The organism is Paracidovorax konjaci (assembly GCF_900112675.1).
Classification (GTDB): Bacteria; Pseudomonadota; Gammaproteobacteria; order Burkholderiales; family Burkholderiaceae_C; genus Paracidovorax; species Paracidovorax konjaci.
Genome location: NZ_FOMQ01000001.1, coordinates 170,909 through 227,867, shown reverse-complemented (window position 1 = coordinate 227,867; position 56,959 = coordinate 170,909). Strand labels below are relative to the sequence as shown.

The 56,959-nt window shown below is 70.2% G+C and carries 50 protein-coding genes (2 of these 50 cut by a window edge); 32 read left to right on the top strand and 18 right to left on the bottom strand.

What is annotated here, in order from left to right; genetic code table 11:
• From BM144_RS00950 to BM144_RS00940, 3 genes are all read left to right on the top strand, one after another.
• Positions 1-955 carry the 3' portion of a cache domain-containing protein gene (locus BM144_RS00950; RefSeq protein WP_092948906.1) on the top strand. Its footprint begins 452 nt before the window's first position, so the window shows 955 of its 1,407 coding nt (coding positions 453-1,407); the start codon falls outside the window, past its left edge; it ends in the stop codon at positions 953-955.
• Positions 952-1,623: a response regulator gene (locus BM144_RS00945; protein WP_092948904.1), complete on the top strand. Its 672-nt coding sequence runs from the start codon at positions 952-954 to the stop codon at positions 1,621-1,623. Before BM144_RS00950 ends, BM144_RS00945 begins: the two co-directional genes overlap by 4 nt.
• Positions 1,624-1,693: 70 nt before the next feature.
• Positions 1,694-3,631, top strand: a complete 1,938-nt coding sequence (locus BM144_RS00940; protein ID WP_092948902.1) for an EAL domain-containing protein — start codon at positions 1,694-1,696, stop codon at positions 3,629-3,631.
• Positions 3,632-3,690: 59 nt separating this feature from the next.
• On the opposite strand, the gene BM144_RS00935 is transcribed toward BM144_RS00940, so the two are convergent.
• Both BM144_RS00935 and xdhC read right to left on the bottom strand, forming a co-directional pair.
• Positions 3,691-4,905 carry a urate hydroxylase PuuD gene (locus tag BM144_RS00935; protein WP_092948900.1) on the bottom strand — a complete coding sequence of 405 codons (1,215 nt, stop codon included), beginning with the start codon at positions 4,903-4,905 and terminating at the stop codon, positions 3,691-3,693.
• Positions 4,906-5,117: 212 nt separating this feature from the next.
• The gene (xdhC, locus tag BM144_RS00930; protein ID WP_092948898.1) at positions 5,118-5,954 is read right to left on the bottom strand and encodes a xanthine dehydrogenase accessory protein XdhC; all 837 of its coding nucleotides are present in this window, start codon (positions 5,952-5,954) and stop codon (positions 5,118-5,120) included.
• 143 nt (positions 5,955-6,097) lie between these two features.
• On the opposite strand from xdhC, the gene BM144_RS00925 reads away from it, so the two are divergent.
• On the top strand, positions 6,098-6,577 hold the full coding sequence (locus BM144_RS00925) for a hypothetical protein (protein WP_175525921.1): 480 nt from the start codon (positions 6,098-6,100) through the stop codon (positions 6,575-6,577).
• A 1-nt stretch (position 6,578) separates the two neighbouring features.
• Here BM144_RS00925 and uraH read toward each other — a convergent pair whose 3' ends face one another.
• A complete protein-coding gene (gene uraH, locus BM144_RS00920; protein ID WP_092948894.1) occupies positions 6,579-6,929 on the bottom strand; it encodes a hydroxyisourate hydrolase in 351 nt (116 codons plus the stop codon).
• 246 nt (positions 6,930-7,175) lie between these two features.
• Between uraH and ggt the strand changes: the two genes are divergently transcribed.
• Positions 7,176-8,993: a gamma-glutamyltransferase gene (ggt, locus tag BM144_RS00915; protein WP_092948892.1), complete on the top strand. Its 1,818-nt coding sequence runs from the start codon at positions 7,176-7,178 to the stop codon at positions 8,991-8,993.
• Between the two features lie 86 nt (positions 8,994-9,079).
• Here ggt and BM144_RS00910 read toward each other — a convergent pair whose 3' ends face one another.
• Positions 9,080-10,414: a glycerate kinase type-2 family protein gene (locus BM144_RS00910; RefSeq protein WP_092948890.1), complete on the bottom strand. Its 1,335-nt coding sequence runs from the start codon at positions 10,412-10,414 to the stop codon at positions 9,080-9,082.
• A gap of 141 nt (positions 10,415-10,555) precedes the next feature.
• Between BM144_RS00910 and BM144_RS00905 the strand changes: the two genes are divergently transcribed.
• The 11 genes from BM144_RS00905 (at position 10,556) to BM144_RS00855 (ending at position 25,422) form a co-directional block, all read left to right on the top strand.
• A complete protein-coding gene (locus BM144_RS00905; RefSeq protein ID WP_092948888.1) occupies positions 10,556-11,221 on the top strand; it encodes a GntR family transcriptional regulator in 666 nt (221 codons plus the stop codon).
• Between the two features lie 34 nt (positions 11,222-11,255).
• Positions 11,256-12,215 carry an allantoinase PuuE gene (gene puuE / locus BM144_RS00900; RefSeq protein WP_175525905.1) on the top strand — a complete coding sequence of 320 codons (960 nt, stop codon included), beginning with the start codon at positions 11,256-11,258 and terminating at the stop codon, positions 12,213-12,215.
• Positions 12,216-12,219: 4 nt separating this feature from the next.
• Positions 12,220-13,998 carry a 2-oxo-4-hydroxy-4-carboxy-5-ureidoimidazoline decarboxylase gene (gene uraD / locus BM144_RS00895; RefSeq protein ID WP_092948886.1) on the top strand — a complete coding sequence of 593 codons (1,779 nt, stop codon included), beginning with the start codon at positions 12,220-12,222 and terminating at the stop codon, positions 13,996-13,998.
• Positions 13,995-15,224, top strand: coding sequence for a M20 family metallopeptidase (locus BM144_RS00890; RefSeq protein WP_092948884.1), 1,230 nt, complete (start codon positions 13,995-13,997; stop codon positions 15,222-15,224). The genes uraD and BM144_RS00890 overlap by 4 nt, the downstream gene beginning before the upstream one ends.
• A gap of 163 nt (positions 15,225-15,387) precedes the next feature.
• Complete coding sequence (locus BM144_RS00885) at positions 15,388-16,665, top strand: C4-dicarboxylate transporter DctA (protein WP_092949506.1); 1,278 nt, start codon at positions 15,388-15,390, stop codon at positions 16,663-16,665.
• A gap of 90 nt (positions 16,666-16,755) precedes the next feature.
• Complete coding sequence (locus BM144_RS00880; protein WP_092948882.1) at positions 16,756-18,591, top strand: methyl-accepting chemotaxis protein; 1,836 nt, start codon at positions 16,756-16,758, stop codon at positions 18,589-18,591.
• 22 nt (positions 18,592-18,613) lie between these two features.
• Entirely contained in the window at positions 18,614-19,309 is a 696-nt protein-coding gene (locus BM144_RS00875; protein WP_092948880.1) for a GntR family transcriptional regulator, read from the top strand.
• Positions 19,310-19,528: 219 nt separating this feature from the next.
• Entirely contained in the window at positions 19,529-21,037 is a 1,509-nt protein-coding gene (locus BM144_RS00870) for an NCS1 family nucleobase:cation symporter-1 (RefSeq protein WP_245783473.1), read from the top strand.
• A 6-nt stretch (positions 21,038-21,043) separates the two neighbouring features.
• Entirely contained in the window at positions 21,044-21,817 is a 774-nt protein-coding gene (locus tag BM144_RS00865; RefSeq protein WP_092948878.1) for an aspartate/glutamate racemase family protein, read from the top strand.
• 125 nt (positions 21,818-21,942) lie between these two features.
• Positions 21,943-22,749: a GntR family transcriptional regulator gene (locus BM144_RS00860; RefSeq protein ID WP_092948876.1), complete on the top strand. Its 807-nt coding sequence runs from the start codon at positions 21,943-21,945 to the stop codon at positions 22,747-22,749.
• A gap of 372 nt (positions 22,750-23,121) precedes the next feature.
• Complete coding sequence (locus BM144_RS00855; protein WP_092948874.1) at positions 23,122-25,422, top strand: NADP-dependent malic enzyme; 2,301 nt, start codon at positions 23,122-23,124, stop codon at positions 25,420-25,422.
• Between the two features lie 90 nt (positions 25,423-25,512).
• Here the strand turns inward: BM144_RS00855 and BM144_RS00850 are convergent, their stop codons facing one another.
• Positions 25,513-26,331, bottom strand: a complete 819-nt coding sequence (locus BM144_RS00850) for an HDOD domain-containing protein (protein ID WP_092948872.1) — start codon at positions 26,329-26,331, stop codon at positions 25,513-25,515.
• Positions 26,332-26,532: 201 nt separating this feature from the next.
• Positions 26,533-29,667 (bottom strand): hypothetical protein, encoded by a 3,135-nt coding sequence (locus BM144_RS00845; RefSeq protein WP_092948870.1) that lies wholly within the window; start codon positions 29,665-29,667, stop codon positions 26,533-26,535.
• Positions 29,668-29,882: 215 nt separating this feature from the next.
• On the opposite strand from BM144_RS00845, the gene BM144_RS00840 reads away from it, so the two are divergent.
• From BM144_RS00840 to BM144_RS00830, 3 genes are all read left to right on the top strand, one after another.
• Positions 29,883-30,914 carry an ABC transporter substrate-binding protein gene (locus BM144_RS00840; protein WP_092948868.1) on the top strand — a complete coding sequence of 344 codons (1,032 nt, stop codon included), beginning with the start codon at positions 29,883-29,885 and terminating at the stop codon, positions 30,912-30,914.
• A 163-nt stretch (positions 30,915-31,077) separates the two neighbouring features.
• Positions 31,078-31,905 (top strand): ABC transporter ATP-binding protein, encoded by an 828-nt coding sequence (locus BM144_RS00835; RefSeq protein WP_092948866.1) that lies wholly within the window; start codon positions 31,078-31,080, stop codon positions 31,903-31,905.
• On the top strand, positions 31,902-32,687 hold the full coding sequence (locus BM144_RS00830; RefSeq protein ID WP_092948864.1) for an ABC transporter permease: 786 nt from the start codon (positions 31,902-31,904) through the stop codon (positions 32,685-32,687). The genes BM144_RS00835 and BM144_RS00830 overlap by 4 nt, the downstream gene beginning before the upstream one ends.
• A 122-nt stretch (positions 32,688-32,809) precedes the next feature.
• On the opposite strand, the gene BM144_RS00825 is transcribed toward BM144_RS00830, so the two are convergent.
• A complete protein-coding gene (locus tag BM144_RS00825; protein ID WP_092948862.1) occupies positions 32,810-34,852 on the bottom strand; it encodes an IPTL-CTERM sorting domain-containing protein in 2,043 nt (680 codons plus the stop codon).
• A 271-nt stretch (positions 34,853-35,123) separates the two neighbouring features.
• Between BM144_RS00825 and BM144_RS00820 the strand changes: the two genes are divergently transcribed.
• On the top strand, positions 35,124-35,921 hold the full coding sequence (locus BM144_RS00820) for an SDR family NAD(P)-dependent oxidoreductase (RefSeq protein WP_092948860.1): 798 nt from the start codon (positions 35,124-35,126) through the stop codon (positions 35,919-35,921).
• A 65-nt stretch (positions 35,922-35,986) separates the two neighbouring features.
• Positions 35,987-36,799 carry a 2-oxo-tetronate isomerase gene (otnI, locus tag BM144_RS00815; RefSeq protein WP_092948858.1) on the top strand — a complete coding sequence of 271 codons (813 nt, stop codon included), beginning with the start codon at positions 35,987-35,989 and terminating at the stop codon, positions 36,797-36,799.
• A 21-nt stretch (positions 36,800-36,820) separates the two neighbouring features.
• Here otnI and BM144_RS00810 read toward each other — a convergent pair whose 3' ends face one another.
• Positions 36,821-37,033 (bottom strand): hypothetical protein, encoded by a 213-nt coding sequence (locus BM144_RS00810; protein WP_092948856.1) that lies wholly within the window; start codon positions 37,031-37,033, stop codon positions 36,821-36,823.
• A gap of 403 nt (positions 37,034-37,436) precedes the next feature.
• Here BM144_RS00810 and BM144_RS00805 point away from each other — a divergent pair, with 403 nt between their 5' ends.
• Together BM144_RS00805 and infA are read left to right on the top strand one after the other, a co-directional pair.
• On the top strand, positions 37,437-37,652 hold the full coding sequence (locus BM144_RS00805; RefSeq protein ID WP_092948854.1) for a hypothetical protein: 216 nt from the start codon (positions 37,437-37,439) through the stop codon (positions 37,650-37,652).
• Positions 37,653-37,705: 53 nt separating this feature from the next.
• A complete protein-coding gene (gene infA, locus BM144_RS00800; RefSeq protein WP_092948852.1) occupies positions 37,706-37,969 on the top strand; it encodes a translation initiation factor IF-1 in 264 nt (87 codons plus the stop codon).
• Between the two features lie 15 nt (positions 37,970-37,984).
• Here infA and BM144_RS00795 read toward each other — a convergent pair whose 3' ends face one another.
• On the bottom strand, positions 37,985-38,998 hold the full coding sequence (locus BM144_RS00795; RefSeq protein WP_092948850.1) for an isopenicillin N synthase family dioxygenase: 1,014 nt from the start codon (positions 38,996-38,998) through the stop codon (positions 37,985-37,987).
• A gap of 468 nt (positions 38,999-39,466) precedes the next feature.
• Here BM144_RS00795 and BM144_RS00790 point away from each other — a divergent pair, with 468 nt between their 5' ends.
• From BM144_RS00790 to BM144_RS00780, 3 genes are all read left to right on the top strand, one after another.
• Positions 39,467-40,489 carry an ABC transporter substrate-binding protein gene (locus BM144_RS00790; RefSeq protein WP_092949504.1) on the top strand — a complete coding sequence of 341 codons (1,023 nt, stop codon included), beginning with the start codon at positions 39,467-39,469 and terminating at the stop codon, positions 40,487-40,489.
• Complete coding sequence (locus tag BM144_RS00785) at positions 40,486-40,995, top strand: nucleoside deaminase (protein WP_092948848.1); 510 nt, start codon at positions 40,486-40,488, stop codon at positions 40,993-40,995. The genes BM144_RS00790 and BM144_RS00785 overlap by 4 nt, the downstream gene beginning before the upstream one ends.
• Before the next feature lie 105 nt (positions 40,996-41,100).
• On the top strand, positions 41,101-41,931 hold the full coding sequence (locus BM144_RS00780; protein WP_092948846.1) for an urease accessory protein UreD: 831 nt from the start codon (positions 41,101-41,103) through the stop codon (positions 41,929-41,931).
• Between the two features lie 13 nt (positions 41,932-41,944).
• Here BM144_RS00780 and BM144_RS00775 read toward each other — a convergent pair whose 3' ends face one another.
• From BM144_RS00775 to BM144_RS00765, 3 genes are all read right to left on the bottom strand, one after another.
• On the bottom strand, positions 41,945-42,199 hold the full coding sequence (locus tag BM144_RS00775) for a hypothetical protein (protein ID WP_245783472.1): 255 nt from the start codon (positions 42,197-42,199) through the stop codon (positions 41,945-41,947).
• A 303-nt stretch (positions 42,200-42,502) separates the two neighbouring features.
• Positions 42,503-43,333: an SDR family oxidoreductase gene (locus BM144_RS00770; protein WP_092948844.1), complete on the bottom strand. Its 831-nt coding sequence runs from the start codon at positions 43,331-43,333 to the stop codon at positions 42,503-42,505.
• A 250-nt stretch (positions 43,334-43,583) separates the two neighbouring features.
• A complete protein-coding gene (locus tag BM144_RS00765) occupies positions 43,584-44,516 on the bottom strand; it encodes a DMT family transporter (protein ID WP_245783471.1) in 933 nt (310 codons plus the stop codon).
• 198 nt (positions 44,517-44,714) lie between these two features.
• Here BM144_RS00765 and BM144_RS00760 point away from each other — a divergent pair, with 198 nt between their 5' ends.
• Positions 44,715-45,257, top strand: a complete 543-nt coding sequence (locus tag BM144_RS00760; protein WP_139225604.1) for a RipA family octameric membrane protein — start codon at positions 44,715-44,717, stop codon at positions 45,255-45,257.
• Between the two features lie 13 nt (positions 45,258-45,270).
• Positions 45,271-46,092 (top strand): hypothetical protein, encoded by an 822-nt coding sequence (locus BM144_RS22485; RefSeq protein WP_139225603.1) that lies wholly within the window; start codon positions 45,271-45,273, stop codon positions 46,090-46,092.
• 246 nt (positions 46,093-46,338) lie between these two features.
• Here the strand turns inward: BM144_RS22485 and BM144_RS00755 are convergent, their stop codons facing one another.
• The 6 genes from BM144_RS00755 to BM144_RS00730 form a co-directional block, all read right to left on the bottom strand.
• On the bottom strand, positions 46,339-47,850 hold the full coding sequence (locus BM144_RS00755) for a tripartite tricarboxylate transporter permease (protein WP_092948838.1): 1,512 nt from the start codon (positions 47,848-47,850) through the stop codon (positions 46,339-46,341).
• Positions 47,851-47,868: 18 nt separating this feature from the next.
• On the bottom strand, positions 47,869-48,357 hold the full coding sequence (locus BM144_RS00750) for a tripartite tricarboxylate transporter TctB family protein (RefSeq protein WP_092948836.1): 489 nt from the start codon (positions 48,355-48,357) through the stop codon (positions 47,869-47,871).
• Between the two features lie 160 nt (positions 48,358-48,517).
• Entirely contained in the window at positions 48,518-50,392 is a 1,875-nt protein-coding gene (tfpB, locus tag BM144_RS00745) for a type IV pilus assembly ATPase TfpB (RefSeq protein WP_245783470.1), read from the bottom strand.
• Between the two features lie 17 nt (positions 50,393-50,409).
• Positions 50,410-51,174, bottom strand: a complete 765-nt coding sequence (locus BM144_RS00740) for a class I SAM-dependent methyltransferase (RefSeq protein ID WP_092948834.1) — start codon at positions 51,172-51,174, stop codon at positions 50,410-50,412.
• A complete protein-coding gene (locus tag BM144_RS00735; RefSeq protein WP_092948832.1) occupies positions 51,175-51,756 on the bottom strand; it encodes a DNA-deoxyinosine glycosylase in 582 nt (193 codons plus the stop codon).
• Between the two features lie 97 nt (positions 51,757-51,853).
• Complete coding sequence (locus BM144_RS00730) at positions 51,854-52,765, bottom strand: TatD family hydrolase (RefSeq protein WP_092948830.1); 912 nt, start codon at positions 52,763-52,765, stop codon at positions 51,854-51,856.
• A gap of 171 nt (positions 52,766-52,936) precedes the next feature.
• Here BM144_RS00730 and BM144_RS00725 point away from each other — a divergent pair, with 171 nt between their 5' ends.
• The 4 genes from BM144_RS00725 to BM144_RS00710 form a co-directional block, all read left to right on the top strand.
• Positions 52,937-53,896 (top strand): S1C family serine protease, encoded by a 960-nt coding sequence (locus BM144_RS00725; protein ID WP_092948828.1) that lies wholly within the window; start codon positions 52,937-52,939, stop codon positions 53,894-53,896.
• 52 nt (positions 53,897-53,948) lie between these two features.
• Positions 53,949-54,986, top strand: coding sequence for an AAA family ATPase (locus tag BM144_RS00720; protein WP_092948826.1), 1,038 nt, complete (start codon positions 53,949-53,951; stop codon positions 54,984-54,986).
• Positions 54,964-55,962, top strand: coding sequence for a DUF58 domain-containing protein (locus BM144_RS00715; protein ID WP_092948824.1), 999 nt, complete (start codon positions 54,964-54,966; stop codon positions 55,960-55,962). Before BM144_RS00720 ends, BM144_RS00715 begins: the two co-directional genes overlap by 23 nt.
• 62 nt (positions 55,963-56,024) lie before the next feature.
• On the top strand, positions 56,025-56,959 hold the 5' portion of the coding sequence (locus BM144_RS00710) for a VWA domain-containing protein (RefSeq protein WP_092948822.1). It continues 139 nt past the right edge of the window; the window shows 935 of its 1,074 coding nt (coding positions 1-935); its start codon is at positions 56,025-56,027; its stop codon lies beyond the right edge, outside the window.

Genomic DNA, 56,959 nt, shown 5'->3' with positions numbered 1-56,959 from the left:
ACCGTCGTCCCGCCTCACCGTGCCCAAGCTCGCCTACGTCACCACGCTGCCCGGCTGGGACTGGGTGCTGGGCACCGGGCTCTACCTGGACGACGTGCAGGAAACGCTGCGCAACATCGACCGCGCCGCGCAGGAGAACATCGACGGCACGCGGCGGCGCATCTATGGCATCGCCGCGCTGTGCATCGTCCTCATCGGCCTGGCCGGCCTCGCGCTCAACCTGAGCGACCACCGCGTGGCCAGCGCCAAGCTGCGCCGGCTCGCGCAGCGCGTGGTGCATTCCCAGGAGGAAGAGCGCGTGCGCGTGGCGCGCGAGCTGCACGACGGCGTCGTGCAGGTGCTGGTGTCTTCCAAGTTCCTGCTGGAGACGGCGCAGGTGCAGTGGACCGCCGCGCGCGCCGTGCAGGCTCCGCGCGACATGCTGGACCAGGGCCTCGACCGCCTGAACGATGCGCTGCTGGAGATCCGACGCGTGTCCCACGGCCTGCGGCCCGCGCTGCTCGACGACCTCGGCCTCGCGGCCGCGCTCGCCCTCATGGTGCAGGAAGTGAAGGAGCAGGGCGCATTCGATGTGCGCTTCACCCTGCGCGGCCAAGCCGGGCCGCTGCCCACGAGCCACGGCACCGCGCTGTTCCGCGTGGCCCAGGAGGCGCTGACCAATGCGCGCATGCATGCGGGCGTCTCGCACGTGGAGGTGCTGCTGCGCTTCACGCGCTGGCGCGTGAGCCTGTCGATCCTGGACGATGGCCGGGGCTTCGACGTGCAGCGCGTGCAGAGCGACGGACAGGGCGGCATTGGCCTGCGCAACATGCGTGAACGCATCGAAGGCCTGGGAGGCCGTTTCGCCATCGCCTCCGGCCGCCAGGGCACGCGCATCCTCGCGGTGCTGGACCTGCGGGCCGGCCCCAGGGCCGCCATTTCTTCCGGCTTCGAGCCATCCCAGGTGCCTGCATGACCGACGAACCCCTCCCCCACCACCCCATCCGTGTCCTGCTGGTGGACGATCACCCCCTCGTGCGCGACGGCGTGCGCATGCGGCTGGAGGCCACGCCGCACATCCGCGTGGCCGGAGAGGCCGGCGGCGTCCAGGAAGCGGTGGAATCGGCCGCAGCGCTCCTGCCCGACATCGTGCTGACCGACATCCGCATGCCCGACGCGAGCGGTATCCACCTGGCCACGGTCTTCCGCGACCGCTTCCCGCTGGTGCGCGTATTGGTGCTTTCGATGCACCAGGATGGTGAATACGTGCGGCGTGCCGTGGGCCTCGGGGTGCAGGGCTATGTTCTCAAGGACGCGCCGGCCCGGCAGTTGGTGGAAGCCATCGAGACCGTGCACGCGGGCGGGCGGTATTTCAGCGACAGCGTGCGGGCGCTAGTGGACGGCCTGCCCGGCGCGGAGCCGTCCGCGCGGTCGCTCACGCCGCGCGAGGCCGCCGTGCTCCGGCTGCTCGCCGACGGTCGCTCCAACAAGGATATTGCCCAGCTCCTGGGCACATCGGTGCGCACGGTCGAGACCCACCGGCTGCACCTGCGCCGCAAGCTGCGCATCGACGGCCAGGCCGCGCTGGTGAAATACGCGGTGGATTACGCCGATCTGCGCGCCGACCCACACCTGCAAACCTGACATTCCGCCATGCGGGCGCCCGCCGTCACTTCGCTGTCACCCGCACGGGTTAAGGTGTCGGCAGTTGTGTATGAAAGTAACACCCCCACCCGCCCATGAAGGCGCCCTGCGGGAAAGGGTGCTCGCCTCGCTGTCGCCTGCAGCCCGCCAGGGCGCGGGCCCTTTGGCGCGGCTCATGCGGGATGGCGGGCTCTACTGCGTCTTCCAGCCGCTGGCCGATCTGCGCGAGGGCAGCATCTATGCGCATGAGGCCCTGATCCGCGGCCCCGCAGGCACGCCGCTGCACACCCCGGACCGCCTGCTGCAGGCCGCGGCCCAGGAAGGCGTGCTGCAGGATTTCGAACTGCTCTGCGTGTTCCTCGCGCTGCAGCAGTGGGGCGAGCGCGCCGCGCCCGGCCGGCTGTTCATCAACATCAGCGCGGACGCGCTGGTGCAGGGCGTTTCGCTGTGCGGCGGAGTGTCCGTGGCTGCCGCCATCCGGGCGACAGGGGTCTCGGCGGAGCAGGTGGTGCTGGAAATCACCGAGCACGAGCGCGTGGCCGACATGGCCCCGCTGCGCGAGGCACTCAAGTGGGTGCATGGCGCGGGAGCGCGGCTCGCGCTCGACGATTTCGGCGACGGGCGCTCCAGCCTGCGGCTCTGGTCGGAGGCGCGACCCGATTTCGTGAAGATCGACAAGTACTTCGTGCGCGACATCAGCGCGCACCCGGAGAACCTGCAGATGCTGCAGGCCATCAAGGGCATTGCCGACGTGTTCGGCACCACCCTGATCGCCGAGGGCATCGAAACGCAGGACGACCTGCGCGCGCTGCGCGACCTCGACATTCCCTACGGACAGGGCTATCTGCTCGGCCGGCCCGCACCGGCGCCGTTCGAGCGGATCGACACGCCGGCACTCGACGCGCTGCGCGACCGGCGCGTGGCGATCCTGCCCCACCGCGGCCAGAACGCGCGCCCGGGCATCCTGCGCAACCTGCTGGTGGTGCATGCGCCCACGGCCACGGCCGAGACCACCAACGACACGGTGGCCGCCTTCTTCAAGGCCCACCCCGAACTGCATGCGCTGCCGGTGCTCGACGGCGCGAGGCCGATCGCGCTCATCAACCGCCAGCAGTTCATGAACCACTACGCCACGCTCTACTTCCGCGAGGTGCATGGCCGCAAGCCCTGCGCAGGCTTCGCCAACCACGCGCCGCGTGTGGTGGAACTCGACTGCGATGTCGATCAGCTTGTGGGCATCCTCACATCGCAGGACCAGCGCTACCTGAACGACGGGTTCATCGTGACCGACAACGGCCGCTACGCGGGCCTGGGCACCGGCGAGCAACTGGTGCGCAGCGTGACCGAGGCACGCATCGAAGCCGCACGCCACGCGAACCCGCTCACGTTCCTGCCGGGCAACATCCCCATCAGCCTGCACATGCAGCGGCTCATCGACAGCGGCACGGATTTCGTGGCCTGCTATGCCGACCTGAACCACTTCAAGCCGTTCAACGACTACTACGGCTACTGGCGCGGCGACCAGATGATCCGCCTGGTGGCGCGCCTGGCCGTGGCGCATTGCGATTCGCAGCGCGACTTCGTGGGCCATGTGGGCGGCGACGACTTCCTGCTGCTCTTCCAGAGCACCGACTGGCTGCAGCGCTGCCAGCACATCGTGGACGAGTTCGCGCACGAAGCACTGAACCTCTTCGACGATGCGGCCCGGCGGGCCGGTGGCATCTGGGCGGAAGACCGGCACGGCGTGAAGCGGTTCTTCTCGTGCACCACCCTTGCGATCGGCGCAGCCCGCATCGCGCCCGGGTCGATCCGGCGTGCGGAAGAAGTGGCCAACCTCGCGGCGCTGGCCAAGCACGATGCCAAGCGCGCGGCCAGCGGCCTGGCCTGGCGCACCGCGGAGCCCTCCCAGGGCCCGGCCGCGGCGGCGTCCCGCGGCAAGGCCGACACCCGGGCACTGCCGCCTCCCGCCCCGGCCCTGCCGGCATCCCACGGCCACCCTGCGCACTGAGCGGGCCCCGGCGCCGATGCGGTTCGGGGCCAGGGGCGAACCGGTGCCGCACTTCGCCGTCAGCGCACGGCGGCACCGGACTCGAACCAGCGCCGCAGCAGATCGCGCTCGGCATCGGTCATGCCCGTGGCGTTGTTCATGGGCATGAGCTTCTGCACCACGGCCTGCTGGTAGATGGCCTGGGCATGCTGGCCCACCGACCCGGGCGAGTCCAGGCGCAGGTTCTTCATCTGCACCTGCTCGCCATGGCAGAGGTAGCAGCGCTGCGCCAGCACCGGCTGCAGTTGGCCATAGCCCACGGGCCCGGCGGCGGCCACGGATGCCCGTGGCTCCGGCGCGGCCGGCTGCGACAGCCGCAGCCCGGCGATGGTGCCCACGATCACCGCCGACCCCACCAGCGCATAGGGCAGCGGATGGGCATTGCGGCCGAGTTTCCAGCCGTGGCGCATCACGAAGAACTGCCGGATGGACGCGCCCGCGAACATCATCAGGATGAGGATGAGCCAGTTCTGCGGATGGCCCCACGTGAAGCTGTAGTGGTTGGACAGCATGCAGAACAGCACCGGCAGCGTGAAGTAGGTGTTGTGCACGCTGCGCTGCTTGCCGCGCTGGCCGTGGACGGGGTCCACCGGCTGGCCAGCCTTCATCTGGGCGATGACCTTGCGCTGGCCTGGAATGATCCAGAAGAACACGTTGGCGCTCATGCTGGTGGCGATCATCGCGCCCACCAGCAGGAAGGCCGCGCGGCCGGCGAACCAGTGGCAGGCCAGCCACGAGGCCGCGCACACCAGCACGAAGACCAGCGCGCCGACGATGGCGTCGCCGTGGCGCCGCGGGCCGAACAGGCGGCAGATGCCGTCGTACAGCAGCCAGAAGACGGCCAGGAAAGCCAGGGCGACCCCGACCGCGGTGGCCGGCGCCCAGTCCATGCGCGACTTGTCGATGAGGTAGGTGCTGGCGTTCCAGAGGTAGGAGACGGTGAACAGCGCGAAGCCGCTGATCCAGGTGCTGTAGCTTTCCCAGAAGAACCAGTGCAGGCGGCTGGGCAACTGCGGCGGCGCGCCCGCGAACTTGACCGGGTGGTAGAAGCCCCCGCCGTGCACGGCCCAGAGTTCCCCGCTCACGCCCTGGCGCTTCAGGTCTTCGTCCTGCGGCGGGGTCAGGCTGGAATCGAGGAAGACGAAATAGAACGACGAACCGACCCAGGCGATGGCCGTGATGACGTGGACCCAGCGCAGCAGCAGATTGGCCCAGTCGAGGAGGTAGCTTTCCATGGTGTCTCTCGATTCGCGCACGGACGGTCCTGGAAGTCCCGCCGTGCGGCAACCTGCTCACCACTGCGGGCGCTCTGAGCAGTCTGAAGGGCCGCGCACCGGACGGTGCGCTTCCACGAGGGGTGGAAGGGCACCGCCGAGCACCGCTGCGGCCTGTGGCCCGAGTGTATGCAGGTTCCGTTCCCGCACCGCCCGCCGCCGCGCGGCCCTCGTCAGCCCGCGTGCCCCGCGGGCAGGGTGGCGAGCAGTTGCGCCGCGACCGAGACGGCGATCACCTCGGGCTCCTTGCCCGCGATGCCCGGCAGGCCGATGGGGCAGGTGACATGCGCCAGTTCCTCGGGGCCGAAGCCACGCGCCTGCAGCCGGTGGGAGAACGCCGCCCACTTGGTGCGGCTGCCGATCAGGCCCACGAAAGGCAGGTCCGCATGGCGGCGCTGGCGCGCGAGGCATGCGCCCACCACGTCGAGGTCCTCGGCGTGGCTGAAGCTCATGATGAGCACGCGCGAGCCCGGTGCCAACTGCGGCACGGCCGCGTGCACGGGGTCGGAATGCTCGCACTGCGCACCTGCCCGCTCGGCCTCGGCTGGAAAGACGCTGTCGCGGCTGTCGATCCAGATGAGTGCGAACGGCAGGGGCGCCAGCACCCGCGCCAGCGCATGCCCCACGTGCCCGGCGCCGAACAGCGCCACCGGAACGCGGGCCGGGGCCAGGCGCTGCGCGAGCGCACCGCCGTCTGCCGCCGCCACGCAGCCGAAACGCAGGTGCACCACCCCGCCGCAGCACTGCCCCAGGCTGGGGCCCAGCGCGAACCGGACCGTGCGCACGCCGGCACTGCCGCCTGCCGCCAGCTGCTCGCGCGCCATGCGCACCGCATCCCATTCCAGGCGCCCACCCCCGATGGTGCCCAGCACCGGCCCGTCGGCGAACACGGCCATCCACGCACCTCGCTCGCGCGGCACCGAGCCTTGGGTAGACTCCACCTCCACCACGCAGGCCGGCCGGGTGGCCAGGCCTTGCAGCAAGGCGTGCAGCGCCGGTGTCAACGCCACGGCGCCGCCCCGCGTTGCGCCACCAGCCCTGCAGCGCAGTCCGGCCCTTCGCCTACGCACCCAGCCACGATCCACCGATGAAGCCTCCGTCCTCTTCCTCCCCCGGCGCGCCGCGCGGCCGCCATTGGCTCCTTGCCGGCCTCATGGCGGCCGTGGCCTCGCTGATCGCGGCCTGCAGGTCGGGCCCCGAGCCGGTGGCGCCGCCCAGCAGCGGCACTGCCTCCGCGCCGGCCAGCGCGGGGGTGACCGGCCCCGAGCCGGCAGCACGCGGTTCGGCCCGCAGCTCGGCCGCCGCCGATCCCCGCGCCTACCGGCAGGACGCCGCCACGCACCTCTACGGCCTGAACCAGACGCGCATCTACCAAGGCAAGCTGCCGCCGATGCTCTATGCCATCGGCACGCTGCAGGTGGACATCGACCGCAACGGGCAGGTCACGCGCCTGCACTGGATGCGCGCACCGCGCCATGCGCCCGAGGTCATCGCCGAGATCGAACGCACCGTGCGCGCCGCCGCGCCCTACCCCGAGCCGGCCCGGATGGGCCGCGTCACCTACACCGACACGTGGCTCTGGGACAAGTCCGGCCGCTTCCAGCTCGACACGCTCACCGAAGGCCAGCTCTGAATCAGGAGCCACGGTAGGTCGAATAGCTCCAGGGGCTCACCAGCAGCGGCACGTGGTAGTGCTGGTCCGTGTGGGCGATCCCGAAATCCACGCTCACGCGGTCGAGGAAGTTCGGCTCCGGCAGCGCCACGCCCCGCGCCTTGAAGTACGCCCCCACCCCGAAGGTGAGCCGGTAGGTGCCCTGCCGCAGGCCCGCGTCGTCGAACAGGGGGGCATCGGTGCGGCCGTCGCCATTGAGCACCCACTGCCTGACCAGGCGGGCCTGGTCGCCCTCCACCGCGTGGAGCGACACGGCCATGCCCGCTGCGGGGCATCCGTGCATGGTGTCGAGAACGTGCGTGCTGAGGCCCATGGGGCATCTCCTTCCTCATCGAAACGCGGGGGTTGCGGCCTGCCGGTCGGCGCGCGGCGCAGAAAGCCGCAGTGTATGCAGCGCCGCCGGAGGGCATGGCTCCATGCAGGCTCCGTGCCTGGCCCGCTGTAACGAACCGTGACGCCGCCCCGCCGGGTCCCGTTCTACACTGCACGCCCTCCGCCGGCGTCGCTCACCGATGCAACGGCACGACACCTCCGACAGGAAAGGAAAGGGCTCCGACCGATGACCTCCCCCCACCTCCAACGCCCCTGGCTGCTGGCCGGAAGCGGCGCCCTCGCGCTGCTGTCCATCGCGGGCTGCGCCCAGATCCCCGGCGCCGCGACGCCCGCCCCCGGCGACGTGCCGGCCGCGGAGAACGCACCCGTGCAGACCCCGGCCGCCCGTGCGGCGGGACGGGCCTACGACATGGACATGGACGTGTTCCACCCGGTGGTGGCGCGCAACGGCATGGTGGCGTCGGAACAGGAGCTGGCGTCCAAGGTGGGCCTGGACATCCTGCGCGCGGGCGGCAACGCGGTCGATGCCGCCGTGGGCGTGGGCTTCGCGCTGGCCGTGGTGCTGCCCAATGCGGGCAACCTGGGCGGCGGCGGATTCATGATGGTGCACGACGCGAAGACCGGCAAGAGCGTGGCGCTCGACTTCCGAGAGGTCGCGCCCCGCCAGGCCAGCCGCGACATGTACCTGGACGAGAAGGGCAACGTGATCGACGGCAAGTCGCTGCACACGCACTATGCGGTGGGCGTGCCCGGCACGGTGGCCGGGCTGGAACATGCGCTCAAGTCGTGGGGCACGATGCCGCTTGCCAAGGTGATCGCCCCCGCGGTCGCCCTGGCCGACAAAGGCTTTCCCGTGAGCCTCACGCTGGCCAAGACACTGGCGCAGGAGCGCGACAACATGGGCCGCTGGCCGGCCACGCGCCAGATCTTCTGGCGCGGCGACGCGCCGCTCAAGATCGGCGACCGGCTGGTGCAGAAAGACCTCGCCCAGTCGCTGCGCCTCATCTCGCAGCAGGGCGCCAAGGCGTTCTACCAGGGCCCCATCGCGCGCCGCATCGCGGCCGAGATGGCGCCCTACCCCGGCGCCATCACCCTGCAGGACCTGCGCGACTACGAAGTGGTCGAACGCAACCCGGTGCGCGGCACCTACCGCGGCTTCGAGGTGGTCACCATGCCCCCGCCGTCGTCGGGCGGAGCGCACCTCGTGCAGATCCTCAACATGCTGGAGCCGCAGCCGCTTTCGCAATGGGGCGCGGGCAGCGCGCAGACCATCCACACCATGGCCGAGAGCATGAAGCTGGCCTACGCCGACCGCTCCGAATACCTGGGCGATCCCGACTTCGTGAAGGTGCCGCTCAAGGGCCTGACCTCCAAGGCGTACGCCGCGTCGCTCGTGAAGACGATCGACCCGAACAGGGCGCGGTCCGCCAAGGACATCAAGCCCGGCCAGCCCCAGCCCTACGAGAGCGACCAGACCACGCACTACTCGGTGGTGGACAAGGCCGGCAACGCGGTGGCCGTGACCTACACCCTCAACACCAACTTCGGCAGCGGCATCGTCGCCAAGGGCACCGGCATCCTGCTCAACAACGAGATGGACGACTTCGCCGCCAAGCCCGGCGTGGCGAATGCCTACGGCCTCGTGGGCGGCGACGCCAACGCGGTGGCGGGGGGCAAGCGGCCGCTTTCGTCCATGACGCCCACGCTGGTGCTGAAGGACGGCAAGCCGATGCTGGTCACCGGCAGCCCCGGCGGCGCACGCATCATCACCACCGTGCTGCAGACCGTGGTCAACGTGGTGGACTTCGGCATGAACCCGGCCGAAGCGGCCGCAGCGCCCCGGGTGCATCACCAGTGGACGCCCGACGAGCTGCGCATCGAGAACGGCTTCTCCCCGGACACGCTGGCGATCCTGAAGTCGCGCGGCCACAACCTGGCCCTCAAGCCGTCGATGGGCCGCACGCAGACCATCCAGCTCAAGGACGGCATCCTCTACGGCTACTCCGACCCGCGCAACCCGGACGGCAAGACGCTGGGCTATTGACGGCCCACGCCGAGACCCTGGCCGCCTCCGGGCGGCTTTTTCATGACCGAAATGGCCTCATGCCGCCGGATTCATTCAATAGTTTGCTACAAAATCAATAGCGCACGGAAGTCATTCACGTTGGTGTGGGTCGGGCCCGTGACGACCAGGTCGCCGAGCGCGGAGAAGAATCCGTAGGCGTCGTTGCGCGCCAGGTGGTCGTCCACGCGCAGGCCGGCCGCGGCGGCGCGGTCGAGGGTGTCCGGAGCGACCCGCGCGCCGGCGTTGTCCTCCACGCCATCGATGCCGTCGGTGTCGGCCGCCAGCGCCCAGACGCCCGGCTGGCCCTGCAGGGCCCGCGCCAGGCCCAGGCAGAACTCGCCCGCGCGGCCGCCGCGGCCGCGCGGGGTGCCTGCCGGGCGCTCGCGCACCGTCACCGTGGTCTCGCCGCCCGAGAGGATCACGCAGGGCCGCGCGAAGGGCTCGCCGTGCAGCGCCACCGCGCGCGCCAGCGCGGCATGCACCGCACCCACCTCGCGCGACTCGCCCTCCATTTCGTCGGAGAGCACATGCACCGCCATCCCTGCCGCGCGGGCCGCCTGGGCCGCGGCCTCCAGCGACTGGCGCGGCGTGGCGATCAGGTGCACTGCAGGGTCCGCGCCCGCATCGGGCTTGGGGGTTTCGAGCGCGCCGCTCTCCAGCGCGGCGCGCACGGCGGCCGGCACCTCGATGCGATGGCGGTCCAGGATGCGCAGCGCGTCGCCGCAGGTCGTCGCATCGGGCACCGTGGGACCGCTGGCGATCACGGCCGGGTCATCGCCCGGCACGTCGCTGATCGCGAGCGTCACCACCTTCGCGGGCGCGCATGCGGCGGCAAGGCGCCCCCCCTTGATGCGCGAGAGGTGCTTGCGCACGCAATTCATCTCCGCGATCCCCGCGCCGCTCTCCAGCAGGGCCCGGTTGATGCGCTGCTTGTCCGCCAGCGACAGGCCTTCGGCCGGCAGCGCGAGCAGCGCCGAGCCGCCGCCGGAGATCAGGCAGATCACGAGGTCGTCGGCCGTGAGCCCCTGCGCGAGCGCCAGCATGCGCTGCGCCGCCGCCTCGCCCGCCGCATCGGGCACGGGGTGGGCGGCCTCCACGATCTCGATGCGGCCCGACAGCCCTTCGGGCCGCGGCGGGATGTGGCCGTAGCGCGTGGCGACCAGGCCCGAGAGCGGGGCATCGGCCGGCCACAGCGCCTCCAGCGCATGCACCATCGAGCCGCCCGCCTTGCCCGCGCCCAGCACCAGCGTGCGGCCCCGCGGCACGGCCGGCAGGTGCGCGGCCATGCGCAGCGACGGCAGCGCGGCCTGGACGGCGACGCCATACAGGTGGCGCAGGAAGCGCGCGGGATCGGCGGCAGGATCGGGCGCGGCGGAGGATTGCAGGTGGTCGGTGGTCATGTGAGGGATTCTGGCGCACGGCCACAGCCCCGCGCCAGCGGCCGCCGCACCGCCCCGGTGCGGGTATTCCCCAATACGGATCACACTTTTGGTGTACAAAAACTGCATACAAAGCCGGGAGCCGCCCGCTATCATGCAGCGATGGAAACCTCCACCACCAGCGCCATCGTCGCGAGCCTGACCAAGGCCATCGTGGAGCACCGGCTGCTGCCGGGCGCCAAGCTGGCCGAGCAGAAGCTCGCGGACCATTTCGGCGTCTCGCGCACCCTCGTGCGGCAGGCGCTGTTCCAGCTCTCGCAGAACCGTCTCGTCACGCTCGAGCCTGCACGCGGCGCGTTCGTGGCGGCTCCCTCGGCCAAAGAGGCGCGGCAGGTGTTCGCCGTGCGCCGCATGCTGGAGGCCGAGATGGCGCGCGCCTTCGTGCGCGAAGTCACGCCCGCGCGCATCCGCGCCCTGCGAGAACACGTGGCGCGCGAGAAGGAGGCGGTCGAGCAGGCCGACGTGCCAGGCCGCACCGAACTGCTGGGCGACTTCCACGTGCGCATGGCCGAGCTCATGGGCAACGAGGTGCTCGCACAGCTGCTGGGCGAGCTGATCTCCCGCTGCGCGCTCATCACCCTCATGTACCAAAGCGCCGACGAGGCCGCGCACTCGCACGAGGAGCACGGCCAGATCGTCAAGGCCCTGGCCGCGCGCGATGAAGCACTGGCCGTGCGCCTCATGGACGAGCACCTGCGCCATGTGGAAGCCAGCCTGGCGTTCGACCGCGAGCACCCGCCCAACGAACTCTCACGCGCCCTGTCCTGACGCCCCTCCATTCCCCGCACCGCAAGCCACCGACATGACCGCCCTGCCGCTCTACGACGCCACCCTGCCCTACCCGCGCGACCTCGTGGGCTATGGCCGCCACCTGCCGCACGCTCGCTGGCCCGGCAGCGCGCGCATCGCCGTGCAGTTCGTGCTGAACTACGAGGAAGGCGGCGAGAACGCCACGCTGCACGGCGATGCCGGCAGCGAGCAGTTTCTCTCCGAGATGTTCAACCCGGCGAGCTACCCCGACCGGCACATGAGCATGGAGGGCATCTACGAATACGGCTCCCGCGCAGGCGTCTGGCGCCTGCTGCGCGAGTTCGAGCGGCGCGGCCTGCCGCTCACCGTGTTCGGCGTGGCCACCGCGCTGGCGCGGCACCCCGAAGTGGCCGCCGCGTTCGGCGAACTGGGCCACGACATCGCCTGCCACGGACTCAAGTGGATCCATTACCAGAACGTGCCCGAGGAGGTCGAGCGCGCGCACATGGCCGAGGCCATGGACATCCTGCGCAAGCTCACGGGCGAGCGCCCGCTGGGCTGGTACACCGGCCGCGACAGCCCCAATACCCGCCGCCTGGTCGCCGATTACGGCGGCTTCGCCTACGACAGCGACTATTACGGCGACGACCTGCCGTTCTGGATGAAGGTGCGCAAGACCGACGGCACCGACGCCACCCAGCTCATCGTGCCCTACACGCTGGACTGCAACGACATGCGCTTCGCGCTGCCCCAGGGCTACTCGCACGCCGATCCGTTCTTCCAGTACCTGAAGGACACGTTCGACGCGCTCTACGCCGAGGGGGACCCGGCCGGCGACGACCGCCCCAAGATGATGAGCATCGGCATGCACTGCCGGCTGCTGGGCCGGCCCGGCCGCATCACGGCGCTGCAGCGCTTCCTCGACCACATCCAGCGGCACGAACGCGTCTGGGTGTGCCGCCGCATCGACATCGCGCGCCACTGGGCCGCGACGCATCCCGCCCCGGAGTAACGCCATGCCCCTCACCCTCGACCACTTGAACACCGCAGCGCCGGCCGATGCCCTGCAGCTGCTGGACGGCCTCTACGAGCACTCGCCGTGGATCGCGGAGGCGGCGCTGCGCGAACGGCCCTTCCGCTCGTTCGCGCACCTCAAGCATGCGCTGGTGCGCGTGCTCGGCCAGGCGCCGCGCGATGCCCAGCTCGCGCTCATCCGCGCCCACCCCGAGCTGGCCGGCAAGGCCCTGGTGGCGCAGTCGCTCACCGCGGAATCCGCCCACGAGCAGTCGCGGGCAGGCCTGGCGCATTGCACGCCCGAGGAGTTCGAGCGCCTGCAGCAGCTCAATGCGGACTACAACGCGCGCTTCGGCTTCCCGTTCATCCTGGCGGTGCGCGGGCCGCGCGGCACGGGCCTCACGCGGCAGGAGATCATCGACACCTTCGCGCGCCGGTTGAACAGCCACCCGGATGCGGAGTGGGCCGAAGCGCTGCGCCAGATCCACCGCATCGCGGAGATCCGCCTGAACGACAAGGCCGGCACTGCGCCGGCCCTGGGCGACGACGTCTGGGACTGGCAGGAGCGCCTCGCCCAGCACAGCGACCCGGGATTCGCCGAGCAGGGCCAGCTCACCGTCACCTACCTCACCGATGCGCACCGCGCCTGCGCGCAACGCATCAGCCACTGGATGCGCGACTGCGGGTTCGACGAGGTGGAAGTGGACGCCGTGGGCAACGTAGTGGGCCGCTACCACGCCGCGTCGCCCGGCGCCCGCTGGCTGATGACCGGAAGCCACTACGACACCGTGCGCAACGGCGGCAAGTACGACGGGCGCCTGGGCATCTTCGTGCCCATGGCCTGCGTGCGCGCGCTGCACGCGGCAAGCCGGCGCCTGCCCTTCGGCATCGAGGTCGTCGGTTTCGCGGAGGAAGAGGGCCAGCGCTACAAGGCCACCTTCCTGGGCTCGGGCGCGCTGATCGGTGATTTCCGCACCGAATGGCTCGACCAGCGCGACGCCGAGGGCGTGACGATGCGCCAGGCCATGCAGCATGCGGGCCTGTGCATCGACGACATCCCGAAGCTGCAGCGCGACCCGGCGGCCTACCTCGGCTTCGTGGAGGTGCACATCGAGCAGGGCCCGGTGCTGAACGAGCAGGGCCTGCCGCTGGGCGTGGTCACCTCGATCAACGGCAGCGCGCGCTTCGTGTGCGAGATGCTGGGCGTGGCCAGCCATGCCGGCACCACGCCCATGGACCGCCGCCGCGACGCCGCCACGGCCGTGGCCGAACTGGCACTCTACGTGGAGCGGCGCGCGGGGCAGGATGGCGATTCGGTGGGCACCATCGGACAGCTGCAGGTGCCGGACGGGTCGGTCAACGTGGTGCCCGGCCGCTGCACTTTCAGCCTGGACCTGCGCGCACCCACCGATGCCCAGCGCGACGCGCTCGTGGCCGACGTGCTGGCGGAACTCGCCGCCATCGCGCAGCGCCGCGGGCTGCGCTACACGGCCGAACGGTCCATGCTCGCGGCCGCCGCCCCCAGCCACCCGGCGTGGCAGCAGCGCTGGGAGCGAGCCGTGGACGCCGTGGGCCTGCCGGTCTTCCGCATGCCCAGCGGCGCCGGCCACGACGCCATGAAACTGCACGAGATCATGCCCCAGGCCATGCTGTTCGTGCGCGGCCAGAACGGCGGCATCAGCCACAACCCGCTGGAGAGCACCACGAGCGACGACATGCAGCTCGCCGTGGAGGCTTTCTCCCATCTCCTGAACCAACTCGCCAACGAACCCACCCCATGAGCACCTACGCCCACATCGACGCCTGGATCGACCAGCATTTCGACGAGGAAGTGCAGTTCCTGCAGTCCCTCGTGCGCGTGCCGACCGACACGCCCCCCGGCAACAACGCCCCCCACGCCGAGCGCACCGCCGAACTGCTCCAGGACTTCGGCTACACGGCAGAAAAGCACCCCGTGCCCGAGGCCGAGGTGCGTGCCTACGGCATGGAGTCGATCACCAACCTCATCGTGCGCCGGCCGTACGGATCCGGCGGCCGCACCATCGCGCTCAACGCCCACGGCGACGTGGTGCCCCCGGGCGAGGGCTGGACGCACGACCCCTACGGCGCGGAAATCGAAGGCGGCCGCATGTACGGGCGCGCCACGGCCGTGAGCAAGAGCGATTTCGCGTCGTTCACCTTCGCGGTGCGTGCGCTGGAGGCCGTGGCCCGCCCCGAGCGCGGCGCGGTGGAACTGCACTTCACGTACGACGAGGAATTCGGCGGCGAACTCGGCCCCGGCTGGCTGCTGCGCGAAGGCCTCACGAAGCCCGACCTGCTGATCGCCGCGGGCTTCAGCTACGAGGTGGTCACCGCGCACAACGGCTGCCTGCAGATGGAGGTGACCGTGCACGGCAAGATGGCCCACGCCGCCGTGCCGCACACGGGCGTGGACGCGCTGCAGGGCGCCGTGCACGTGCTGAACGCGCTCTATGCACAGAACCTCCTCTACCAGGGCATCACCTCGCAGGTGCCCGGCATCCGCCACCCCTACCTGAACGTGGGGCGCATCGAGGGCGGCACCAACACCAACGTCGTGCCCGGCAAGGTGTCCTTCAAGCTGGATCGCCGCATGATCCCCGAGGAGAACCCCGCCGAGGTGGAGGCCACCATCCGCCGCGTGATCGACGAGGCCGCCGCGGGCTTGGAGGGCATCCGCGTGGAGGTGCGCCGCCTGCTGCTGGCCAACGCGATGACCCCGCTCGAGGGCAACCGCCCGCTCGTGGAAGCCCTGCAGCGCCACGCAGAGGCCGTGATCGGCGAACGCCCCCCGGCCCTGGGCACGCCCCTCTACACCGATGTGCGCCTGTACGTGGAGCGCGGCATTCCGGGCGTGATCTACGGCGCGGGGCCGCGCACGGTGCTCGAATCGCACGCCAAGCGCGCCGACGAGCGGGTGGAACTCGAGGACCTCCGGCGTGCCACCAAGGTGATCGCCCGCGCATTGCACGACCTGCTCGCCGCGTAGCGCGCCGCACACGCTTTTCTCTCTTGCCGGGCCGCGTGCCCGGCTTTTTTTCGTGCGCACGCGCCACACCCCGGGAATACCCGCAGCGCGCTCGGCCGTTTCATGTCTACATTTTTTGTATGCAAGTTTGGCGCACAACTGCGCCCACAGCCGGGAACCCTCCATGCAACGCTTCTTCCGCTCCCTCTTCGGCCGCGTCGTGCTGGCCCTCATCGCAGGTGTCATCGTGGGGCTCGTGTGGCCCCAGTGGGCCGTGCAGCTCAAGCCGCTGGGCGATGGCTTCATCAAGCTCATCAAGATGCTCATCCCGCTGGTGGTGTTCTGCGTCGTGGTGCATGGCATCGCCGGCACGGGCGACCTGAAGCGGGTGGGCCGCGTCGGCATCAAGTCGCTCATCTACTTCGAGGTGGTCACCACCATCGCGCTGGGGCTGGGGCTGGTGCTCGCCTTCGTGTTCGAGCCCGGCGTGGGCATGAACGTGGACCCGCGGGCCCTCGATGCCTCCGCCATGAGCGCCTATGCGGACAACGCCAACAAGCTCTCGGGGGGCGGCTTCAGCGATTTCCTGCTCAAGCTCATTCCCACCACCGCGGTCAGCGCGTTCTCTTCGGGCGACGTGCTCCAGGTGCTGCTGTTCTCGATCATCTTCGGCTGCGCACTGGCGCTGGTGGGCGAGCGCGGGGCACGCGTCGTGGGCCTGATCGAAGACTTCTCGGCCGTGCTGTTCAAGGCGATGGGCCTCATCATCCAGCTGGCGCCGCTGGGCGTGCTCGGCGCCATCGCGTTCACCGTCGGCAAGTACGGCATCGGCTCGCTCAAGCAACTGGGCATGCTGGTGGGCCTCTTCTACCTGGCCGTGTTCCTGTTCGTGGCCGTCGTGCTGGGGCTGATCATGCGGTTCTCGGGCTTCAGCCTCTTCAAGCTGCTGCGCTACCTGCGCGAGGAGCTGGCGGTCGTCTTCGCCACCACGTCGTCCGACAGCGTGCTGCCCCAGGTCATGGCCAAGCTCAAGCACATGGGCGTGCGCGATTCGACCGTGGGTCTGGTCATCCCCACGGGGTATTCGTTCAACCTGGACGCGTTCTCCATCTACATCACGCTCGCGGCCGTGTTCATCGCCCAGGCGACCAACACGCCCATCACCATGACCGACCTGCTGACGATCCTGGCCATCTCCCTGGTGACCTCCAAGGGGGCGCACGGGGTGCCCGGCTCGGCGATCGTGGTGCTGGCCGCCACGCTGCATGCCATTCCTGCCATCCCGGCCATCGGCCTGGTGCTCGTGCTCTCGGTGGACTGGTTCATGGGCATCGCCCGGGCGCTGGGCAACCTGATCGGCAACTGCGTGGCCACCGTGGCCATCGCCGCCTGGGAGGGTGACATCGACCGCGACCGCGCCCATGCCGTGCTGGACCAGCGCGAAGTTCCGCCCAATGCCTGACGAGCGCATTTGCAACACTGCGGGTAATACGTAAACAAAAGAAACAAAGCTGCGGTGTAATGAAGCGCTTCATTGCATGAAGGCCTAGCCATGCTCCAGACATTGCGTTCCAAGATCCTGTTCATCAGCACTGCCACCGTGGTCTGCGCCCTGGCGGTCACAGGAGCCGCCACCTACACCATCACCCGCGCCAGCACCTTCCAGACCATCGAGCAGGATCTGGACGCCGTCGCTGCCGGCAACACGATGGCCATCGACCAGTGGGTGGCAGCCAAGGCGTCCGCGGTGAACGCCACGGCCGCGGTGATCGAACACGGCGATCCGCAGGGCTTCGTCGCGCACATGGGCAAGGCCAACGGTTTCCCGATCACCACGGTGGGCTGGGAAGACAAGACCTTCTTCTCCACCACCAAGACCGCGCCGGGCTACGACCCCACGGCGCGGCCCTGGTACAAGACCGGCGTGCAGGCCGGCAAGCTGGCCGTCACCAAGCCCTATGGCGACTCCACCACGGGCGTGCCCTACGTGGCCTTCGTCGCCCCGCTGCTGCGCAGCGGCAAGCTCGAAGGCGTGCTGAGCGGCGCCGTGCCGCTCGATGGCGTGCGCGAGGTGGTCGCAGCCATCCGCCCCACGCCGAGCAGCCTGGGCTTCGTGGTCAACAGCGACGGCCAAGTGCTGGCCCATGCCGATGCCAAGCTGGCGCTCAAGCCCGCCACCGATATCTCCCCCCTGCTGACCCCCGCCACCCTGGCTTCGCTGGCCACGGCGAGCCGCCCGCTCGAAGTCGAGATGGGCGGCTCGCCCAAGCTGCTGCGGGGGCGCCCCGTGCAGGGCACCGACTGGACCCTGATCGTGGCGCTCGACAAGGGCGAGGCCACGGCGGGCCTGCGCAGCGTGCTGCAGACCCTGGCCATCGCCATCGTGCTGCTCGCCCTGGCCGCGGCCGGCGTATCGGCCCTGCTGACGGCCACCTCGTTCCGCCGCCTCTCGCAGGTGCGCGACGCCATGGACCGCATCGGCTCGGGCGGCGGCGACCTCACCCAGCGGCTGCCCGTGTCGGGCCGCGACGAGGTCGCGCAGATCGGCTCCTCGTTCAACGCGTTCGTGGAGCAGATCGCCACGGTGCTCAAGGACGTGCGCCACGGCGTCGAGTCGATGAAGACCGCCACCGACGAGATCCGCGCCGGCAACCAGGACCTCTCCAACCGCACCGAGGGTTCGGCCAGCGCACTGCAGGAGACCTCCGCCTCGCTGTCGCAGCTCACGGTCACCGTGAAGCAGTCGGCCGATGCGGCGGCCCAGGCCACGCGCCTCGCCAATTCGGCCAGTGCCTCCGCGCTCAAAGGTGGCGAGGTCGTCGCCGGCGCGGTGAGCACCATGGACGACATCTCCAAGGCCTCGTCGAAGATCGGCGAGATCATCGGCGTGATCGATTCCATCGCCTTCCAGACCAACATCCTGGCGCTGAACGCCGCGGTCGAAGCGGCCCGTGCGGGCGAACAAGGCCGTGGCTTCGCCGTGGTGGCCGGCGAGGTGCGCAGCCTCGCGCAGCGCAGCGCCGAAGCCGCCAAGGAGATCAAGACGCTCATCGACGCCTCGGGCGCCAGCGTGGTCACGGGCACGCAGCGCGTGCGCGCCGCGGGCGAAACCATGGGCGAGATCGTGGACGGCATCCAGCGCGTGACGCAGATCATCGGAGAGATCAACGGCTCCATGGCGGAGCAGAGCGCCGGCATCGGCCAGATCAACCAGGCCGTGGCCGAGATGGACCGCGCCACGCAGCAGAACGCCGCGCTGGTGGAGGAATCCACCGCCGCATCCGGCGTGCTCAACGACCAGGCGCACAACCTCTCGCGCACGGTGGCGGGCTTCACGCTCGACGGCGATGGCGCGCAGGGCCCGGCGCATCTGGCGTTGCCGCGCTGACCCGCATTCGCCACGGAGGCCGATGGGCACCAGCCAGAGCCAGATCGCGCAGCAGGTCGTCGAGTCCATCCTGGCGCAGAAGCTCGCACCCGGCGAACGGCTGGGCGAGCAGGAACTGGCCGATCTCTTCGGCGTGAGCCGAACCACGGTGCGCGAGGCATTGATGCAATTGCAGGCGCGCGGCTTCATCGAAGTGCGGCCGCGGCGCGGCTGGTACGTGGTGGAACCGTCGGTGGACGACGCGCGCGATGCCTTTTCTGCCCGCCGCATCATCGAATCGGGCATCCTGGCCGGGGCCGGCCGGCCATTGCAGCACAGCGTGGTGCCCCGCCTGCGGGCGCACATCGCCGAAGAACGGCAGGCCATCGACGGCGCGGACGCGGCCACCCGCGCATTCCTGCTGGCCGACTTCCACGTCTGCCTGGCCGAAACCCTGGGCCACCGCACCCTGAGCGACATCCTGCGCGACCTGACGGCACGCACCACGCTGGCAGCGTCGCTCTACCAGTCGCGGCACGAGGCCAGCGCTTCCTGCGCGGAGCATGCCGCCATCGTGGAAGCCCTGGAGGCCGGCGACACCGCCCTGGCGCGCGAACGCATGCTGGCGCACATCGGGCATGTCGAGGACGCGCTGGACCCCGGCCAGCCGCGGGCCCACGACCGGCTGCGCGACTCGCTGGCGCCTCTGGCCGCCGCCGCCAGGCCGGCGGCCGGCTGACCCCGCCCAGCCTGCACCCCGCCCCTCTGCAACCCGGCCCGGCCCGGCCCGTGCAGGCGCCGCCTGCCTGCATCCGCGCCACTCCAATGGCAACCGGGTAAGCACCAAGCTCCGCCGCCCGATTGCGCCTTTGAATGCATCCATTTTTTGTATACAAACTCGGATGCATTCATGCCCGCCGCATTCCACAGGTTACGGGCCATGCAACCAGGAGACACCATGCCCATTGCCAGCAGTCCCGACACCGTTGCAAGCGCCGCGGCCACCGAGCCGCCCCGCCCGCCTTCCAGTGCATCGCCGCATTCCGGCAACGCGCTCATCAAACCCGGCTACGACCCGCGCCTGACCAACGACGACCTGGCGCCGCTGAAAAAGCAGACCTGGGGGCAATACAACATCTTCGCGTTCTGGATGTCGGACGTGCACAGCGTGGGCGGCTACGTCACCGCCGGCAGCCTGTTCGCGCTGGGCCTCTCCAGCTGGCACGTGCTGGTGGCATTGCTGGTGGGCATCGTGATCGTGCAGTTCTTCTGCAACCTGGTCGCCAAGCCCAGCCAGGTGACCGGCGTGCCCTACCCGGTCATCTGCCGCGCCTCCTTCGGCGTGCTGGGCGCGAACATTCCGGCCATCATCCGCGGCCTGATCGCCGTGGCGTGGTACGGCATCCAGACCTACCTGGCTTCCAGCGCCTTCATGATCCTGGCGCTGCATTTCTTCCCCTCGCTCGACGTGTATGCCGATGTGGCGCAGCACGGCTTCGTGGGCCTGTCCACGCTGGGCTGGGTGTCGTTCATGGTGATGTGGGTGCTGCAGGCGCTCGTGTTCTGGCACGGCATGGAGGCCATCCGCCGCTTCATCGACTGGGCAGGCCCCGGTGTCTACGTGGTGATGGCCATCCTGTGCGGCTGGCTGGTCTGGAAGGCCGGCTGGAAGAACATCGACCTGAACCTGGGCGGCGTGCGCTTCCAGGGCTGGGATGCGGTGCCGGTGATGCTCTCGGCCATCGCGCTGGTGGTGAGCTACTTCAGCGGCCCGATGCTGAACTTCGGCGATTTCTCGCGCTACGGCAAGAGCTTCGATGCCGTGAAGAAGGGCAACTTCTGGGGCCTGCCGGTCAACTTCGTGTTCTTCTCGCTGCTCACGGTGATCACCACCGCCGCCACGCTGCCCGTGTTCGGGGAACTCATCACCGACCCGGTGCACACCGTGGGGCGCATCGATTCGACCACCGCCGTGGTGCTGGGCGCGCTCACCTTCATGATCGCGACCATCGGCATCAACATCGTGGCCAATTTCGTGTCGCCGGCGTTCGATTTCTCCAACGTGGCGCCGCAGCACATCAGCTGGCGCACGGGCGGCATGATCGCCGCCGTGGGCTCGATCTTCATCACGCCCTGGAACCTCTACAACAATCCGCAGGTGATCCACTACACGCTGGACATCCTGGGCTCCTTCATCGGACCGCTGTTCGGCATCCTGATCGCCGACTACTACTTCGTGCGGCGCCAGAACGTGGTGGTCGACGACCTCTACACCATGGAGCCCGGGGGCCGCTACTGGTACAGCAAGGGCTACAACCCCCGGGCCGTGCGCACCATGGTTCCCTCGGCGCTGATCCCCATCCTCTGCGTGATCGTGCCGGCCTGGCGCGGCGCCGCCAGCTATGCCTGGTTCATCGGCATGGGCCTGGGCCTCGTCATCTACCTCGCATTGAACCGAAAGGGCTGAACCACCGTGCGCATCCAGATCATCAACCCCAACACCACCTGGAGCATGACCGAGAAGATCGGTGCCTGCGCGCGCGCCGTGGCGCGCCCGGGCACCGAGATCATCGCCGTCAGCCCCTCCATGGGCCCCGCCTCCATCGAAAGCCACTACGACGAGGCGCTGGCCGTGCCCGGCCTGCTGCAGGAGATCGCCCAGGGCGAGGCCCGCGGCGTGGACGGCTACGTGATCGCCTGCTTCGGCGACCCGGGCCTCAAGGCGGCGCGCGAACTCGCGCGCGGGCCCGTGCTGGGCATCGCCGAGGCGGCCATGCACCTGGCCAGCATGGTGGGCTCGCGCTTTTCCGTGGTCACCACGCTCGGCCGCACCATGGGCCAGGCCTGGCACCTGGCCGAGATCTACGGCATGGAGCGCTTCTGCGCCAACGTGCGAGCCTGCGAGCTGCCGGTGCTGGAACTGGAGGTGCCGGGCTCGGGCGCACGCGAGCGCATCACCGAGGAGTGCCGGCGCGCGCTGGCCGAGGACGGCTGCGACACGATCGTGCTGGGCTGCGCCGGCATGGCCGACCTGTGCGACCACATCGCAGGCATTCTGGGCGTGCCGGTGATCGATGGCGTGGCGGCGGCCACCACGCTCGTGGAATCGCTGGTGGCGCTGCGGCTGTCCACCAGCAAGCACGGCGAGCTGGCCCGCCCGCTGCCCAAGGCCATGGCCGGCGCGCTGGCAGGCTTCGCGCTGGCCGCATCGGAGCCCGCCCCAGCGCCAGCGCGCCGGCGGGCCTGAACGGCAGCGGCCGGACGCCATGGGCGCATCGGAAGCAGCGGGCGCAGTGGCCGACACGCAGTCGGCGGATCCGCCCGCGGCGCTGCTTTCCGCCCCCGCCCCACGCTTGCCGCGACAATCCCTCCATGCCCCGCGCCGCTTCCACCACCCCACCCCTGCCTTCCGCCCCCAGACCCGCGCGGCGCACGGGCGCCGGCCGGCCGGCCGCGCCGGCGAAGGCGCAGGAGGCTCCCGCGCCGGAGCCGGCTCCGCGCGAAGCGGCGCAGGTGTCCATCGAAGGCATCGCGCGCGACCTGGCCACCGCGATCGTCGAGAAGCGGCTGCCCCCCGGCACCTGGCTGCGCGAGGAAGCGCTCGGCCGCATCTACTCGGTGAGCCGCACCAAGGTGCGCGCGGCGCTGGTGATGCTGGCCAAGGACCGGCTGATCGAGACGATCCCCGACAAGGGCTCGTTCGTCAGCCGCCCGAGCGTGCAGGAAGCGCGCGAGGTGTTCGCCGTGCGCCGCATCCTGGAGAGCGAGGTCGTGCGCCTGTTCGTGGCGCGCGCGGGCAAGGCCGAGTACCAGCTGCTGGAGCAGCACATCCGCTTCGAGCGCACCACGCTGAGCGCGACGACCGGCCGCGTGCAGGAAAAGCTGCTGGGAGACTTCCATGTCGCGCTGGCCGAGGCCACCGGCAACCAGACGCTGGCCCAGCTGATCGGCGAACTGGTGGCGCGCAGTTCGCTCATCGCCATGCTCTACCACTCGTCGAACGATCCGCACTGCTCGTCCGGCGAGCATGCCGAGTTCCTGCGCATATGCCGCAAGGGCGATGCCGAGGCCGCGGTCGCGTGCATGGTGGACCACCTCGCGCGCATCGAGTCCAGCCTGGAGCTGGACGCCGAGCGGGCCGACCGGCAGCTCGACCTGGTCAAGGCGTTGCTGGCCTGAAGCGCCAGGCCCTGCCCGGGGCCTGCGGCGCGCATCACCGCCCGCCCACGCGCCCGGTCGGGATACCGTCACGGCAGGCGCCGAATCCGGTATCCTGCCCGCCTCCCTCACTGCCCGTGGCTATCCTTTTCTCCATGGCGCCCGTCGCGTCCTTCCTGCCGCACCCCGCCGCGTGGCCCGCCCCGCCGGCCACCACACCAGCCGCCCCTGCGGCCCCGTATCCGGGGCCTCCGCGAGGGCCTGCCGCCACCCCGGCAGGACATGGGCATCCCATGCGTACAACGCATGGAGCGGCCCCATCGGCGCCGCGGGCCTTGCAGTAAGCTCGACCGGACTTTTCCTGCCCACCCACTCCGCACACTCGTCATCCCTATGGCCCAAAACCTGTCCGCCGCGGAAGCGGCCCTGCGCGAAGCAGCCCTCGAATACCACCGCAACCCCAGCCGCGGCAAGATCTCCGTCACGCCGACCAAGCCCCTGTCGAACCAGCGCGACCTCTCGCTGGCCTATTCGCCGGGCGTCGCCTATCCCTGCCTCGACATCCAGGCCGACCCGTCGCTGGCGGCCGAATACACCTCGCGCGGCAACCTCGTGGGCGTGATCACCAACGGCACCGCCGTGCTGGGCCTGGGCGACATCGGCCCGCTGGCCGGCAAGCCGGTGATGGAAGGCAAGGGCTGCCTCTTCAAGAAATTCGCGGGCGTGGACGTGTTCGACATCGAACTCGCCGAGCGCGACCCGGACAAGCTCGTCGAGATCATCGCCAGCCTGGAGCCCACGCTGGGCGGCATCAACCTCGAAGACATCAAGGCGCCCGAGTGCTTCTATATCGAGCGCGAACTCTCCAAGCGCATGAACATCCCGGTGTTCCATGACGACCAGCACGGCACGGCCATCATCTCCAGCGCCGCGCTGCTGAACGGCCTGGAACTGGTGGGCAAGGAGATCGGCGCGGTGAAGGTGGCCGTCTCCGGCGCCGGGGCCGCCGCCATCGCCTGCCTGGACGTCATGGTCGGCCTGGGCGTGGCCCGCGAGAACATCTACGTGGTGGATTCCAAGGGCGTGATCTACGAGGGCCGCGGCCCGCTGGACGAATCCAAGGCACGCTACGCGCAGAAGACCGAGGCCCGCACGCTGGCCGACGTGGTGAACGGCGCCGACGTGTTCCTGGGCTGCTCGGCCCCGGGCGTGCTCACGGCCGAGATGGTCAAGACCATGGCAGACAAGCCCATCATCCTGGCGCTGGCCAACCCCGAGCCGGAGATCCGCCCCGAGCTGGCCAAGGCCGTGCGCCCGGACTGCATCATCGCCACGGGCCGCTCGGACTACCCGAACCAGGTCAACAACGTGCTGTGCTTCCCCTACATCTTCCGCGGCGCGCTCGATTGCGGCGCCACGAAGATCACCGAAGCCATGAAGCTCGCCTGCGTGCGCGAGATCGCCGACCTCGCCAAGGCCGAGATGAGCGACGAGGTGGCCGCCGCCTACGCCGGCAAGGAACTCTCCTTCGGTCCCGACTACCTGATCCCCACGCCGTTCGACGTGCGCCTGATCCTGCGCATCGCGCCGGCCGTGGCCAAGGCGGCCGAAGCATCGGGCGTGGCCACGCGCCCCATCCAGGACTACGCGGCCTACCGCGAGAGCCTCACGCGCTTCGTCTACCAGACCAGCATGTTCATGCGCCCCGTGTTCGCAGCGGCCAAGGCCGCCCTGCAGCGCGTGGCCTATGCCGAGGGCGAGGACGAGCGCGTGCTGCGCGCCGCCCAGGTGGCGCTCGACGACGGCCTGGCCAAGCCCATCCTGATCGGCCGCCCCGCGGTGATCGAGGCGCGCATCCAGAAGGCCGGCCTGCGCCTGCAGCCCGGCCGCGACGTGGAGATCGTGAACCCGGAAGACGATCCCCGCTTCCGCCAGTACTGGGAGGCCTACCACCGCCTCATGGGCCGCGACGGCATCACGCCGGAGGCCGCCAAGGCCGCGGTGCGCCGCTCCAACACGCTCATCGGCGCGCTGATGGTGCACCTGGGCGATGCCGATGCGCTGCTGTGCGGCCTGGTGGGCCGCTTCGACCACCACCTGGAGCACGTGCGCACGGTGATCGGCCTGAAGGACGGCGCCGCGGGCCTCGCCACGGTGAACGCGCTCACGCTGGACCAGCACACGCTGTTCATCGCCGACACCTACATCCACGAAGACCCGAGCGCCGAGCAGCTCGCGCACATCGCGCAGATGGCGGCCGAGGAAGTGCAGCGCTTCGGCCTGCCCCCGAAGGTGGCCTTCCTCTCGCACTCCAACTACGGCTCGTCCACGCGCCCCTCCGCACGCAAGATGCGGGCCGCACGCGACCTGTTCGCGCAGGCCGCGCCGCACATCGAGAGCGACGGCGAACTGCACGGCGACTCGGCCCTGTCGGAGAAAATCCGCCAGACCGCCCTGGAAGACAGCACGCTGACCGGCTCGGCCAACGTGCTCATCTGCCCGAACCTCGACGCCGCGAACATCCTGTTCAACGTGCTCAAGACCACGGGCAGCCATGGCACCACCATCGGTCCGATCCTGCTCGGCGCGGCGGCTTCGGCACACGTGCTGACGCCCTCGTCCACCGTGCGCCGCGTGGTCAACATGACGGCGCTGGCCGCCGCCAACGCCGCGGCCCACAAGGCAGCGCGCTGAACCTGCGCGCCACCTCCGCGCGCGCCGCGCGTGGAGCCCCCTGAAAAGCCCGGCCTGCCGGGCTTTTTGCCGTGCGCTGCGCGCGCCCGGTCAGCGGATCGGCGTGTCCACGAAGCCCGCCACGGGAGGCAGGTGCGTCTCCACCCAGCCAGGGTCGAGCTGCAGCGCGGAGAGCAGGTCGGCGGGCAGGGCGCGCACCGTGTCCGATGCGCTCATGGGCTCTTCCAGCCCGATCTCGGCCAGCAGCGTGGCCACGTGCAGGATGGCGCCCAGGCGGCAGAACGGCGTGGCCGCGAGCGGATCGCCCGCGGTGTCGAGCGCGCGCACGATGCCTTCGGGGAAATTCCAGCGCCGCGCCAGTTCGGCCGTGACCTGCGCCTCGGTGAAGCCCAGCAGCGCCTGCTCGCGCTCCCAGCGCCCGCCCGCATGGTGCGGCAGCCGCTCGATCTCGGGGATCTGCTCGGGCGCCTTCTGGGCGATGACGAATTCGCCCAGGCGCACGAGGAAGCCCGCCAGCCACGACTGCGGCACGTCGGTGCCCAGCGTGCGGGCCAGCCACTGGGCATAGCCCGCGGTGGCCATGCTCTCCTTCCAGAACGCGGTGGCGTCCAGCCCTGCCGCATCCTTGAAGAGGCCCACGGTGCAGGCCGCCAGCGCCAGGGTGCGCACCTGGTTGAGGCCCACCATGGTGATCGCGTCGTCCAGCGAGGACACGCTGCGCGGCAGCCCGAAGCGCGCGCTGTTGGCCAGCCGGATCAGCTTGGCGGTGAGCGCCGGGTCGCGCGCGATCGCGTTGCGCACTTTCTCGAAGGGGATGTCGTCGTCGTGCATCGTGGCGATCAGCTCGCGCGCCACGTCGGGCATCGTGGGCAACTGCACGTTCTCGAAAAAGGCGGACAGGTGGGGCATCGCGGGCCTTTCTCCAGCCGGTGAAAGGGGCTGGCGATGGCTTTTTAGCATGCGACCCGCGGGCCCCGACTACGCGTTAGCACTAGGCCGGATGGCGCCGTACCGCGACGCGCGGGAGGTGTCCAGCCCATCGGCCTCCCGCCTGCCGCAGGCTGCGTGCATCGCCGCCCGCCGCTTCGCCCCGGCCGCCGCCGATGGCGGTCACGCGCGGCGCGGCCTCTGGGCCGGCACGTCCAGGCGGTTGTCGATGTGGGAGGCCTCGGCCGCCTCCAGGCTCGCGAACTGCACCACGATATCCACGCCCTGCGTGGCCTGGACCAGGTTGCGCTCGTACGAGCGCAGCGAGTAGGGCTGCGTCGCCGCGGGGTCCTGCCATTGCGATTCGATCGTTCCGGCCAGCGCGGCGGCTGCCTGCGGCAGGCCGCTCGGGTGCTGCTCGCACAACTGCATCGCCGAACGGTAGGCATCGTTGCGCGCGCGGGCCTCGGGCGTCACGATGTGGCGCACCGCGAAGCTGTGCGTGGGCGCCGCATGCTGGCGGATGTCCGCCAGCAGTCCTTCGAGGCGTTCAGGGTCGGCGCCGGCGTCCACCCATGCGCCCTTCTCGGGCTTCAGTGCCTTCATGAACGCGTCGACCGTCTGGTACTCGGTCTCGACGAACGACAGCGGATGCAGGCGGCCGTCTTCGTACACCGCCTCCCGCCGGTGGGACACGCCCGACTGGATGCGTTCCGCGCCCACACCGAACTGCGTCGTCGCGAGCGACACATCGACCCCGCCGGAAAACGAGGTCTGCGAGGCGACGCTGGCGGACGGTCCGGCCGTCACCTTGGCGCCCACCCCGATCCGCACGGCGTTGCCCTCGATCGATCGCTCCACACGCATGCGTCCGGTCGCATCGGCGTAGTGCCTGGTGACATTGCGCTGGGCTTCCACGTTGCCGCCGACGCTGGCACTGACCTTGGCCCCCCATTGGCCGATCGATCCCACCAGGTCCGCGCCGACCCCATGGCGGCGCCGGCCGTCGCCGGCCTCGCCGATGCGGTTGACCGTCAGTTCCGGAAACTCCTGCAGCAGGCGCTGCAGCAGCGGGGTGGCGTCATCCGCCTGGGCACCGCCCTGGCTGCCGTCGAGCAGCGCGTCCACCAGTGCCGAGAATTCCGCCCGCAGTTCCGGCACCGGCCGGCCGACCCGCGGCAAACGCAGGGAGATGCCCTCGATCTCGGCATCGTCCCGGCCGTAGAGCAGGGTGTCCACGTTGACCCCCGCCTTCGCCACGCCGATGTCCGGCCCGACGAAAGCGCCCACCCCGATCTGCTTGGAGACCTGGCGCTGCGATCCCAGCACCAGTTCCATGTCGTAGGGGGGCATGGCAATCTCGAAGACCGCCTGGCGGCTGCGCTGCGCACGGCCATCGACCCGCCCGCGCAGGAAGAAGGCGCTCGCCACGGCGCTGATCGACGACGTGATCTGCCGCAGTCCCACCCCGACCAGTCCGCCGCTGCTCAGCCGCAGCCGGGACGATCCTTCGATGTTCGCAATGATGTCTTTCAACGCCGAGCGCACGGTTTCGCGCGTGACCATCGGCACCCGGGTGTCCCGGCCCAGGGCCTCTTCCTCGGCCTGCGCAAGGGCCGTGGAGACGGTCTGCACCCAGGGCACCTCCTGCCCTCCCTGCGCTTCCTGAACCTCCTGCGCACCGTCGTTGCCAGGGGCTCCGCGGACCTCGCCGAACCACTCGCCCATCGCCCCGGAATCCAGTCGCAGGTCCGCAAGGGCCTTGAGTTGCGTCGATTGCTTCAGTTGTTGGACCAGGTCGGGCCCGGGGTCGGGCGACAGCCTGCCTGCCAGGCGGAGCGCGATGTCGGCGCGGGCCGCCTCGTCGAAGCCGTCCCTCTCGAGCGGCTGCGGGGCGGGGGTCTGCAGGCAGTGTTCCAGCACCGCCGCTCGCAGCAAGGCATCGGGCACCTGCCCGGGCCCGGGCGCACGGGCACGCTCCGCGGCGGCGACCAAAGGCCCCACCAGGGCCGTGGCGGCCCGGCGCAACTCCTGCTCCCGCGCCAGGCGGTGGCGCGCGATGGCAGGGCCCCGCTCCACGTTCTGCGTTCCGTGCTTCAAGGCACGGAACGGCGATTTGCCGAAGATCGGATTGCGCAGCAGGCGCCCGCGCTCGGGCGTGGCGCGCTCGATCCAGCGGCCGGTCTTCATCAGCCGGCTGTTGATGGCCGCGAAGTGCGTGCCCGGCCCGGTCTCGAAAATGTCGTTGCGCACGGCGGTCAACGCCCACTGGTGGGGCCGGGCCGCGTCCACCTCGCCCGCCATCCGCGCCGCGGCGCAGGCGACGGCCTTGCCGGTCAGCGTGCCGAGGGCGGCGGGATTGCCCAGGACCGCGGCGGGATCCCCCCGCACCGCGTGCTCTGCCGGCACGGCCGCGGCGGCCTTGAGGAGCAGCGCGAAGTCCCGGCCGTGCTCTGCCGCCACCGGTTGCGCCACGATGGACTGCAGCACGTCGAAGCCCGTGGGCGTGCCTGCGAGCGCTGCCGCCGCCTGCCACGCCGCCTGCCGCACCGCACGCATGGCGTCGCCCGCCGCGTCCGCATGGGAGGGCCGCGGAGACGCAGGCAGCGACCGTTCCGGGGTACCCGGCTCCGAGCCGTCGGGCGTGTGGTAGGCCGAGCCCCCGTCCACGGACGCATCCGCGGCCCGGTCTTCGTCGCCCTGCTCGGACCCTTCGGGCGTCAGGTAGACCGAAGCGGTACCGTCCTCCAGTCCCCCGGCCTGCTGCCGCCATGCGGCGGCGATGTCCTGTTGCGGATCGAGCCCCCGCAGAAATGCCAGCGCGTCCCGCGCCAGCCGGGCATCGCCGCCGGTCGCGGCAGCCAGGGCCTGGGCCAGCAGCACGGTAGGCGCCCCGGGCAGTCCGGGAATCGGAGGCATGCGTGAAAAATCCGCGCGGCCCAGCTCGTAAGCGAGATCCGCCGCCACGCCGAAGCCCCGCGTCGCCGGCGCGAAAAGCGCTTTGGTGAGCGCGGAGCTGTCGGGCGCCTCTTGCGCCATGGCGTCGAGCAGCACGTGGGTGGACGCGGGCCGGGCGGAGGCGGTCTCCACGGCAGGGGCACCGTTGCGGGCGCTGTCGCCCCGGACCGCCGGCGCCGTGGGCACGGTGCCGCGCGGCGGCAGGGTCGATCCCGTGCTGGTGCGGCGGCGCGCCGGGCCGTCCAGCGGCCGCACCGCGGTGCTGGGGATCGAGGGGGTCTGCTGCTTCTGGCCCACCGGCGTGTCGTAGCTCACGCGGGCGATACCGAAGCAGTGGGAGAGCTTGGACAACAGGGACATCGGGCCATCATGCGGAGCCGGGGCGAAGTCCTGCCACAGAAACCCGAAGGGAACGCCCGGGCCGCGAATTCCAATCCGGTGAAACCCTCAACCCCGCAGCCTCCCCATGGTGCAGAGTGCGTGGGCGCCGCAGTGCCCCGCACCCAAGCCCTGGCATGAACGGGCATCGATCTTGCTGTGGCTTTGGCCCATCGACTGACACGATTGAGCCCTCCATGCAGAAACGCTACTTCCTGAAATCCGGTGTCGCCATCGCTGCCGCCGGTGCCTTCTTCCTGGCCCAGGCCCAGACGCCCGTGCCCGTCAAGTTCCAGCTCGACTGGCGCTTCGAAGGGCCGGCCGCCTTCTTCCTGCTGCCCACGTCCAAGGGCTATTTCAAGGAAGCGGGCCTTGCCGTGACGGTGGATGCGGGCAACGGATCGGGCGGCGCCGTGCAGCGCGTGGCCTCGGGCTCGTACGACATGGGTTTCGCGGATCTTGCGGCGCTGATGGAATTCCACGCCAACAACCCCGACGCGCAGAACAAGCCCGTGGCGGTGATGATGGTCTATAACAACACGCCCGCATCGGTCATGGCGCTCAAGAAAAGCGGCATCGCCAAGCCCTCGGACCTGAACGGCAAGAAGCTCGGCGCCCCCGTCTTCGACGCCGGCCGCCGGGCCTTCCCGATCTTCGCCAAGGCGAACCAGATCGCGGGCGTGCAGTGGACCGCCATGGACCCGCCGCTGCGCGAGACCATGCTGGTGCGCGGCGACGTGGACGCGATCACCGGCTTCACCTTCACCTCGCTGCTGAACCTGGAGGCGCGCGGCGCCAAGGCGAGCGACGTGGTGGTCCTGCCCTACGCCGACCACGGCGTGAAGCTCTACGGCAACGCGATCATCGCGAGCCCGCGGCTGCTCAAGGAGAACCCCGAGGCCGTGCGCGCCTTCCTGAAAGCCTTCACCCGCGGCGCCAGGGAGGTGATCGCCAACCCGGCCGCCGCCATCGCCTCGGTGAAGGAGCGCGACGGCATCGTGAACACGCCGCTCGAAACCCGGCGCCTGCAGCTCGCCATCGACACCGTGGTCAACAGCCCCGACGCGCGCACCGAAGGCTTCGGCCAGGTCCGGCCCCAGCGCCTCGCGCTCATGGCCTCCCAGGTCTCCGACGCCTACGGCACCAAGACCCGCGTGGACCCGGCCACGGTCTGGAACGGCAGCTTCCTGCCGTCCGAGGCCGAACTGGCCATCCTCCCGAAGAAGTAACGGGCCCCCGGGCCGCGGCGGACCGCACGCCCGGTGTCCGCACGGGGCCCGGCGCCGCTCCGCGAACATCCCCGCCAAGGCGTTTGCTATGTTTTTTATAGCAAACTATCGAATGAATCCGACGGCATGAAGCCTGTTTGATCCTGAAAGGAGCGCATTCCCCATGCAGCCCACCCCCGCCCCCCCTTTCGTGGACTTCCGCGATGTCTGGCTCGCCTACAACGACGAGCTGCTGAGCGCCAACCATTTCGCGGTGGAAGCCATCGACCTGCAGGTGGGGCGCGGTGAGTTCATCGCCATCGTGGGCCCGTCGGGCTGCGGGAAATCCACCTTCATGAAGCTGGCCACCGGCCTGCGCATGCCCTCCATGGGCAAGATCCGCATCGCCGGCGAGCCGGTGACCGGGCCGCTCAAGATCTCGGGCATGGCCTTCCAGGCGCCCTCGCTGCTGCCCTGGCGCACCACGGTCGACAACGTGCTGTTGCCGCTGGAGATCGTGGAGCCCCACCGCTCGCAGTTCAAGGCGCGCCGCAAGGAATACGAGGCGCGCGCCCGCGCCCTGCTGCAGAAAGTCGGGCTGGCCGGCTACGAGGACCAGTACCCCTGGCAGCTCTCGGGGGGCATGCAGCAGCGCGCGAGCATCTGCCGCGCCCTCATCCACGAGCCCCAGATGCTGCTGCTGGACGAGCCCTTCGGCGCGCTCGACGCGTTCACGCGCGAGGAACTGTGGTGCATCCTGCGCGACCTGCAGGCCGAGCAGCGGTTCAACGTGATCCTCGTCACGCACGACCTGCGCGAGAGCGTGTTCCTGGCCGACACGGTCTACGTGATGAGCAGGAGCCCGGGCCGCTTCGTCGTGCGCCGCGAGATCGAGCTGCCGCGCCCGCGCGAGCTGGAGATCACCTACACCAAGGAATTCACGGACGTCGTGCTGGAGCTGCGGGGCCACATCGGCGCGCTGCGCAAGGCCGGCGGGGAGATCGCGCAATGACGACGACATCCGCACAACATCGCCGGCGCGTGGAGCGCTGGTCGCCCTGGCTGCTGCTCTTCGCCGTGGTCGTGCTCTGGCAACTGGTCTGCTCGGGCTTCGGCGTGTCGGAATTCATCTTCCCGAGCCCCTGGGCCATCTGGAGCCAGTTCGTCGAGTTCAAGTGGATCATCGCCGCCCACGCCTGGCGCACCTTCTGGGTGACGATGGCGGGCTTCGGCATCGCCATCGTGGTGGGCGTGCTGCTGGGCTTCGTGATCGGCTCCTCGCGGCTCGCCTACGCGGCCGTCTACCCGCTCATGACCGCCTTCAACGCCCTGCCCAAGGCGGCCTTCGTGCCCATCCTCGTGGTGTGGTTCGGCATCGGTGCGGGGCCGGCCATCCTGACGGCCTTCCTCATCAGCTTCTTTCCCATCATGGTGAACATCGCCACCGGCCTCGCCACGCTGGAGCCCGAGCTGGAGGACGTGCTGCGCGTGCTGGGCGCGCGCCGCTGGGACGTGCTCACCAAGGTCGGCCTGCCGCGGTCGCTGCCCTACTTCTACGGCTCGCTCAAGGTGGCCATCACGCTCGCATTCGTGGGCACCACGGTGAGCGAGATGACCGCCGCCAACGAAGGCATCGGCTACCTGCTCATCTCCGCGGGCTCCTCCATGCAGATGGGCCTCGCGTTCGCAGGCCTCATGGTGGTGGGTGCCATGGCCATGGCGATGTACGAGCTGTTCAGCGTGCTCGAGAAGCACACCACCGGCTGGGCGCGGCGCGGCTCCCAGGGCGGATGAAGGCGGCGCGGCGTCGGCGGTAGCGGCGCCGGCCACGAAAAAGGGGAACACGCCCTGCAGCGTGTTCCCCCTGGATCCTCCCGGCAGCGGGCCCCGCCGCGTGCGGGGCCTGCGGCACGCGGTCAGCGCGTGCGGCGGCGGCGCTCCACCGCCCAGGCGCTCGCGCCCAGCAGCGTGGCCAGCAGCATCAGACCCCATTCGCTCAGGGTCGGGATCGCAGCGACGGAGCCGCCCGGGCCGCCCGGAACTCCGGGGCCGCCAGGGCCACCCGGGCCGCCGGTGCCCGCGCCGGTGAAGGTCACCGAGTTGTCCACGCTGGTCGATGCCGCGTTCTGGTTGCCCAGGCTGTCCACGGCGCCCGGCGTGACGGACACGATGACGGTGCCCGGACCGGTCATGCCGGAGACCTCCACGGTGTAGACCGTGGGACCGCCCGTGACCGTGGCCGTCGTCGCGCCAGCCGTGCCGCCCAGAGTCACCTGCGCATTGGTGAAACCCGTCACCGCCTCGCTGAAGGTCACCGTGAACTGCAGGGGACCGGTCGCGACCGGATCGGCCTGGCCGGCGGCCTGCTCGACGGTGACCGTGGGGCCGGTCTTGTCGATGGTGTAGACCTCACCCGTGTAATTGCCGTTGCCGGCACCGGTGCCACCCAGGCGCGCGCCGCCCGTGCTCTGGATCGAGTCGTTGTCCACGAGGTTCAGGCCCACGGTGCCGTCGCCCGTACCGGTGTTCACCACGACCGTGTAGGTCGTGCCGCTGCCCGTGACGGAATTGACGGATGCGCCCGTGACGCCGCCCGCGCCCACCGCGGAGAAGTCGGCGGCATCCACGCCCGTGACGGACTGGTCGAACGTGACGGTGTACGACACGGTGGAGCCGTTCGTCGGCGACGTGCCGGCGCGCACGATGGAGGAGACCGTCGGCGGGCAGGCGCCGCCGTCCGTGCAGCTCTGGAACTCGAAGAGGCCGCCGCCCGTCGGGGTGCCCTCGGCCACTACGGCGAAGCGTGCGAAGCCCGTCTGCTGCACGCCCAGCAGGAAGCGCACGTCGATGGACGCACCGGGGGCCAGCGGCGCGCCGGAGGTCACCGAAGGCACCGTCAGCGTGCTGTTGAAGCCGCCGCCGTTGGGCTGGGAAGGCGGCTGGTCCAGCGTCGTGCCGGCCACGGTCACGTTGCTCGTGCCGCTGCCGCAGGGTGCGCGGTCCACGGTGACCACCACGTTGCTGGACGTGCGCGGACGCAGGTCGGCGAAGCCGGAGGGCGCCGGGAAGGTCGTCAGGTCCACCACGCGAAAGCGCAGGCGCGTGATCGGCAGGCCCGAGGTGTTGGTGAACGTGCGGCGGATGTCGAGCGTGCCGAACGTGGAGTTGTTGGCGGGATCGGACGTGAGGTCGCGCGCCACGTTCGGCGGGGCGGTATTGGCGCTGCAGCCGTCCAGCAGGGCATGCGTGAAGACGCTGGCCTCGGCGATCGGCGCCGTCAGGTTCGCGGGCCCGGGCGCGCCCAGGCGCTGGCCGGCGCCGGCGGAGGTGCCGTTGGTATCCACGAAGATGAAGTCCGTGGCGTTGTTGTTGGTGTCCAGCGGAACGCCCGGCGTGGTGCAGGGGGTGTTGGTGGTGATGGAGCCCTGCTTGCCGCAGCGGTCGCGCACGAAGGCGTAGTCGATGCTGAACGGCGTCAGTGCCGGATAGCCCGTGCCTTCCTTGTAGAGCGTGTTGGATTCGGAGCTCGATCCCACGGCATCCAGGCGGTTGGCCAGTGTGAAGCTGCCGCCGCCGGTGTTGTTGTCGAACAGCGCGATACCGGCGTTGTCCGGGATGTCGCCGGTGTAGGTGGCATCCGCCACGGCCAGCGGGTTGCCGCCGCCCAGCGAATACGCAGCGCTGTTCGTGCAGAGGAAGGATCCGCCGGCCGGCAGTACCGTGCCGTTGGGGATCGTGCAGCGCACGACGCCGTTGGAGGCGGCGATGGCCCACCCCGTGCCCGACGACGCGGCCACGGTCACGGGCGCATTGGTCTCGTTGAGGATGCGGATGTACTCGTCACTGGCACCGGACGGGCCGCGCAGACGGAACTCCGAAATGATGGCGGCATGGGCAGAGCCCAGGCACCAGGCGGCAGCGATGGCAATGCCGAGTGGACGCGCGATACGGCCGAGCACGCGTTGGGGTCGCCGGCTGGCGGTTGAAGCATGCATAAACATTTACTGTCGAGCTTTCCATTCAGTATTAATAATTTTTTGAATGTAACAATTCATCAGCTCAGCCTTAGCGATAAATTTCTTGTTGAGTCGCTTCCATACCGCACTCCGCCGCGGTGCCGCGTGACGGTGTTTTCAGGGCCTGCTATGGGCCCTGGACTACGCGGGGCGGGCCGGCCTGTCCTCTACAGTGAAAAGCCGTTTCTCGGCTCTCTTCAGGAAAGGACAACCCATGGCGCATGGAAGCCTCGCCGGCCGCAAGGCCCTGGTCACCGGAAGCACGCAGGGCATCGGCGCGGCCATCGCGCTGCGCCTCGCGCAGGACGGTGCCGATGTCGTGCTCAACGGCCGCAAACCCGATGGCGCACCCGGCGAAGTCGTGGAGCGCATCGAGTCGCTGGGCCGCCGCGCGGCGTATGTCGCGGCGGACATCAGCCAAGGCGCCGCCGAGGCCGCGCGCCTCGTGGACGAAGCCGCGCAGGCGCTCGGCGGGCTCGACATCCTCGTGAACAACGCCGGCGTGGAGCGGCGCGCCGATTTCTGGGACGTGACCGAAGAGGACTACGACCTCGTCATGGACACCAACGTGAAAGGCCTGTTCTTCGCCACGCAGGCCTTCGTGCGGCACCTTCGCGTCCAGCAGGGCGGCAAGGAAGGCGCGGGCCGCGGCGCCATCGTCAACATCAGCTCGGTGCACGAAGAGATCGCGTTCCCGCATTTCGCGTCGTACTGCGCGAGCAAGGGCGCACTGCGCATGCTCGCGCGCAACCTTGCCAGCGAACTGGCGCCGCTGGGCATCCGCATCAACAACGTCGCGCCGGGCGCGATCGCCACGCCCATCAATGCCCAGCTGCTGGACAACCCGGAGCAGTTGCGCGCGCTCACGGCGCAGATCCCGCTCGGGCGCATGGGGCAGCCCGAGGACGTGGCCGGCCTCGTGGCCTTCCTGGCGGGCGACGACGCGCGCTACATCACGGGCGGCACGCATTTCGTGGACGGCGGGCTCACCTACCACTACACCGAGCAGTAGCCGCGCAGGCAGCGCCGACGCGGGCGGCACAATGGCCGCCGATCCGCCATTCCGCTGCCGCCGCCATGCCCCGCTTTGCCGCCAACCTGTCCATGCTCTATCCGGAGCTGGAGTTCCCCGACCGCTTCGCCGCCGCCGCGCGCGACGGCTTCAGCGGTGTGGAATACCTGTTTCCCTACGCGCACGATGCCGGCAGCCTGGCCGACGCACTGCGCCGGCACGGCCTGCAGCAGGTGCTGTTCAATGCGCCGCCGGGCGACTGGGATGCGGGTGAGCGCGGCCTGGCCTGCCTGCCCGGCCGCGAGGCCGAGTTCGATGACGGGATCGCGCAGGCCATCGGCTATGCGCTGGCGCTGCAATGCCCGCGCATCCACGTGATGGCCGGCACCGTCCCCGCCGGCGCGGATGCCGACGCCGTGCGCCCCACCTACCTGGACAATCTGCGCCGCGCCGCCGACCGTGCCGCGCCGCACGGCATCGATCTGTTGCTGGAGCCCATCAACCACCGCGACATGCCGCGCTTCTTCCTGAACCGGCAGGCCCAGGCGCATGCCCTGGTGGAGGACATCGGCCGCCCCAACGTCAAGGTGCAGATGGACCTCTACCACTGCCAGATCACCGAAGGCGACCTGGCCACGGGCATCCGCCGGCATGTGCCCACGGGCCGTGTCGCCCACGTGCAGATCGCCGGCGTGCCGGAACGCCACGAGCCCGACGTCGGTGAAGTGCACTACCCTTATTTGTGCGACCTGCTCGACCGCCTGGGGTATTGCGGCTGGATCGGCTGCGAATACCGACCCGCGCGCGGCATGGCCGCGGGCGGCACCACCGCGGGCCTGGACTGGATGGCCCCCTGGCGCCGCAGTGCCGGCGCCTGAAGCGGGGTCGCCGCAGGGCCGTCAGCGGGTCTGCATCTGGCGGCAGATGTTCTGGCCCGTGGCGGTCATGCGCAAGGCCCCGCCGTTCCACTCCATCCAGGCGCATCGAACGAGTTCGTCGATCACGTCCTCTCCGATCTCGCCTGCCCGGTTGCTGCGCAGCAGATTTTCGATGCGGGGCAATGCCTCGCGCAATTCGCCCTGTCTGGCGGAGGGAGTGGACGCGGTGGACATGCAACGTACCTTCGGTTGAGAAGTCAACAACCCGCAGGCTAGCACGGTCTCGGGCTCCGCGCGCGGGCCATTTCAGTGCCGCCCACAAGGCCATTACCCCAGTGCGGGAAATGGGTAATGCGCTACACTCCGGCGGTTCTGAGGACACGCTTGCCTCCTCAGAGCGTGCAGCGCCCGCCGCCGCACGGCGTCCGCCCCGCCTCCGGCCCCGTATCCCGCGGCCCGCCGCCCCATCGGCAAGTTCCCTTTTCCACCGCGCTCCGCCCCGGACACCCGGACCGCGTTGTCACTGCGCTTTCGTACTTCCGCGCACCGCCGGCGATCCTGCCGTGCCCGGATCTTCCGCGGTGTCCCGTTTCCGCGTACCGCGCCCGCTGCGCCGCACGCCATTCCGTTTTTCGACATGACCCCACAATCCGCCCAGGCGGTGGGCACCTTCCTCGTCACGCCCCTCACGCGGCGCACCGAGTCGGGCGACTACACCGCATCCGTTTCCGTCCGCAGAGGCATGCACGACCGCATCTTCCGCTTCATCCAGCGTTTCGACAGCCACGCACTGGCCGCGCATTACGCGCTCGACCAGGGCCGCCACATCGCGCTGAACGGCGCTGCCGCCTGACGCGGCAGGCCCATTTTTCACCTGTCCCGATTCCCTATCCCCGAAGGAGTTCTGTGTCCAAAGAAGATCTGATCGAAATGCAAGGCAAAGTGGATGAAGTGCTGCCCGACTCCCGCTTCCGTGTGACCCTGGACAACGGCCACCAGCTGATCGCCTACGCGGGCGGCAAGATGCGCAAGCACCGCATCCGCGTGCTGGCCGGCGACCGTGTTTCCCTGGAACTGTCCCCGTACGACCTCAACAAGGGCCGGCTCACCTTCCGGCACATCGAAGGCCGCGGCGGTCCTCGCCCCCCTGCGCGCCCCGGCGCCCGCTGAAGGGCCCTGCCTGCGTCAGTAGCGGTTGGAGAAGTTCGCGCTGATGCGCTGCTTCAGGTACTCGCCCGCGGCGATCGGCGGATGCCTGCCCTCCGGGCCCGCGATCACCGCGTCTTCATTGGCCTGGCAAAAGAACGCCAGGCTGTAGCGCGCGCCCTGATACTCGTGCGGCAGCGGATTGCGCACGCGGTGGAAGTTGCTGGGCAGCACGTCGTCGCTCCAGCGCATGAGCATGTCGCCGATATTGCAAGTGATCACGCCCTCGGCCGGCTCCACGGGCGTCCAGCGGCGGCCCTCCATTTCCTTGCCGGGCAGCACCTGCAGCCCGCCCTGCCCCGGGCGCTGGAACAGCAGCGTCAGGCAGTCGAAGTCGGTGTGCGCGCCCGCGCGCCACAGGCCCAGTTCCTCCTTGAGCGCCGGGTCCACCGCGAAGTAATGCAGCATGCGCAACGTGCTCTGGTAGGCAGGCACGGAAGGATCGTGCGCGCGGGTGAAGAACGCATCGTCGAAGCCCAGCTTCCAGGCGAAGCACGACAGCAGCCGCATGCCCACCTCCCAGCACTGGCGCTCGAAGGCCAGCGTTGCCGCGCGGAAGCCCGGTAGCTCCTCCTGCGCCGGCCAGAGGCCCTGCATGCGGGGTCGCGTGACCTGGTAGGACTCCTTCTGGTCCGGCGTGCGGGTGGAGGGCCGGATCTGGGCCTTGTGCTCCCAGCCCGCGTTGCGCGCGAGAGGCCACTGCGCCTTGGTTTCGCGTGGCAGCGCGAAGAAGGCCTCGGCCCGCGCGAAGGCCGCGCGGATGTCCTGGATGGGGATGCCATGGTGGGACACCTGGAAAAAGCCGATGTCCACGGACGCGCTCCAGAGCTGCTCGGCGATCTCTTCCTTGCGGCGGTCGAAGTCGGAGATATCGATGCAGCGCACCTCGCGCTCGCGCGTTTCCTCGCCCAGGCCGCCCATGCGGGCTTCGCGGGACAGTTCTTCCTGGACGCCGGAGTGATCGGACGTGGCGGGGATGGTGGCAGAAGTCATGGTGGTTTCCTTGAAGTGGGGGAAGGCGGCGGCACCGTGCCGGACACGGTGCCGCCGCCGGCTTCAAGAGCAATGACCCGCCGGCCGGCCGTCCGGGAAAAGGACGCCGGCCCTGCTGAACGCTTCTACTCTCGCCATGGGGCCTTGCAATCGGCGGGCCAGGAAAAGCCGCGCGGCCATGGCCTGCGCGCTGCCGTCCGTGCCCCGCGGCGGTGACGGCACGCACCAAAACGATGAATGCCCGCGCGTCCATGGGCATCGCACAGGCCTTGCGGACGGCGTCACAACTGGCACGCTTCATGCGTTGACGCCGGCGAGTAGAAGCGTTCAGCACGGCGGGCCGCCCCCGCCGCCGCCCGGAAATTGCTCGATCCGCACCGGTCCCGCCCGGCGGTGCGCCGTGCTTTCGCGCGCGGTGCATGGCGCGCGGCACACCGGCCCATCCGCAATGACATCCGAGGTATGGCCATGCAACGACGCCAGTTTCTTTCACGCTCCCTCGCCACCACCGCCGCGCTGGGCGCGCCGTTCGCGCCCTTCGTCCATGCGCAGGGCACCCTCGTGCCGCTGAAATTCACGCTCGACTTCCGCGTCACCAGCCAGACCTCGCCCTTCTTCCTCGCGCTCGCCAAAGGCTACTACCGGGAAGAGGGCCTGGACGTGAGCATCGACGTGGGTTCGGGCTCCGTGGCGTCCATCACGCGCGTGGCCAGCGGCGCCTACGACCTGGGACTGGGCGACCTCAGCTCCCTGGTCGAGTTCCAGGCCCAGAATCCCGGCACGCCGGTGCAGGCCATCTACCAGTACTACCAGCGCGCGCCCTTCGTCATCATCGGGCGCAAGGACCGCGGCATCACCACCGACTTCCTTTCGCTCAAGGGCAAGCGCGTGGCCGCGGCGGCGGTGGAATCCACCCGCCGCTGCTGGCCCATGGTGGCGCGCGCGCTCAAGACCGGCCCCGACCTCTTCGAATGGGTGACTACGGACTTCAGCGCCCGAGACAACGTGATGGTGCGCGGCGACGTCGATGCCGCCACCTACTTCCACGACTCCGCGGTCTCTCTCTTCGCGCGCATGCCGCCCAGGGATCTTGCCGTGCTCGAGTACGGAAAGGCCGGGCTGCACCTGTACGGCAACGCCCTCGTCGCCGGCCGGCTGCTGCAGGAAAAGCCCGAAGCGGCGCGCGGCTTCCTGCGCGCCAGCCAGCGGGCACTGCGCGAGACACTCGCCAGTCCCGAGGCGGCATTGGCCGCCATCAAGTCGCGCGAGCCCATCCTCAACCTGGACGTGGAGCGCGAGCGCTGGTCCATCACCCGGCAGTACCTGGCGCCGCCCGACCTGCCGGCCCAGGCCCTGGGCCGCGTGCAGCCCGCCGTGCTGGAGCGGCAGATCGACGAAGTGGCCGACGTATTCCGGCTGGCCGCGAAGCCGGCGCCCGAGCGCGTCTTCAACCCGGGCTTCCTGCCTGCGGCCACGAAAGGCGCCGCATGAGCGCCATGGCCCTGCCAGAAGAAACGCCGCTGGACGATCGCGACGGCCACTACCTGCGGCAGGCCATCGCCCTGGCGGACAAGGCGCGTGCGCGCGGCAACCGCCCATTCGGCGCGGTGATCGTCGGCGGCGACGGCACGGTGCTGGCGGAGGCCTGGAACGCCAACGCGGAGACCGGCGATTGCACGGCGCATGCGGAAACCTCCGCCATCCGCATGGCGAGTCCCCGGTATGCGCGCGAGGTGCTGGCCCGCGCCACGCTGTACTCGTCGGGCGAGCCCTGCGTGATGTGCGCGGGCGCGATTTTCTGGGCCAACATCGGACGCGTGGTGTACGGCATCGACGCGGTGCGCCTGCGCGGCTTCCGCGGCGAGCGGCAGGACCAACGCGATGCGGAACTCTCCTGCCGCGACGTCTTCGATGCCTCGCCGCACCCGATCGAATGCATCGGCCCGGCCCTGGTCGCCGAAGCCTCCGCATCGCACGAGGGCGCCTGGAAGTCCTGACGCGCGTGCCCGCAGTCCAGCCCCGCGGCCCCGCGGGCCGCGGGCCGCGGCTATCATGCGACGCTCGCTCCACCCCACGCAACGACCGCAAGACAACCACGACCGATGACCTGGCACGCCCGCCTGCAACTGGACTACCGGCGGGAAGGCCCGCGCACCGTGGCCCGCTTCCACCACGACGGGCCGCTGCGCATCCTGCAGAGCCTCTATCCGGAGGGCGACGGCATCTGCCACAACGTGCTCGTGCACCCGCCGGGCGGCCTGGTGGGGGGCGACACGCTGGACATCGCCACCACCGTCGCAGCCGGGGCCCATGGCCTCGTCACCACGCCGGGCGCCACGCGCTTCTACCGATCCACCGGTGCCCCGGCCCTGCAGCGCGCCCACGCGGTGGTCGAGGCCGGCGGCCGCCTCGAATGGCTGCCGCTCGAAGCGCTGTGCTACAGCGCCTGCCAGGCCGAGAACCGTCTCACGCTCGCGCCAGCGCCCGGCGCCGAATGCATCGCCTGGGACGTGACCGCGCTGGGCCTGCCGCACTCCGGGCAGCCCTTCGCGGCCGGCCGCTTCACGCAGCACATCGAGGTGCCGGGCATCTGGCTGGAGCGCGGCACCATCGACGCGGCCGACTCCCTGCTGATGGACGGCCGGCTCGGCCTCGCCGGGCACCGCTGCATGGCATCGGTCTTCTTCGTGGCGGGAGAGGCCCTCCCACGCGAACGGCGCGAAACGGCCCTGGATGCGGCACGCGCCGCGATCGACGCGCACGCGCTGCGTTCCACGGCAGGCGCGACCAGCCCGCACCCGCAGGTGGTCGCCGTGCGCGTGCTGGCCCCGGTGGTGGAGCCCGCGATGGAACTGCTGCGGCAGGTGTGGGGCACCTGGCGCCAGCACCTCTGGGGCCTGTCGCCACGGCAGCCGCGGATCTGGGCAATGTAGGCGGCCGCTCGCCTCAGCGGGCGGGCTGATTGCCGGGGGGCACCGCAGGGATCGAGCGTTCCAGCTGACTGGCCAGCATGCCGGCCACGATGCGCGCCACCGCTTTCGCATCCATCGCCTCGTCGAACAGCATTTCGACGGCGGCATGGATCATCTCCACCACGACGCGGCTGACCAGCCGCAGCTCAGCACGGTCCACCCCCGGCAGCACTTCCGCGAGCAACCGGGTCTGCGCCTCGGTGACTTCGGCGTGGGACGCCAGCCGCACCTCCTGCAGCGCATGATCCAGACGACAGCGTGCGCCGGGTGGCTTCGTAGGTGTTCGGCAGCAGCCCATCACTCCGAACCATGGCACACATCGAGAAAGGCATCCGCTTCCCGGTACTGCTGGCGGCGCTGTCCATCGGCTCGTTGACGCTTCTGGCTCTCGGACCGCAGGGTTTGGCGGACCGTAGCGGCCCGGCTGGCACTGGCGCGCCTGCTGGTGCGGCTGGCGGGGCGGTTCTGACACCGGAGGCTGCCGGACATGGGCGCCGCTGCCCGGGCAGGAGCTGCACCGGAGTGCGCCGGATCAGAACGTTCCCGCGTAGGCCCCGCCGTCGGTCAGCACGTTCTGCCCCGTCATGTAGCCGGCCTGCACGCTGCAGAGGAAGGCACAGACCGCGCCGAACTCCTGCGCCGTGCCGTAGCGGCCGGCGGGGATCGCGGCCTGCTGGACGCGGCGCACTTCGTCCTCGCTCTTGCCCGACTTCTTCATCGCGGCCTGGATGTTGCCGGCCAGCCGGTCGGTGTCGAACTTGCCCGGCAGCAGGTTGTTGATGGTCACGCCCTGCGCGGCGATGCCGCTGCGCGCGGCACCGGCCACGAAGCCCGTGAGGCCGCTGCGCGCGCCGTTGGAGAGGCCGAGGATGTCGATGGGCGCCTTCACCGCGCTGGAGGTGATGTTGACGATGCGCCCGAAGCCGCGCGCGGCCATGCCGTCCACCGTGGCCTTGATCAGCTCGATCGGCGTGAGCATGTTGGCATCCACCGCGCGGATCCAGGCATCGCGGTCCCAGTCGCGGAAGTCGCCGGGCGGCGGTCCGCCGGCGTTGGTGACCACGATGTCGAAATCGCGGCCCGGCCCGCCCGGCGCCGAAAAAGCCGCTTCGCGCCCCTCGGGCGTGGTGATGTCCGCCGCCACGGCGACCACCTGCGGCGGAGGCCCCTTCTGGCCTGCGGCGGCCGTGATCTCTGCGCCCGCCGAAGCCAGCCGCGCGGCCGCCAGCCGCAGGTCTTCGGGGTTGCGCGCATTGATGACCACGTTCACGCCCTCGCGCACGAGCGCTTCGGCGCAGCCGTAGCCCAGCCCCTTGCTCGCGCCGCTGACCAGTGCCCATTTGCCGGAGATTCCGAGATCCATAGTGCTTGTCCTTTCGGGCCGCGCCATGCGGCCCCGAAGTGGTGTGGGAGAAGAAATGACGGTGAGAGCGCGGGGCCGCGGCGCAGCCGTCGCGCGCCCGGCCCCGTGCCCGACCCCTGATGGTACGAAGGGCGGCGAGCGCGCGTGCTGGCAGGGGTATCAGCGCGGGCCCGCGGCGCCGTGCGGCAGCCCCGGCGAACGCATGCCGTTCGGCGCGCGCCTCTGCGGGGGCACGGGCCGGCGGGCCCGTTCACGGCTTCCCGGGCACCGGGCGCCGCGCCGCCATGCGGGTGAACACGAAGATGCCCGCGATCACCAGGGCCGTTCCGGCGGCCACCCAGAGCGTGAACGCCTCGTCCAGCAGCCACACCCCCATGAGGATGGTCGACAGCGGGCCGACCATGCCGGTCTGCGCGGCCAGCCCCGCGCCGATGCGCTCGATCGCCATCATCACCAGCAGCACCGGCACGGCCGTGCACAGCACCGCATTGAGCACGGACAGCCACAGCACCTCCGGCGCCACTACGGCCGCAGAGAGCGGGCGCAGCAGCGCGAACTGCACGATGCAGCAGACGCAGGCCACGGTGGTGGCCAGCCCGACCAGCCGCATCGATCCGATGCGCTTCACCATCTCGCCGCTGTACACCAGATAGACCGCATAGCTCGCGGCCGAGAGGAACACCAGCAGCACGCCCCAGGCCACGTCCGGGCCCTGCAGGCTGGCCTCGTGGCCGAACACCAGCACCACGCCGCAGTAGCTGATCGCCATGCCCAGCACCTGGCCCCAGCGGATGCCGCGCCCGTAGAGCGCCCAGCCGAGCAGTACCACCAGCGTGGGGTTGAGGTAGAGGATGAGCCGTTCCAGGCTGGCGCTGATGTAGGCCAGGCCGGCGAAGTCGAGGAAGCTCGCGAGGTAATAGCCCGTGACCCCCAGCCCCACCACGCCCGCCCAGTCGCGCCGCGACAGGGGCGCCTTGCCCCGGCTGGCCCACCAGCCCATGGCCGCGAAGATCGGCAGGGCGAAGAGCATGCGGTACATGAGCAGCGTGACCGCGTCCACGCCGTAGCGGTAGGCCAGCTTGACGATGATGGCCTTGCCGCTGAAGGCGATGGCACCCACGAGGGCGAAGGTCAGGCCGGTGGTGATTTTGCGGGAGGAGGAAACTGCAGAGTCGTGAGGCACGGAACAGGACGCAGAAAGGTCGGTGGGGATTCGGCAGTGTCGCACGCAGCGCAGCCCCGGGGTCTCCACTTCCGGGAACACAGGCACCGCCATCCGCGATGGCGCCCCGCCCCCCGGCCAAGCCTGTGCGTGGCGCCCCATCCCGTCGCAGCGTCGGCTTGCCATAATCCGCCCCACATAAGAAGAGGGGGAAAACACGTGACGAACGTACATACCGGTGCTGTCGCACCGGAAAAAGAAACCATCAGTGCAGCAAAGCTCTACGAGATCGCACTGGACACCCGCAATCTGGAGATCAATCTCTTTTGGCAGCGGTGTAATTATTTTCTCGTCCTCAACTCCGGACTGGCCGTGGGCTTTTTCAACATGAAAGAAAGCCCTCTGCAGGTACCGACGGCCATCCTTGGCAGCGTCGTTTGCCTCCTCTGGTATCGAGTGGCCTTGGGCAGCAAGTATTGGCAGGAGCGTTGGGAAGACTGCCTGCGGCGGGTCGAGAGAGAGCTTCGCGAAAACAATCTGTACGCGAGCGAGATCCCGCTTTTCTCCGCCGACTGGCGCGCCATTCGGAACGAGGTACGCGAGAGCTTGCAGGCCAACCGGCATGTCGGTATCGAGCGAGCGATCGACGAACAGATCATGTCCAAGCCCTCCGTGACGCTGTCCATGTTTTATCTGGTCATTGCTTTTGGATCGACCTGGCTGGGCCTGATCGTCTACGGCCTGATCCGGGTATTGGATTGAGAGGCGAAAAACGATGAACGAGATGCAGCCACACGGTTCAAACCATCCCGGTGAGCAGGACCGCCAATCCGCGGCACAGCGCGAGCTGCAGTGGGAGCAGGCCAACTACGACAGGAAATGGCAGGAGAACGAACGCTCATACACCCGCAGACAGGCAGCCAAAAGGTTTTGGGTTCTCGTCGTCTTCGGGTTTGCGGTCCTGGCAATGTTTGGTGCATTGGTTTTTTCAAAGGTGCACCGAGAGTTGGCACAGGTGTCGGCGCCAGCACATAGCCAAGCACTGTCAACGCTCATGCAGCGCTCAATGGAAAGGGGATCCCCGCCAACTCCCCTGCCAGCGCCCGTGATCCTCGTGGCCCCGGCCAGCCCGGGTGCTGCGCCCCATGAAAAGCACCCTGAACGAGACGGCCTGCCGACCGTGCCGCCAGAGGTGTTCATCAAACTGATGGACACATTGTTCGGAGGCAGCACGGCTGTCGTTTCCAGTACGGCTGAACTGACGAAGAAATTCGCGGAGGCCGGCATCCGCATTACTGAAGATGCCGCCCAGCAAATTCTCCGAGCCCTGCTACGGCCCAAGGACTCGCCCCCCGCGACGCCGACCGGCGCCGCAGCGGGCTCCCCGGCTGCGGCATCGGTCGGCCCTGTCCAGGTTTTCGTGCAGTGCACGCCAACGCCGCCCCGGGCCACGCCGGCACCGCGTCCGAACGTGCCACGCAAGCCGCCCCGTTGCACCATTCCGCAGGACTCGATCGCCACGCACCCACCCCGATCGGCTGGCGAGCCAACGACCGAAGAACCCGGCAGCCGCGCACCGGGAATCTCCACGCAGTGAACCCTGCCGCAGCAGGCACTTCCGAGGCTCACGTGTGGAGAGCGGGCTATCAGGGGCCGCCGGCATCCCAGGCCGGCACCCACGTTCCATATAGCCGCCTTGTCCACTAGAGCCCCAACTGCGCGGCCCCGCGCGGTCGCGGGCTGGCACCGACTGCCCATGGCAAAGCAAAAGGGCGCCCTTGGGGCGCCCTTTTGCTGCGTAACTGGCAGGGAAGCCCGTCGGCCTCCCCTCCGTGGCGTGCCGTCAGTCCTCGACGAAGGCCTCTTCGCGCTTCTTGCTCACGGCCGGCAGCAGCACGACGATCAGCAGCAGCAGGGCGGCCACCAGCAGGCCGGCGGAGATCGGACGCGTGACGAACACGCTCCAGTCGCCGCGCGACAGCAGCAGCGCACGGCGCAGGTTCTCTTCCATCATCGGCCCCAGGATGAAGCCCAGCAGCAGCGGTGCGGGTTCGGTGCCCAGCTTGTGGAACACGTAGCCCACGAAGCCGAAGATGCCGACCAGCCACACGTCGAACGTGTTGTTGTTGGTGCCGTACACGCCCACCGCGCAGAACAGCACGATGGAAGGGAACAGCCAGCGGTAGGGCACGGTGAGCAGCTTGATCCACATGCCGATCAGCGGCAGGTTCAGGATGATCAGCATCGCGTTGCCGATCCACATCGAGGCGATCAGGCCCCAGAACAGCTCGGGGTTGCTGGTCATCACCTGCGGGCCGGGCTGGATGTTGTGGATCGTCATGGCGCCCACCATCAGTGCCATCACGGCGTTGGGCGGAATGCCCAGCGTCAGCAGCGGGATGAAGGAGGTCTGCGCACCGGCGTTGTTGGCCGACTCGGGAGCCGCCACGCCGCGGATGTTGCCCTTGCCGAAGGGCACTTCGCCCGGCTTCAGCTTGGTCTTCTTCTCGATCGTGTAGGCCGCGAAGGCCGCCAGCAGCGCGCCGCCACCGGGCAGGATACCGAGCGCGGCGCCGAGCGACGTGCCGCGGAGCACGGCGGGGATCATGCGCTTGAAGTCTTCCTTGGTGGGGAACAGGCCCTGCACCTTGGCCGTGAACACCTCGCGGTCGTCTTCGGGCTTGGACAGGTTGGCGATGATTTCACCGTAGCCGAACACACCCATGGCGATCACGACGAAGTTGATGCCGTCGGTCAGTTCGGGGATGTCGAAGCTGTAGCGGGCCACGCCCGAGTTCACGTCGGTACCGACCAGGCCGAGCAGCAGGCCCAGCACGATCATGGCCACGGCCTTGAGCAGGGAGCCCGAAGCCAGCACCACGGCGCCGATCAGGCCCAGCACCATCAGCGACAGGTACTCGGCAGGGCCGAACTTGAAGGCCACTTCGGTCAGCGGGGGCGCGAAGGCCGCCAGGATCAGCGTGCCCACGCAACCTGCGAAGAACGAGCCCAGCCCGGCTGCCGCCAGCGCCGGCCCCGCCCGGCCCTTGCGCGCCATCTGGTAGCCGTCGATCACGGTCACCACCGAGGATGACTCGCCCGGCAGGTTCACCAGGATGGCGGTGGTCGAGCCACCGTACTGCGCGCCGTAGTAGATGCCCGCCAGCATGATGAGCGCGGCCACCGGGGGCAGCGCATAGGTGGCCGGCAGCAGCATGGCGATGGTGGCCACGGGGCCGATGCCGGGCAGCACGCCGATGAGGGTCCCCAGGATACAGCCGATCAGGCAGTAGATGAGGTTCTGGAAGGTGAAGGCGACGCCGAAGCCGGTCGCCAGGTTGTCAAACAATTCCATGGTGTTCGATGCCTCTGCTTAACCCGAAATGAAACTGGGCCACACAGGGAACTGCAGCTTCAGCGCCCACACGAAAGCCACATAGCTGCCCACCGCGAGGATGGTGGCGAGGATGAACACTTCCTTGGCATTGAACGTGTCGCCCGCCAGGCTGGCGATGAACACCAGCGCGTAGATGGCGACCACCAGGCCCATGGCCGGCACGCCGAGGCTCGGCAGGCCCGCCAGCAGCACGCCGAACGCGAAGTTCGATGCCAGGATGAAGAAGAGCTGCTTCCACGCCCACTTGCCGATCTTGTCGCCACTGGCGTTCTCCACCACCGTGGCGTAGAACGTGATCGCACCGCCCAGGACGGCGAGCAGGACGCCGAGGATCAAAGGGAAATAGCCCGGGCCCATGCGGGCACCGTTACCGATGTTGTAGTTGGTGGCGCCGACCGCAAAGGCGACTCCCACCCCCATGAACATGAGGCCTGAAAAGAAATCTTTCTGGCTCTTGATTTTCACGAAACCACTCCTTACACGAAGTTGACGGGCGATTGTGCAATCACGCCCTCGGGAAGGCGATGTGGATACCACCTATCCATGACCTAGGGAAAACCGCAAGGTGCCCTCTGCCCCCGGCAGGCCGTGAAAACGGGGGTTTTCGCGGGCCGGAACGCAGCGGTCAGACCGGGGCCGCCGGCGCCGGCCGGTCACGTGACTCGAGCGGCGGTGTGGCGGTGATGATTTCTTCGAGCGTAGTCACGCCCTCGGCCACGCGCAGCGCGCCCGCCAGGCGCAGCGGGCGCATGCCGTCCTGCACGGCCTGCCGGCGCAGCGCGTCGATGGAGGGCGACTGGTTGATGCGGTCCTTCAGGGCCTCGCTCATGGTGAGCAGCTCGTAGAGCCCCATGCGGCCGTGGAAACCCGTCATGCGGCAGTCCACGCAGCCCACGGGCTTGTAGGGCTGGTAGCCGCCGGTGATCTTCCAGGGCCGCACCACTTCGGCCAGCCGCTCGATGTCGGCGGCCTCGTCGCGCTGGCGGCACTGCCGGCACAGCGTGCGCACCAGGCGCTGCGCGAGCACGCCCAGCAGCGTGGCGTTGATGAGGTAGGGCGGCACGCCCAGTTCCATGAGCCGGCTGACCGCCGAGGGGGCGTCGTTGGTGTGCAGCGTCGAGAACACGAGGTGGCCGGTGAGCGCGGCCTGCACGGCCATCTCCGCCGTCTGCAGGTCGCGGATCTCGCCCACCATGAGGATGTCCGGGTCCTGCCGCATCAGCGCGCGCAGGCCTTCCGCAAAGCTGAAGTCGAGCTGCGGCTGCACCTGCGTCTGGTTGAAGCTGGGCTCGATCATCTCGATCGGGTCCTCCACCGTGCTCACGTTCACCTCCTCGGTGGCCACGCGCTTGAGCGTGGAGTAGAGCGTGGTGGTCTTGCCCGAGCCCGTGGGCCCGGTCACGAGGATGATGCCGTGCGGGCGCCGCACGAGCTTTTCCCAGCGCTGCGCGTCGTGCGGCGTGAAGCCCAGCGCGTCGAGGTCCTTCACCGCGTTGTCGGGGTCGAAGATCCGCATCACCATCTTCTCGCCGAAGGCGGTGGGCAGCGTGGAGAGGCGCATTTCGACCTCGTCGCCGCGCGGGTTGCGGGTCTTGATGCGGCCGTCCTGCGGGCGGCGCTTCTCCACCACGTCCATGCGGCCCAGCAGCTTCACGCGCGAGACCATGGCGTTCAGCACGCCCATGGGCATCTGGTAGACCGGGTGCAGCACGCCGTCGATGCGAAAGCGGATCACGCCCTGCTCGCGGCGCGGCTCCAGGTGGATGTCGCTCGCGCGCTGGTCGAAGGCGTACTGCCAGAGCCAGTCCACCACCTTGACCACGCCCTGGTCGTTGGCGTCGAGCTGCTTGTTGCTACGGCCCAGCTCCACGAGCTGCTCGAAGCTGCTGCCCGCGCTGGCCCCGCCCGCCTTCTGCGCGGCGCGCACCGACTTGGCCAGCGCGAAAAACTCCGCCGTGTAGCGGTGGATGTCCTGCGGATTGGCCACCACGCGGCGCACCGCGCGGCGCGCCTGGCGCTCCACCTCGGCCACCCAGTCGTCGATGAAGGGTTCGGCCGTGGCCACCACCACTTCCTTGGGCGTGACCTGCACGGGCAGCACCTTGTGGCGCTCGGCGTAGCTGGCGCTCATGGTCTCGGCCACGCGCCCCACGTCCACCTTGAGCGGGTCGATGCGCAGGTAGGCCAGGCCGCAGCGGCCGGCGAGGTATTCGGTGAGGCTCTCCAGATCGAGCGGCTTGCCGTCGCTGGCGCGCGCCATGGCCACGCTGGCCAGGCGCACCAGCGGGTGCTGCCGGCTCTCGGCCTGCGAGCAACGGTTGACGGTGCGCTCGGCCTCTTCGGCGGAGATGACGCCGTCGCTGCGCAGCCAGTCGACGATGCGGCGCCAGTCGAGCGGGCCGGCGGGGCCGCGCGCGGCCTGCAGGGGCTGCACGCCCGCGGGCGGCTCCGGCGCCGCGGCCCCGGCACCGTCTCGGGAAGGGGGAAGGCTGCGGCTCATGGATGGGCTTTCTCTTCTCAATCGACAGGCTTGAAGACACGCGGCCACTTGGCCGCGGGCAGGTCCCAGCGGGCCTGCACGGCGTCGGCGCGGGCCAGCAGGTCGGCGCGGCGGGGCCGCTGGGGGGTGCGCTGGGCCAGCACCACGGTGTTGCCCTCGCGCGTGGGCTTGAAGGCCCAGAGCGCATCGGGCCCGAAGGCCTCGGCCATGCGCGCCAGGCTGCGCTCGTAGCTGGACGAGCGGCCGAAGAGGTTGACGGTCATCGCGCCGTCCTCGGTCAGCAGCGCGCGGCAGTCGGCATAGAACTCGGCGCTGTCGAGCACCGGCGCTGCGGCCTCGTGGTCGTAGAGATCGACGGCCAGCGCATCCACGGTGCCGTGCCACTCGGGCTTGCGGATCTCCTGGGCGGCATCGGCCAGCACCACGCGCAGCTTCGGCCCGTCGGGCGGCAGCTTGAACCAGGCGCGGCACACGGCATGCACCTGCGGATTCAGTTCGATGGCCGTGCAGCACATGCGCAGCTTCTTGTGGCAGAACTTGGTGATGGCGCCGGCGCCCAGCCCCAATTGCATGGCGTGGCGCTTGCCCACGCTGGCCGGCTCCACGAAGAGCAGCCACGCCATCATGCGCTGCACGTATTCCAGTTCGATCTCGAACGGCTCCCCGATGCGCATGGAGCCCTGGATCCAGGGCGTGCCCAGGTGCAGGTGGCGCACGTCGCCGTCATCGGAAACGCTGACTTCGGGCAGCTCGGCGGCTGCGGCTTTCTTGCGGGTGGTCATTCAGTCCATCAATCCAAAGGGGGCGAAGGCCGCGGCCCAGGCGGCACGCTTGCGCTCGAAGCTCCACGAGGCGTTCGCGGGGCTGGTGGAGGGCAGGCGCAGTGAGGGCACGGGGCCGTCCTCCAGCCCGGCGGGCAGGTCCAGCGCGGTGCGCACGGCGAGCGCATGCTTGAAGCTTTCGCCGCCATTGTGGGCGATGGCCGACAGGCGCGGGCAGCGCTCGCGCAATGCCGCGAAATCGTTCACGGCCGCGTTGCGGATGCTGGTGTCCAGGCTGCCCTCGCGCTCGCAGGCGGCGTACACGTCCCACAGCCCCAGGCCGCGCGCCAGCAGCCAGGCGCAGCGCTCGGCATAGCGGTCCCGGCCGGGCAGCGCGTGCTGCGGCCAAAGTGCCTGCAGGATGGGCCAGAAGTGGTTCTGCGGGTGCCCGTAGTACTGCCCCGCGCGCAGCGAGGCCGCGCCGGGAAAGCTGCCCAGCACCAGCACCACCGTGCGCTCCGAGACGAGCGGCGCCAGCCCGACGAGGCGGGCGGGTGCGGCGGTGCCGGGAGCGTCAGGGGTCATGTCGGCGGAGGATGGCATGCGAAGCGGGAGGAAAACAGGAGGCGCGCGGCGCGCAGCGCCTCACTATCAATATCGTAGCAATCTCTTCAATGGATACGGCGGCATGGAGCCTGTTTCATGCTGAACCGTCCCGGCCGGGCAAGGGCACCAGCCCCGCCAGGCGCGGCAGTGCGGCCAGCGAGTTCGCGTGCGCGGCGCGCCCCAGGTCCTCCACCGCCATGCCGCGCAGCCGGGCCACCACCTGCGCGATGCGCGGCAGCTCGCCCGGCGTGTTGCGCGCGGGCGGGGCGCCGGCCTCGCGCTCGGCGGCCGTGACGTAGAGCCAGTGCGGCGGAATGTCGGGCGCATCGGTCTCCAGCACGATGGCGTCCAGCGGCAGCTCGGCCGCGAAACGGCGCAACTGCAGCGCGCGGTCGAAGGTCGCCGCGCCGCCGAAGCCGAGCTTGAACCCCAGGTCGATGAAGGCTTTGGCCTGCTGCAGGCTGCCGTTGAACGCATGGGCGATGCCGCCCACGGCCCCCAGGTCGCGCACGCCCTTGAGCACCTTGTCCACCGAGCGCCGCGTGTGCAGGATCACCGGCAGCTTCCAGTGCCGCGCGAGGCGCAGTTGCTCGCGGTAGAAATGCTCCTGCCGCGCCGGGTCGAGCCCCGGCACGAAATAGTCGAGCCCGATCTCGCCCACGGCCACCAGCCGCGCATCCTGCGCATGCCGCTCCAGCGCCTGCGCGAGCGCATCGAGGTCGCCATCCTCAGCGCGGCCCGTGAAGAGCGGGTGGATGCCGAGCGCATAGCTGTCGCCATGGCGGTGCGCGAGCGCGCGCACGGTGTCGAAGTTGCCCCGCTCGACGGCCGGCACCACGCAGTGCGCCACGCCCACCGCCGCGGCGTCGGCCCGCACGCGGTCCTGGTGGTCGCGGCCGGCATGGGCCTCGAACTCGTCGAGGTGGCAGTGCGTATCGATCCACGGCCCGGCTGCTGCTGCAGCAGCAGCAGCGTCGGGCGGGGGAGCGGCGAGGGGTTCGGGCATGCGGCGATGATGCCCCAAGCCGGTGCGCAGGCGCGTGGGACCAAACCCCTGCGCGGATACCGCCTGTGACATGCGCGCGCGCACGTTCCGTGCTACCGTGGACAGATCCGCGGCCGCGCCGTTCCGCTCCCTTGGCGCACGGGCCGCCACCCCACGCCCCGAGGTGACCGCATGCCCAGGCCTGCCCGCTACAGCCCCAGCCACCGCGCCCGCCCAGCGGCTGCCGCAGCGCATGCGCCCGGGGCCGCCGCGCTCCCACCCGTGCCGGCACCGCCGGCCTCCGCCACGGCCGCGCAGGCCGCGGGCACGGCCCCCTCCTCCCCCGCAGCGGCCTCGCCTGCCGTGCGCAGCCACCGGCCGCTGCAGGCCGCCATCGCCCTGCTCGTGCTGATGCTCGCGGCCAGCCTCTGGTGGGGCTGGCGGCAGTCGCAGGGCGTGCCGCCGCGCCTCACGCAAAAGGACATCGACGCGGCGGTGCTGCACACGCTGCAGACGCAGCCCCTGCCCTCCGCCGCGGCGCGTGCGGCCGCGGCCGTGGCGCCGTCGGTCGTGCGCGTGGAGGGCTTCGCCCGCACGAAGAAGGGCAAGGAGGAAGAGCGCGGCGTGGGCACGGGCCTCGTGATCGTCGACAAGGGCGTGATCCTCACCAACCTGCACGTGGTGCGCGGCGCCTCGCGCATCCAGGTCACCTTCGCCGACGGCTCCGAGAGCGATGCCTCGCTCACCGGCGCGCAGCCCGCCAACGACCTCGCCGTGCTGCAGGCCCACAAGGTGCCCGACGACCTGCAGGCCGCGCCGCTGCGCTCCACGCAGGGCCTGCAGCCGGGCGACGGCGTGGTGGCCATCGGCTTCCCGTTCGGCATCGGGCCGTCGGTGTCCTCGGGCGTCATCTCAGGGCTGCAGCGCGAGTTCGATTCACCGCAGGGCAAGCAGGAGATGCGCAACCTGATCCAGTTCGACGCCGCGGCCAATCCCGGCAATTCGGGCGGCCCGCTCATCACGCTCGACGGCGAGGTGGTGGGCATCGTCACCGCCATCCTCAACCCCACGCCCGCGCGCACCTTCATCGGCATCGGCTTCGCGGTGCCCATCGAGAACGCGGCGCAGGCCGCCGGTATGCCGCCGTTCTGACACGGCGATGCCCGCCGCCCCCCCACCGACGCCCCCCACGCCAGGAGCCCCCATGGACACGACCCCGCCCCCCAAGGCCGCCGCCACCGCCACGCTGATGGAGCAGATCCTCTACGAGGTCAAGCGCGTCGTGGTGGGCCAGGACCGCTTCCTGGAGCGCGTGATGGTCGCCATGCTCGCGCAGGGCCACCTGCTGGTCGAGGGCGTGCCGGGCCTGGCCAAGACGCTCACCGTGAAGACGCTCGCGGGCACCGTTCAAGGCACCTTCAAGCGCATCCAGTTCACGCCCGACCTCGTGCCCGCCGACCTCGTGGGCACGCGCATGTACCACCAGCGCACGGGCGAGTTCGCCACCACGCTGGGCCCGGTGTTCACGCACCTGCTGCTGGCCGACGAGATCAACCGCGCGCCCGCCAAGGTGCAGAGCGCGCTGCTGGAGGTGATGCAGGAGCGGCAGGTGACCATCGCGGGCGAGACCCATCCGCTGCCCAGCCCCTTCCTCGTGATGGCCACGCAGAACCCCATCGAGACCGAGGGCACCTACCAGTTGCCCGAGGCGCAGGTGGACCGCTGCATGATGAAGGTGCTGGTGGGCTACCCGACCGAGGAGGAAGAGTTCGTCATCGCGCAGCGCGCGCTCGCCGAACCCGTGCAGGTGGCCGCCGTGGCCACCACCGCGCAGCTCGCCGCGCTGCAGGCCGAGCGCCGCCGCGTGTACGTGGACCCGTCGCTGCTGCAGTACGCGGTGCGCCTGGTGGCGGCCACGCGCGCGCCCGCGCAGTACGGCCTGCCCGAACTCGCGCCGCGCATCGCCTGCGGCGCCAGCCCGCGCGCCACCATCCACATCGCCGAGGGCGCGCAGGCGCTGGCCATGCTGCGCGGGCGCGGCTACGTGCTGCCCGAGGACATGGCCGACCTCGTGCCCGACGTGCTGCGCCACCGCGTCACGCTCTCCTACGAGGCGCTGTCGGACGGGCTCGACGCCGATGCGCTGATCGCGCAGCTCATGGCGCGGCTGCCCGCGCCGGCCCGCCCGCTCGCGCACGACGCGCAGAACGAGGTGCTCCATGCCGCCGCGCAGCGCGCCTGAGCCCACCGCCGCCCGGCCCGCCACGCCCCTGCCCGGCACGGGCTCGGCCGAGCGCCTGCTGCGCCGGCTCGAATGGACGGTGGTGCGCCGCCTCGACGGCCTGCTGCAGGGCGACTACCGCACGCTGATGCGCGGCGCGGGCCTGGACCTGTCGGACCTGCGCGAATACCAGGCGCACGACGACGTGCGCCACATCGACTGGAACGTCACCGCGCGGCTCGGCACACCGCACGTGCGCGTGTATTCCGAAGACCGCGAGATGGGCGCCTGGTTCCTGCTGGACCTGAGCCCCTCGGTGGACTTCGGCCCGCCGGGGCAGGCCAAGCGCGACCAGCTCACGGGCTTCGTCGCGGTGCTCGCGCGGCTGCTCACGCGCCACGGCAACCGCGTGGGCGCGATGCTCTTCGGCGGCCACCGCGACGCCATGCTGCCGCCGCGCTCGGGCCGCACGCACGTGCTGCGGCTGATCGACGCGCTCGCGCCGCCCGCGCAGGCCCCGGCCCGGCCGCCCGGCGCCACCGAGCTGCACCGGCTGCTGGAGTCCGCCGTGGCCACCGTGCGGCGGCGCTCGGCCGTGTTCGTCGTCTCCGACTTCCTGAGCGCGCCGGGCTGGGAGAAGCCGCTCGCCCATCTCGCGCAGCGCCACGACGTGGTCGCCGTGCGGCTGCTCGACCCGCTGGAGCTGGCGCTGCCGGACGTGGGCCTCCTGCACCTGCGCGACCCCGAGACCGGCGAACAGCTCACCGTGGACACGCGCGACCGCGCCTTCCGCCACCGCTTCGCGCGGCTCGCCGCCGACCGCGAGGCGGCCCTGCGCACGGCGCTCGCGCGCGCGGGCGCCGACACGCTGGAGCTGGCCACCGACGACGATCTGCTGGACGCGATGGTGCGCTTCATGGAGCTGCGCGGCCAGGCCGTGCGCGCGCGCCGCCGCGCGCCCATCGCCCCGCCGCCGCGCACGGCGGTGCCGGCCTGAGGCCGCTGCCTCGCCCTCGCCCCGCCCCGAAACACCGCGCAACGAACGAAGGAGCCGCCACCATGGTCTTTCTCTGGCCCACCTTCCTCTGGCTGCTGCTCGCGCTGCCGGTGCTCGTGCTGCTCTACGCCTGGCTGCTGCGCCGCCGCAAGGCTGTCGCGCTGCACTACCCGGGCCTGGGGCTCGTGCGCGAGGCGCTGGGCGCGCGGTCGCGCTGGCGCCGCCACGTACCGCCGCTGCTCTTCCTGCTGGGGCTCGCGGCGCTGCTCGTCGCGGCGGCGCGGCCGCTGGCCGTGCTCTCGCTGCCCTCGCAGCAGCAGACCATCATGCTGGCCATGGACGTGTCCGGCAGCATGCGCGCGGCCGACGTGCTGCCCGACCGCCTCACCGCCGCGCAGAACGCCGCCAAGGCCTTCATCGCCGACCTGCCGCGCCACGTGCGCGTGGGCATCGTGGCCTTCGCGGGCAGCGCGCAGCTCGCGCAGTTGCCCACGCAGAGCCACGAAGACCTCACCAAGGCCATCGACAGCTTCCAGCTGCAGCGCGGCACGGCCACGGGCAACGGCATCCTGCTCTCGCTGGCCACGCTGTTCCCCGATGCGGGCATCGACATCTCCGCGCTCGGCGGCCGGCAGGCGATGGCGCGCTCGCAGTCCATCGACGAGGTCGGGCGCAGCCTGCAGCAGCGCGGCAACGGCCAGAGCGGAACGGCGCCGCGCCCCGCGCCCGTCGCGCCGGGCTCCTACACCTCGGCCGCGATCATCATGCTCACCGACGGCCAGCGCACCACGGGCGTGGACCCGCTGGAGGCCGCGCAGTGGGCCGCCGACCGCGGCGTGCGCGTCTACACCGTGGGCGTGGGCACCGTGGCGGGCGAGACCATCGGCTTCGAGGGCTGGTCGATGCGCGTGCGCCTGGACGAAGACACGCTGAAAGCCGTGGCATTGCGCACCAACGCCGAGTACTTCCACGCGGCCACCGCGGCCGACCTGAAGAA

Excerpts from the sequence above, each read along its gene's own strand:
- BM144_RS00715 (WP_092948824.1), top strand. The coding sequence starts at position 54,964 with ATGCCGCCGCGCAGCGCGCCTGAGCCCACCGCCGCCCGGCCCGCCACG.
- BM144_RS00875 (WP_092948880.1), top strand. The coding sequence starts at position 18,614 with ATGGGCACCAGCCAGAGCCAGATCGCGCAGCAGGTCGTCGAGTCCATC.
- BM144_RS00720 (WP_092948826.1), top strand. The coding sequence starts at position 53,949 with ATGGACACGACCCCGCCCCCCAAGGCCGCCGCCACCGCCACGCTGATG.
- BM144_RS00940 (WP_092948902.1), top strand. The coding sequence starts at position 1,694 with ATGAAAGTAACACCCCCACCCGCCCATGAAGGCGCCCTGCGGGAAAGG.
- ggt (WP_092948892.1), top strand. The coding sequence starts at position 7,176 with ATGACCTCCCCCCACCTCCAACGCCCCTGGCTGCTGGCCGGAAGCGGC.
- uraH (WP_092948894.1), bottom strand. The coding sequence starts at position 6,929 with ATGGGCCTCAGCACGCACGTTCTCGACACCATGCACGGATGCCCCGCA.
- BM144_RS00855 (WP_092948874.1), top strand. The coding sequence starts at position 23,122 with ATGGCCCAAAACCTGTCCGCCGCGGAAGCGGCCCTGCGCGAAGCAGCC.
- BM144_RS00820 (WP_092948860.1), top strand. The coding sequence starts at position 35,124 with ATGGCGCATGGAAGCCTCGCCGGCCGCAAGGCCCTGGTCACCGGAAGC.
- BM144_RS00835 (WP_092948866.1), top strand. The coding sequence starts at position 31,078 with ATGCAGCCCACCCCCGCCCCCCCTTTCGTGGACTTCCGCGATGTCTGG.
- BM144_RS00725 (WP_092948828.1), top strand. The coding sequence starts at position 52,937 with ATGCCCAGGCCTGCCCGCTACAGCCCCAGCCACCGCGCCCGCCCAGCG.
- BM144_RS00885 (WP_092949506.1), top strand. The coding sequence starts at position 15,388 with ATGCAACGCTTCTTCCGCTCCCTCTTCGGCCGCGTCGTGCTGGCCCTC.
- BM144_RS22485 (WP_139225603.1), top strand. The coding sequence starts at position 45,271 with ATGAACGAGATGCAGCCACACGGTTCAAACCATCCCGGTGAGCAGGAC.
- BM144_RS00850 (WP_092948872.1), bottom strand. The coding sequence starts at position 26,331 with ATGCCCCACCTGTCCGCCTTTTTCGAGAACGTGCAGTTGCCCACGATG.
- otnI (WP_092948858.1), top strand. The coding sequence starts at position 35,987 with ATGCCCCGCTTTGCCGCCAACCTGTCCATGCTCTATCCGGAGCTGGAG.
- BM144_RS00935 (WP_092948900.1), bottom strand. The coding sequence starts at position 4,905 with ATGGAAAGCTACCTCCTCGACTGGGCCAATCTGCTGCTGCGCTGGGTC.
- BM144_RS00770 (WP_092948844.1), bottom strand. The coding sequence starts at position 43,333 with ATGGATCTCGGAATCTCCGGCAAATGGGCACTGGTCAGCGGCGCGAGC.
- BM144_RS00795 (WP_092948850.1), bottom strand. The coding sequence starts at position 38,998 with ATGACTTCTGCCACCATCCCCGCCACGTCCGATCACTCCGGCGTCCAG.
- BM144_RS00755 (WP_092948838.1), bottom strand. The coding sequence starts at position 47,850 with ATGGAATTGTTTGACAACCTGGCGACCGGCTTCGGCGTCGCCTTCACC.
- BM144_RS00740 (WP_092948834.1), bottom strand. The coding sequence starts at position 51,174 with ATGACCACCCGCAAGAAAGCCGCAGCCGCCGAGCTGCCCGAAGTCAGC.
- BM144_RS00905 (WP_092948888.1), top strand. The coding sequence starts at position 10,556 with ATGGAAACCTCCACCACCAGCGCCATCGTCGCGAGCCTGACCAAGGCC.
- BM144_RS00730 (WP_092948830.1), bottom strand. The coding sequence starts at position 52,765 with ATGCCCGAACCCCTCGCCGCTCCCCCGCCCGACGCTGCTGCTGCTGCA.
- BM144_RS00945 (WP_092948904.1), top strand. The coding sequence starts at position 952 with ATGACCGACGAACCCCTCCCCCACCACCCCATCCGTGTCCTGCTGGTG.
- BM144_RS00805 (WP_092948854.1), top strand. The coding sequence starts at position 37,437 with ATGACCCCACAATCCGCCCAGGCGGTGGGCACCTTCCTCGTCACGCCC.
- BM144_RS00925 (WP_175525921.1), top strand. The coding sequence starts at position 6,098 with ATGGCGGCCGTGGCCTCGCTGATCGCGGCCTGCAGGTCGGGCCCCGAG.
- BM144_RS00780 (WP_092948846.1), top strand. The coding sequence starts at position 41,101 with ATGACCTGGCACGCCCGCCTGCAACTGGACTACCGGCGGGAAGGCCCG.
- BM144_RS00840 (WP_092948868.1), top strand. The coding sequence starts at position 29,883 with ATGCAGAAACGCTACTTCCTGAAATCCGGTGTCGCCATCGCTGCCGCC.
- BM144_RS00910 (WP_092948890.1), bottom strand. The coding sequence starts at position 10,414 with ATGACCACCGACCACCTGCAATCCTCCGCCGCGCCCGATCCTGCCGCC.
- BM144_RS00790 (WP_092949504.1), top strand. The coding sequence starts at position 39,467 with ATGCAACGACGCCAGTTTCTTTCACGCTCCCTCGCCACCACCGCCGCG.
- puuE (WP_175525905.1), top strand. The coding sequence starts at position 11,256 with ATGACCGCCCTGCCGCTCTACGACGCCACCCTGCCCTACCCGCGCGAC.
- BM144_RS00870 (WP_245783473.1), top strand. The coding sequence starts at position 19,529 with ATGCCCATTGCCAGCAGTCCCGACACCGTTGCAAGCGCCGCGGCCACC.
- BM144_RS00880 (WP_092948882.1), top strand. The coding sequence starts at position 16,756 with ATGCTCCAGACATTGCGTTCCAAGATCCTGTTCATCAGCACTGCCACC.
- BM144_RS00860 (WP_092948876.1), top strand. The coding sequence starts at position 21,943 with ATGCCCCGCGCCGCTTCCACCACCCCACCCCTGCCTTCCGCCCCCAGA.
- BM144_RS00735 (WP_092948832.1), bottom strand. The coding sequence starts at position 51,756 with ATGCCATCCTCCGCCGACATGACCCCTGACGCTCCCGGCACCGCCGCA.
- tfpB (WP_245783470.1), bottom strand. The coding sequence starts at position 50,392 with ATGAGCCGCAGCCTTCCCCCTTCCCGAGACGGTGCCGGGGCCGCGGCG.
- BM144_RS00810 (WP_092948856.1), bottom strand. The coding sequence starts at position 37,033 with ATGTCCACCGCGTCCACTCCCTCCGCCAGACAGGGCGAATTGCGCGAG.
- BM144_RS00845 (WP_092948870.1), bottom strand. The coding sequence starts at position 29,667 with ATGTCCCTGTTGTCCAAGCTCTCCCACTGCTTCGGTATCGCCCGCGTG.
- BM144_RS00890 (WP_092948884.1), top strand. The coding sequence starts at position 13,995 with ATGAGCACCTACGCCCACATCGACGCCTGGATCGACCAGCATTTCGAC.
- BM144_RS00785 (WP_092948848.1), top strand. The coding sequence starts at position 40,486 with ATGAGCGCCATGGCCCTGCCAGAAGAAACGCCGCTGGACGATCGCGAC.
- uraD (WP_092948886.1), top strand. The coding sequence starts at position 12,220 with ATGCCCCTCACCCTCGACCACTTGAACACCGCAGCGCCGGCCGATGCC.
- BM144_RS00830 (WP_092948864.1), top strand. The coding sequence starts at position 31,902 with ATGACGACGACATCCGCACAACATCGCCGGCGCGTGGAGCGCTGGTCG.